This window comes from Micromonospora sp. PRAS1 (assembly GCF_059553435.1).
Genome location: NZ_JCANNB010000020.1, coordinates 57,672 through 113,520, shown reverse-complemented (window position 1 = coordinate 113,520; position 55,849 = coordinate 57,672). Strand labels below are relative to the sequence as shown.

The 55,849-nt window shown below is 72.2% G+C and carries 50 protein-coding genes and 2 pseudogenes (1 of these 52 running past the window's edge); 36 read left to right on the top strand and 16 right to left on the bottom strand.

Translation table 11 applies throughout. The annotated features are described in order from the left end of the window. Positions 1-94: 94 nt before the first annotated feature. Positions 95-781, bottom strand: a complete 687-nt coding sequence (locus AC507J_RS19770; RefSeq protein ID WP_013284529.1) for an IclR family transcriptional regulator — start codon at positions 779-781, stop codon at positions 95-97. A 49-nt stretch (positions 782-830) separates the two neighbouring features. Between AC507J_RS19770 and leuC the strand changes: the two genes are divergently transcribed. From leuC to AC507J_RS19750, 4 genes are all read left to right on the top strand, one after another. Continuing rightward, on the top strand, positions 831-2,276 hold the full coding sequence (leuC, locus tag AC507J_RS19765) for a 3-isopropylmalate dehydratase large subunit (RefSeq protein ID WP_496290648.1): 1,446 nt from the start codon (positions 831-833) through the stop codon (positions 2,274-2,276). Positions 2,277-2,291: 15 nt separating this feature from the next. Then, on the top strand, positions 2,292-2,879 hold the full coding sequence (gene leuD / locus AC507J_RS19760; protein ID WP_496290647.1) for a 3-isopropylmalate dehydratase small subunit: 588 nt from the start codon (positions 2,292-2,294) through the stop codon (positions 2,877-2,879). Between the two features lie 172 nt (positions 2,880-3,051). After that, positions 3,052-3,705: an HU family DNA-binding protein gene (locus AC507J_RS19755; RefSeq protein ID WP_496290646.1), complete on the top strand. Its 654-nt coding sequence runs from the start codon at positions 3,052-3,054 to the stop codon at positions 3,703-3,705. Positions 3,706-3,978: 273 nt separating this feature from the next. Then, positions 3,979-5,973, top strand: coding sequence for an endonuclease/exonuclease/phosphatase family protein (locus AC507J_RS19750; protein ID WP_496290645.1), 1,995 nt, complete (start codon positions 3,979-3,981; stop codon positions 5,971-5,973). 31 nt (positions 5,974-6,004) lie between these two features. Here AC507J_RS19750 and AC507J_RS19745 read toward each other — a convergent pair whose 3' ends face one another. The 4 genes from AC507J_RS19745 to cofC form a co-directional block, all read right to left on the bottom strand. Continuing rightward, entirely contained in the window at positions 6,005-6,877 is an 873-nt protein-coding gene (locus tag AC507J_RS19745) for an NUDIX hydrolase (protein WP_496290644.1), read from the bottom strand. A 9-nt stretch (positions 6,878-6,886) separates the two neighbouring features. Next, positions 6,887-9,199, bottom strand: coding sequence for an RNA degradosome polyphosphate kinase (locus AC507J_RS19740; protein ID WP_496290643.1), 2,313 nt, complete (start codon positions 9,197-9,199; stop codon positions 6,887-6,889). A 54-nt stretch (positions 9,200-9,253) separates the two neighbouring features. Beyond that, positions 9,254-9,451, bottom strand: coding sequence for a cold-shock protein (locus AC507J_RS19735; RefSeq protein ID WP_341719502.1), 198 nt, complete (start codon positions 9,449-9,451; stop codon positions 9,254-9,256). Between the two features lie 74 nt (positions 9,452-9,525). After that, entirely contained in the window at positions 9,526-10,155 is a 630-nt protein-coding gene (gene cofC, locus AC507J_RS19730; RefSeq protein ID WP_496290642.1) for a 2-phospho-L-lactate guanylyltransferase, read from the bottom strand. A gap of 124 nt (positions 10,156-10,279) precedes the next feature. On the opposite strand from cofC, the gene AC507J_RS19725 reads away from it, so the two are divergent. The 5 genes and pseudogenes from AC507J_RS19725 to AC507J_RS19705 all read left to right on the top strand — a co-directional run bounded on the left by AC507J_RS19725 (position 10,280) and on the right by AC507J_RS19705 (position 15,016). Next, entirely contained in the window at positions 10,280-11,017 is a 738-nt protein-coding gene (locus AC507J_RS19725) for a lysophospholipid acyltransferase family protein (RefSeq protein WP_496290641.1), read from the top strand. Continuing rightward, a complete protein-coding gene (locus AC507J_RS19720) occupies positions 11,014-12,012 on the top strand; it encodes an NAD(P)H-dependent glycerol-3-phosphate dehydrogenase (RefSeq protein ID WP_496290640.1) in 999 nt (332 codons plus the stop codon). Before AC507J_RS19725 ends, AC507J_RS19720 begins: the two co-directional genes overlap by 4 nt. Positions 12,013-12,015: 3 nt before the next feature. Continuing rightward, entirely contained in the window at positions 12,016-13,128 is a 1,113-nt protein-coding gene (locus AC507J_RS19715) for a cystathionine gamma-lyase (protein ID WP_496290639.1), read from the top strand. Beyond that, a complete protein-coding gene (locus AC507J_RS19710; protein WP_496290638.1) occupies positions 13,128-13,946 on the top strand; it encodes a putative protein N(5)-glutamine methyltransferase in 819 nt (272 codons plus the stop codon). Before AC507J_RS19715 ends, AC507J_RS19710 begins: the two co-directional genes overlap by 1 nt. Positions 13,947-13,985: 39 nt before the next feature. After that, positions 13,986-15,016 (top strand): annotated as a pseudogene (locus AC507J_RS19705) (ROK family protein). Between the two features lie 88 nt (positions 15,017-15,104). Here the strand turns inward: AC507J_RS19705 and AC507J_RS19700 are convergent. Both AC507J_RS19700 and AC507J_RS19695 read right to left on the bottom strand, forming a co-directional pair. Continuing rightward, entirely contained in the window at positions 15,105-15,305 is a 201-nt protein-coding gene (locus AC507J_RS19700) for a DUF397 domain-containing protein (RefSeq protein ID WP_496290637.1), read from the bottom strand. 5 nt (positions 15,306-15,310) lie between these two features. Continuing rightward, entirely contained in the window at positions 15,311-16,156 is an 846-nt protein-coding gene (locus AC507J_RS19695; RefSeq protein WP_496290636.1) for a helix-turn-helix domain-containing protein, read from the bottom strand. A gap of 261 nt (positions 16,157-16,417) precedes the next feature. Between AC507J_RS19695 and AC507J_RS19690 the strand changes: the two genes are divergently transcribed. Then, positions 16,418-16,654 (top strand): hypothetical protein, encoded by a 237-nt coding sequence (locus AC507J_RS19690; protein ID WP_496290635.1) that lies wholly within the window; start codon positions 16,418-16,420, stop codon positions 16,652-16,654. Positions 16,655-16,827: 173 nt separating this feature from the next. Further along, a complete protein-coding gene (locus tag AC507J_RS19685) occupies positions 16,828-17,931 on the top strand; it encodes a D-alanine--D-alanine ligase family protein (RefSeq protein ID WP_496290634.1) in 1,104 nt (367 codons plus the stop codon). Between the two features lie 157 nt (positions 17,932-18,088). Here the strand turns inward: AC507J_RS19685 and AC507J_RS19680 are convergent, their stop codons facing one another. Beyond that, positions 18,089-18,706 (bottom strand): DUF3515 family protein, encoded by a 618-nt coding sequence (locus AC507J_RS19680; RefSeq protein ID WP_496290633.1) that lies wholly within the window; start codon positions 18,704-18,706, stop codon positions 18,089-18,091. Continuing rightward, the gene (locus AC507J_RS19675; RefSeq protein WP_013284547.1) at positions 18,707-18,940 is read right to left on the bottom strand and encodes an Lrp/AsnC ligand binding domain-containing protein; all 234 of its coding nucleotides are present in this window, start codon (positions 18,938-18,940) and stop codon (positions 18,707-18,709) included. Positions 18,941-19,117: 177 nt separating this feature from the next. Between AC507J_RS19675 and AC507J_RS19670 the strand changes: the two genes are divergently transcribed. After that, positions 19,118-20,056 carry a thiamine-phosphate kinase gene (locus AC507J_RS19670; RefSeq protein WP_496290632.1) on the top strand — a complete coding sequence of 313 codons (939 nt, stop codon included), beginning with the start codon at positions 19,118-19,120 and terminating at the stop codon, positions 20,054-20,056. A 64-nt stretch (positions 20,057-20,120) separates the two neighbouring features. Beyond that, a complete protein-coding gene (locus AC507J_RS19665) occupies positions 20,121-20,588 on the top strand; it encodes a GNAT family N-acetyltransferase (RefSeq protein WP_496290631.1) in 468 nt (155 codons plus the stop codon). Between the two features lie 275 nt (positions 20,589-20,863). On the opposite strand, the gene rpmB is transcribed toward AC507J_RS19665, so the two are convergent. After that, entirely contained in the window at positions 20,864-21,055 is a 192-nt protein-coding gene (rpmB, locus tag AC507J_RS19660; RefSeq protein WP_093401721.1) for a 50S ribosomal protein L28, read from the bottom strand. A 266-nt stretch (positions 21,056-21,321) separates the two neighbouring features. On the opposite strand from rpmB, the gene AC507J_RS19655 reads away from it, so the two are divergent. Then, entirely contained in the window at positions 21,322-22,929 is a 1,608-nt protein-coding gene (locus AC507J_RS19655) for a DAK2 domain-containing protein (RefSeq protein ID WP_496290630.1), read from the top strand. Continuing rightward, the gene (recG, locus tag AC507J_RS19650; RefSeq protein ID WP_496290629.1) at positions 22,926-25,130 is read left to right on the top strand and encodes an ATP-dependent DNA helicase RecG; all 2,205 of its coding nucleotides are present in this window, start codon (positions 22,926-22,928) and stop codon (positions 25,128-25,130) included. Before AC507J_RS19655 ends, recG begins: the two co-directional genes overlap by 4 nt. Before the next feature lie 161 nt (positions 25,131-25,291). Here the strand turns inward: recG and AC507J_RS19645 are convergent, their stop codons facing one another. Further along, positions 25,292-26,800, bottom strand: a complete 1,509-nt coding sequence (locus AC507J_RS19645) for a cell wall anchor protein (RefSeq protein WP_496290628.1) — start codon at positions 26,798-26,800, stop codon at positions 25,292-25,294. 440 nt (positions 26,801-27,240) lie between these two features. After that, a complete protein-coding gene (locus AC507J_RS19640; RefSeq protein ID WP_496290627.1) occupies positions 27,241-28,251 on the bottom strand; it encodes a cell wall anchor protein in 1,011 nt (336 codons plus the stop codon). A gap of 334 nt (positions 28,252-28,585) precedes the next feature. On the opposite strand from AC507J_RS19640, the gene rsmD reads away from it, so the two are divergent. From rsmD to mutM, 8 genes and pseudogenes are all read left to right on the top strand, one after another. Continuing rightward, a complete protein-coding gene (gene rsmD / locus AC507J_RS19635) occupies positions 28,586-29,149 on the top strand; it encodes a 16S rRNA (guanine(966)-N(2))-methyltransferase RsmD (protein WP_496290626.1) in 564 nt (187 codons plus the stop codon). Further along, positions 29,146-29,631 (top strand): pantetheine-phosphate adenylyltransferase, encoded by a 486-nt coding sequence (gene coaD / locus AC507J_RS19630; protein WP_496290625.1) that lies wholly within the window; start codon positions 29,146-29,148, stop codon positions 29,629-29,631. Before rsmD ends, coaD begins: the two co-directional genes overlap by 4 nt. A 237-nt stretch (positions 29,632-29,868) precedes the next feature. Further along, positions 29,869-30,366, top strand: a complete 498-nt coding sequence (locus AC507J_RS19625; protein WP_130322613.1) for an SPFH domain-containing protein — start codon at positions 29,869-29,871, stop codon at positions 30,364-30,366. An 83-nt stretch (positions 30,367-30,449) separates the two neighbouring features. Beyond that, a complete protein-coding gene (locus AC507J_RS19620; protein ID WP_496290624.1) occupies positions 30,450-31,013 on the top strand; it encodes a YceD family protein in 564 nt (187 codons plus the stop codon). A 5-nt stretch (positions 31,014-31,018) separates the two neighbouring features. Next, positions 31,019-31,192, top strand: coding sequence for a 50S ribosomal protein L32 (gene rpmF / locus AC507J_RS19615; RefSeq protein ID WP_091435485.1), 174 nt, complete (start codon positions 31,019-31,021; stop codon positions 31,190-31,192). A gap of 57 nt (positions 31,193-31,249) precedes the next feature. Beyond that, positions 31,250-32,275 carry a phosphate acyltransferase PlsX gene (locus AC507J_RS19610; RefSeq protein ID WP_496290651.1) on the top strand — a complete coding sequence of 342 codons (1,026 nt, stop codon included), beginning with the start codon at positions 31,250-31,252 and terminating at the stop codon, positions 32,273-32,275. Then, positions 32,272-33,030: pseudogene (gene rnc, locus AC507J_RS19605) on the top strand (ribonuclease III); the annotation flags it as partial. The gene AC507J_RS19610 and the pseudogene rnc, both read left to right, overlap by 4 nt. A 277-nt stretch (positions 33,031-33,307) precedes the next feature. Beyond that, the gene (gene mutM, locus AC507J_RS19600; RefSeq protein ID WP_496290623.1) at positions 33,308-34,153 is read left to right on the top strand and encodes a bifunctional DNA-formamidopyrimidine glycosylase/DNA-(apurinic or apyrimidinic site) lyase; all 846 of its coding nucleotides are present in this window, start codon (positions 33,308-33,310) and stop codon (positions 34,151-34,153) included. Between the two features lie 117 nt (positions 34,154-34,270). On the opposite strand, the gene AC507J_RS19595 is transcribed toward mutM, so the two are convergent. Both AC507J_RS19595 and AC507J_RS19590 read right to left on the bottom strand, forming a co-directional pair. Next, positions 34,271-35,173, bottom strand: a complete 903-nt coding sequence (locus AC507J_RS19595; protein ID WP_496290622.1) for an endo alpha-1,4 polygalactosaminidase — start codon at positions 35,171-35,173, stop codon at positions 34,271-34,273. A 166-nt stretch (positions 35,174-35,339) separates the two neighbouring features. Further along, on the bottom strand, positions 35,340-36,605 hold the full coding sequence (locus tag AC507J_RS19590) for a CAP domain-containing protein (protein ID WP_496290621.1): 1,266 nt from the start codon (positions 36,603-36,605) through the stop codon (positions 35,340-35,342). Positions 36,606-36,963: 358 nt separating this feature from the next. Here AC507J_RS19590 and AC507J_RS19585 point away from each other — a divergent pair, with 358 nt between their 5' ends. From AC507J_RS19585 to AC507J_RS19575, 3 genes are all read left to right on the top strand, one after another. After that, a complete protein-coding gene (locus tag AC507J_RS19585) occupies positions 36,964-37,158 on the top strand; it encodes a hypothetical protein (RefSeq protein ID WP_111213647.1) in 195 nt (64 codons plus the stop codon). 247 nt (positions 37,159-37,405) lie between these two features. Next, a complete protein-coding gene (gene smc, locus AC507J_RS19580) occupies positions 37,406-41,020 on the top strand; it encodes a chromosome segregation protein SMC (protein ID WP_496290620.1) in 3,615 nt (1,204 codons plus the stop codon). Beyond that, entirely contained in the window at positions 41,020-41,640 is a 621-nt protein-coding gene (locus AC507J_RS19575) for an HAD-IA family hydrolase (protein ID WP_496290619.1), read from the top strand. Before smc ends, AC507J_RS19575 begins: the two co-directional genes overlap by 1 nt. Positions 41,641-41,683: 43 nt before the next feature. Here AC507J_RS19575 and AC507J_RS19570 read toward each other — a convergent pair whose 3' ends face one another. Both AC507J_RS19570 and AC507J_RS19565 read right to left on the bottom strand, forming a co-directional pair. Next, positions 41,684-42,205, bottom strand: coding sequence for a DinB family protein (locus AC507J_RS19570; protein WP_496290618.1), 522 nt, complete (start codon positions 42,203-42,205; stop codon positions 41,684-41,686). Between the two features lie 122 nt (positions 42,206-42,327). Continuing rightward, positions 42,328-44,031: an alkaline phosphatase D family protein gene (locus AC507J_RS19565; RefSeq protein WP_496290617.1), complete on the bottom strand. Its 1,704-nt coding sequence runs from the start codon at positions 44,029-44,031 to the stop codon at positions 42,328-42,330. A gap of 144 nt (positions 44,032-44,175) precedes the next feature. Between AC507J_RS19565 and ftsY the strand changes: the two genes are divergently transcribed. The 10 genes from ftsY to proS all read left to right on the top strand — a co-directional run. Next, entirely contained in the window at positions 44,176-45,366 is a 1,191-nt protein-coding gene (gene ftsY / locus AC507J_RS19560; RefSeq protein WP_496290616.1) for a signal recognition particle-docking protein FtsY, read from the top strand. A gap of 6 nt (positions 45,367-45,372) precedes the next feature. Next, positions 45,373-46,236: an aminoglycoside phosphotransferase family protein gene (locus AC507J_RS19555; protein WP_496290615.1), complete on the top strand. Its 864-nt coding sequence runs from the start codon at positions 45,373-45,375 to the stop codon at positions 46,234-46,236. A 249-nt stretch (positions 46,237-46,485) separates the two neighbouring features. After that, a complete protein-coding gene (locus tag AC507J_RS19550; RefSeq protein ID WP_496290614.1) occupies positions 46,486-47,853 on the top strand; it encodes an ammonium transporter in 1,368 nt (455 codons plus the stop codon). Positions 47,854-47,878: 25 nt separating this feature from the next. Next, the gene (locus AC507J_RS19545; RefSeq protein ID WP_170147604.1) at positions 47,879-48,217 is read left to right on the top strand and encodes a P-II family nitrogen regulator; all 339 of its coding nucleotides are present in this window, start codon (positions 47,879-47,881) and stop codon (positions 48,215-48,217) included. Between the two features lie 11 nt (positions 48,218-48,228). Then, positions 48,229-50,535, top strand: a complete 2,307-nt coding sequence (locus AC507J_RS19540) for a [protein-PII] uridylyltransferase (protein ID WP_496290613.1) — start codon at positions 48,229-48,231, stop codon at positions 50,533-50,535. Positions 50,536-50,687: 152 nt separating this feature from the next. Continuing rightward, complete coding sequence (locus AC507J_RS19535; protein WP_496290612.1) at positions 50,688-51,215, top strand: P-loop nucleotide/nucleoside kinase family protein; 528 nt, start codon at positions 50,688-50,690, stop codon at positions 51,213-51,215. Between the two features lie 135 nt (positions 51,216-51,350). Further along, complete coding sequence (ffh, locus tag AC507J_RS19530) at positions 51,351-52,922, top strand: signal recognition particle protein (protein ID WP_496290611.1); 1,572 nt, start codon at positions 51,351-51,353, stop codon at positions 52,920-52,922. 66 nt (positions 52,923-52,988) lie between these two features. Next, positions 52,989-53,567, top strand: coding sequence for a Uma2 family endonuclease (locus AC507J_RS19525; protein WP_496290610.1), 579 nt, complete (start codon positions 52,989-52,991; stop codon positions 53,565-53,567). Positions 53,568-53,585: 18 nt separating this feature from the next. Next, positions 53,586-54,665 carry an amidohydrolase family protein gene (locus tag AC507J_RS19520; protein WP_496290609.1) on the top strand — a complete coding sequence of 360 codons (1,080 nt, stop codon included), beginning with the start codon at positions 53,586-53,588 and terminating at the stop codon, positions 54,663-54,665. 57 nt (positions 54,666-54,722) lie between these two features. Then, positions 54,723-55,849, top strand: partial view of a proline--tRNA ligase gene (gene proS, locus AC507J_RS19515; RefSeq protein ID WP_496290608.1) — the 5' portion only. It continues 280 nt past the right edge of the window; only the first 1,127 of its 1,407 coding nucleotides appear in the window; the start codon lies at positions 54,723-54,725; the stop codon falls past the right edge of the window.

The following is a 55,849-nucleotide window of genomic DNA, read 5'->3' as shown; positions in this document are numbered from 1 at the left end:
CCAGCGTGGGTGGCAACAACTTCATGATCAACGGGGAGGGGGCGGGGCGGGGGCGCGGGGGCGCGGGGCGCGGGGCGGGGTGGGGGGTGGGGGGTTAGAGGCCGGAGAGGCGTTGGCCGGCTCTGACGACGGCCATGGCGTGGCGTTCGCCGGGACGGCGGCCGAGGCGTTCGATCGGGCCGGAGATGCTGATCGCGGCGATCACCCGGCCGGTGCGGTCGCGGATCGGGGCGGAGACGCTCGCCACACCCGCCTCGCGTTCGGCGACGCTCTGCGCCCAGCCCCGGCGGCGTACCTCGGCCAGGGTGCGGCCGGTGAACTTCGACCGGGGGAGCAGCGGCATCACCGCCTCGGGCGGCTCCCAGGCGAGCAGGATCTGGGCCGCCGATCCGGCGGTCATCGGCAGTACCGAGCCCACCGGAACGGTGTCGCGCAGGCCGCTGGCGCGTTCGGCGGCGGCCACGCAGATCCGTTCGTCCGCCCGGCGCAGGTAGAGCTGGGCGCTTTCACCGGTGGCGTCGCGCAACGCGGCCAGCAGCGGCTCGGCCGCTGTCAGCAGCACGTCCGGCGCCGCGTTGGCCAGCTCGCCCAGGCGTGGACCGGGACGCCAACGGCCCTGGGTGTCCCGGACCAGCATCCGATGGATCTCCAGCGCCTGCGCCAGCCGGTGCGCCGTGGCCCGGGGCAGCTTGGTGCGTTCAACGAGTTCGGCCAGGCTGGCGCCGTCGACACAGGCGGCCAGGATGACCACCGCCTTGTCGAGAACGCCGACACCGCTCATACTGTGTCCCACAAGCCGAAATTTACCTCCCAGAATTTAGGATGTCCAGATGGTGGGAGTCACTCCTGAGAAGAGGACCCTGGCCGAGAAGGTCTGGGACGCGCACGTCGTCCGGTCAGCCGATGGTGAGCCGGATCTGCTCTTCATCGACCTGCACCTGCTGCACGAGGTGACCAGCCCGCAGGCGTTCGACGGGCTGCGACTGGCCGGCCGCCGGGTGCGCCGTACCGACCTCACGCTCGCGACCGAGGACCACAACACCCCGACCGGGTACGCCGATCCCTCGTTCCAGCAGCGCCGCGGCGACCTGCTCACCATCGCCGACCCCACCTCGCGTACGCAGATCGAGACGTTGCGCCGCAACTGCGCCGAGTTCGGCGTGAAGCTGCACCCGCTGGGCGACGAGAACCAGGGGATCGTGCACGTCATCGGCCCGCAGCTCGGGCTCACCCAGCCCGGCATGACGATCGTCTGTGGCGACTCGCACACCGCCACCCACGGCGCGTTCGGGGCGTTGGCGTTCGGCATCGGCACCAGTGAGGTCGAACACGTACTGGCCACCCAGACCCTGCCGCAGGCCCGGCCGAAGACGATGGCGGTCACCGTCAATGGGCAACTCGGCCCCGGCGTCACCGCGAAGGACCTGGTGCTCGCGCTGATCGCCAAGGTCGGCACCGGCGGCGGGCGCGGGCACATCGTGGAATACCGGGGTGAGGCGATCCGGGCGCTGTCCATGGAAGGCCGGATGACCATCGCCAACATGTCCATCGAGTGGGGCGCCAAGGCCGGCATGATCGCGCCGGACGAGACCACCTTCGCGTACCTGAAGGGGCGGCCGAACGCCCCGAGCGGCGCGGACTGGGACGCGGCCGTCGCGTACTGGCGGACGCTGCCCACCGACGAGGGGGCGACCTTCGACGCCGAGGTGATCCTCGACGCCGCCGAGATCACGCCCTTCGTCACCTGGGGCACCAACCCCGGTCAGGGCGCACCGCTGGGCGCGGCGGTGCCGGACCCGGAGACCTTCGGCACCGAGCCGGAGCGGGCGGCCGCCCGGCGCGCGCTGGAGTACATGGACCTGCGGCCGGGCATGCCGCTGCGGGACCTCGCCGTGGACGTGGTCTTCGTCGGCTCCTGCACCAACGGCCGGCTGGAGGACCTGCGGGCCGCCGCCGACGTGCTGCGCGGCCACCAGGTCGCCGACGGCGTACGCATGCTTGTGGTGCCGGGTTCGGCCGCGGTCCGCGAGGCGGCCGAGGCCGAGGGGCTGGACAAGGTCTTCACCGACGCCGGTGCCGAGTGGCGGTTCGCCGGCTGCTCCATGTGCCTGGGCATGAACCCGGACACGCTCTCCCCGGGGCAGCGTTCCGCCTCGACCTCCAACCGCAACTTCGAGGGCCGCCAGGGCCGGGGTGGGCGGACCCATCTGGTGAGCCCGCCGGTCGCCGCCGCCACCGCCGTTACCGGCCGGCTGGCCGCCCCCGCCGACCTGTAGAAGGGCTAGCGACAGATGGACAAGTTCACCGTGCACACCGGCACCGCCGTGCCGCTGCGTCGGTCCGACGTGGACACCGATCAGATCATCCCGGCCGTGTACCTCAAGCGGGTGACCCGTACCGGCTTCGCCGACGGATTGTTCAGCGCGTGGCGCGAGGACTCGGGATTCGTGCTCAACGATGAATCATATTCGGGTGCTTCGATTCTTGTGGCGGGTCCGGAGTTCGGCACCGGCTCGTCCCGGGAGCACGCCGTGTGGGCGTTGCGCGACTACGGGTTCCGGGTCGTGATCTCGCCTCGCTTTGGTGACATCTTCCGGGGCAACGCGCTCAAGGAAGGTCTCCTGCCGGTCGAGCTGGAATTGAATGCAGTCGAGCAGATCTGGGGTCTGGTCGAGTCGGAACCGACCACCCCGATCACCGTCGACCTGACCGCCCGACAGGTCCGCGCCGGCACCTCCGTCTGGTCGTTCCCGCTTGACGACTTCAGCCGTTGGCGGCTGATGGAGGGCTTGGACGACATTGGACTCACCCTCCGCCACGCCGATCGGATCGCCGACTTCGAGGCCACCCGGCCGACCTTCCTGCCCCGCGTCGCCTAGCCGTTCGCCCGGCCGCACAGCCGATTTCGCCCCCACCGGTGCCACCGGTGGGGGCGAATCCGTTACGACACAAGGGCTTTTTTCCGCAGAATGTTTGTGTCCCGGCAGCACAGGGCATACGGTGCGCGCAGAATGGCTCGCGTCGAGTCAGTTGCACAATCAGGAGGAAGTAGTGAACAAGGCCGAGCTCATCGAGGCGCTCGCCGTTCGCCTGGGGGACCGGAAGACGGCGACGGCGGCGCTCGACGCGGTCCTCGCTGAGGTCCAGGCGGCGGTCACCAAGGGCGAGAAGGTGGCGATCACCGGTTTCGGAGCGTTCGAGAAGCGCGTACGGGGCGCGCGAACAGCGCGCAACCCGCGTACGGGTGAGGCGGTGAAGGTCAAGAAGACCTCCGTGCCGACCTTCCGCCCGGGCGCCGGGTTCAAGGAGATGGTGGCCAGCGGCAAGGTGCCGAAGGCCACGGCGGCGGCGAAGAAGGCCGCCGCGGCCACCGCCAAGACCACCGGTGCCAAGGCGACCGGTGCGAAGGCGACCGGTGCCAAGGCCACTGGTGCCAAGGCGACCGCCGCGAAGAAGACGACCACGGCGAAGACCGCGGCAGCCAAGAAGACGACCGCGGCGAAGAAGACCACCGCGGCCAAGGCCACTACGGCCAAGGCCACCACGGCCAAGGCCACCACGGCCAAGAAGACAGCCACGAAGAAGGCCGCTCCGGCGAAGAAGACCGCTGCGGCGACCAAGGCCACCGCAGCCAAGAAGACCGCGACGGCGAAGAAGGCCCCGGCGAAGAAGGCCCCGGCCAGAAAGGCAGCGACCCGGCGCTGAGCCGGCCGTACGACGAGGGCGCCCGCCAGCACGGCGGGCGCCCTCACCATGTTCGCGGTAAGCGGATGCGCCCGTCCGTCGTCTGGACCGCGCGTCTGGACCGCGTACCGCGCGGTTCGGCCTGCCATCTCGCGTACCGCGCGGATCGGCCTGCCATCTCGCGTACCGCGCGGATCGGCCTGCCATCTCGCGTACCGCGCGGATCGGCCCGCCACCTCCCGTTGACCGCCGAGGGATCGGGCGCCCAGAATCGCCGCACGATCCCTCGGCGAAATGAGCATCGTGCTGCGTCACCGTCACCTCGGTACCGCCGCCCTGGCACTGGGCCTCGTCGTCCTCGTGGACGTCCTCCGGGTCTTCCTGCCCTCGGTTATCACCATCTTCGGCCAGGCCGCCTCGACACCGGCCGAGCTGCTCGGCGCGTTCGCGCTCGGCTGGTTCGTGCTCGCGTTCGCCGCACCGGCGCTCGTCACACGAGTCGGAGCCGTACCCGTCGGACTGGCGTCGGCCGCGCTGCTGGGCGCCGCCCGGCTGGCCCTCACCGCCGCCCCCGGCGGCCGGGCGCAGCTCTGGCTGGCCAGCGCCGGCCTGCTCGCCGGGCTGGTGTGGCTGGCCGCCACCGCAGCCCGGGTGACACGCGCGGTACCCGGGCTGGTGCTCGGGCTGACCACCAGCGGGCTGGGCCACGCGCTGCTCGGCACGTACGACCTGGTCTGGTGGGGGCGGTGGGAGGCCTGGGCGGTAAGCGTCGGGCTGGTGGCGCTGCTGCTCGTCGCAGAGGCAGCCGGTGCCCGCCACCGGGCCGGTGCGGCGCCTGCGGCCGGTGCGCGCGGTCCTGACCCGGAAACCGAGCCGGCCGGGCGGACTCATCCGCCCGCCGGGACCGGCGGCCGGAGCTGGCTGCTCGCCGGGCCGGCGTTGCTCCTCGCCGGCATGGTCGCGCTCTCGCCGGCGGTCGCCAGCACCGCCTCGTCGTACTGGTACGGCTCCGCCGGTACCGCCACCCCGCCACTCTTCGCCCTGGCGCCGCTGGGCGTCGCGGCGGCGCTGTTCGTGTTCGGTGCGCTGATACCGCCCGGCCGCCGCTGGCGCCCGCTGCCGCCGGTGCTGTTGCTGGCGGGGGCCCTGCTGTTCGGGTACGGACCGCCCGCGCTGCTCACTCTCGCGATGGCGCTCACCGCGGCGGGGCTGGGTGGCTGCCTCGCGCTGACCGCCACCGGCACCGCCGTCGCGAACCCGAGACAACGGGCGTACGCGGCGGTCGGCGGGATGCTCGTCTTCGCCGTCGCGGCGGTGCTCTACTACGCCGCCTACGACATCGGTTACCCCAACGGCTGGGTGCCGGCCGTGGTGGCCGTCCTGGCCGGCCTCGTCGCGTTCGGTGGCGGGTTCCGGCTCGGCGGCCGGCCGTGGAGCGGGCCGATCGAGGCGTCGGTGCCGTCCCGGAACGCCCCGGCCGGCAATGCACGGCGAGCGGTAGGGGCGGCGGCACTCGCCGCCCTGGTGGCCCTCGCTGCCGCCTGGCTGCACGGGCCGTGGCTGGTGGCGAGCAACCGGGAAGGTCCGCCGGAACAGGTGCGGCTGGTGGCGTACAACATCCGGATGGGCTTCGGCATGGACGGGCGGTTCGACCTGACCGCCCTGGAACGCGCCATCGGCCGGGCCGACGTGGTGGTGCTCAGCGAGGTCGACCGGGGCTGGCTGCTCAACGGCGGCCACGACACCCTGCACCTGCTCGCCACCCGGCTGGAGATGCCATATGTCTTCGCACCGGCCGCCGGCTCGCTCTGGGGCGACGCGGTGCTCAGCCATTGGCCGGTGCAGCGGGTCCGGACCCGGCCGCTGCCGGCGGTGGGCGCACCCACCGGCGCGCAGGCCCTCGGCGTAACTGTCGACTTCAGCGACGGCGTACGACTGGCCGTGGTGAGCACCCATCTGCAACCCCCGCCCGGCGCGGACCCGGTGGTTCAGGCCCGCGCCGTTGCGGAATTCGCCACCGGGTACGCCGACGGCGCCCCGCTGGTGGTCGCCGGGGACTTCAACACCGAGCCGGGTGATCCGGCGTTCACCACGTTCACCGGCGCCGGTCTGCGCGACGCCCTCGCGGCGGCACGCCCACTGCCCACCAGCCCGGCCGACGACCCGAGCGGGCAGATCGACCACATCTTCGTCTCCCCGGACCTGGTCGCCACCGATCCCGTCGCGGTGCCGAGCACGGCCAGCGACCACCTGCCGGTCGCCGTCACCCTCACCCTGCCCACCGGCTGAGAGCGGCGGTCCCGCCGAGTTCCCGGGTCGCTCAGAGGCGGTCGGCGGCGAGCAGCCGGGCGCCGGAGAAGGCGAGCAGCCAGCCGCCGCCCTTGTCGGTGCGGAAGTCGCCGTCGCGGCCGGCGAGCCGCTCCAGGGCCGCCGGGATCACCTTGCCCTGACCGCACACCGCCACCGGTTCACCGGCCGCGGCAAGTGTGGCCATCAGTCCCGCAGCGGCCAGCGCGCACTCGTCGGGCTGCTGGCCGGCGAGAGGCTCGTCCAGGTCGCCGCAGATCTCGATCGGCAGGTCAAGCGCTGCGGCGGCCGGATCCAGGGTCTGCACGCACCGCCGGGGCGAGGCGGAGAGCAGGCGTACCGGGCGGATCAGCTCGATCAGCGGCGCCAGGGCGTACGCCTCGGACCAGCCGCGGGCGTCGAGCGGCCGTCCCGCGTCCGGACCGGACCAGGTCAGTCGCTTGCCTGCGTGCCCGTGCCGGACCAGCATCATCGTCGTGGTGACCGGCGGCAGCGCGGCGAACGCGGCCAGCACCTCGCTGTCGTGCGAATAGCTGACCAGGGCCATCGCGCCGGGGACGTCCAACCAGCGCAGCTCGTCGACCTCGGTGTCGGGCTGGAAGCCGCCGGTGCCCACCGCCCGCATGGACCAGTAGTCGACCGTCTTGATCCGGCCCTCGCTGCGGTACCGCACGCTGGGCAGCCGGACCTGCGGCACGACCCGGGCGTCGGCCTCCTCGGCGACCTCCCGCGCGGCGGCGAGCAGGGCGTGCTCACCCGGCTCCAGCTTGCCCTTCGGCAACGTCCAGTCCCCGTATCGGGGGCGGTGCACCAGGCACACCTGGACCCCGCCGTCCGGCATCGGCCGCCACACCACGCCGCCGGCCGCCCGGATCGCTTCGACCATCTGCTCAGCCTATGCCCGCGCCGCAGCGCCGGTCTTGCCGCCGACCCGACGCAGCAACAGATCCTGTAGATGGGTCAGGGGGACCTCCGGCGCGCCGCTGCGCCGGCTCCAGTTGCCGTCGGCGGCCAACTCGAACGCGTCGACGTCGGGGCTCAACGCCGCGCTGAGCACCTGGTCGAGTTCGGCGCGGGCCACCGGGTCGCTGACCTGGACCAGCGCCTCGATACGCCGATCCAGGTTGCGGTGCATCAGATCGGCCGAGCCGATCCAGAACTCGGCGTCGCCGTTGTTGCCGAACCGGAAGATCCGGGAGTGTTCCAGGAACCGGCCGAGTACCGAGCGGACCCGGATGTTCTCCGACAGCCCCGGTACGCCCGGCCGCAACGTGCACATCCCCCGGATGATCAGATCGACGTGTACGCCGGCCTGGGAGGCCCGGTACAGCGCGTCGGTGACCTCCTCGTCGACAAGCGCGTTCACCTTGAACTGCACGAGCCCCGGCTGGCCCAGCCGGACGTGGGAGATCTCGCGTTGGATCCGCTCGATCAGGCCGCTGCGGATGCCCTGCGGCGCCACCAGCAGCCGCCGGTACGCGGTCTGCCGGCTGTAGCCGGTGAGCACGTTGAACAGGTCGGTCAGGTCGGCGCCGATCTCCGGGTCGGCGGTGAGCAGGCCGAAGTCCTCGTAGAGCCGGGCGGTCTTCGGGTGGTAGTTGCCGGTGCCGATGTGGCAGTACCGCCGGATGTGGTTGCCCTCCTGGCGTACCACAAGGGCGGTCTTGCAATGGGTCTTGAGCCCGACCAGGCCGTAGACCACGTGGCAGCCCGCGCGTTCCAGGGTCCGGGCCCAGCCGATGTTGGCCACCTCGTCGAAGCGGGCCTTCAGCTCGACCAGCACCACCACCTGCTTGCCGGCGGCGGCGGCGTCGACAAGTGCGTCCACGATCGGTGAGTCACCGCTGGTGCGGTAGAGGGTCTGCTTGATGGCAAGCACGTTCGGGTCGGCGGCGGCCTGCTCGATGAAGCGTTGCACGCTTGTGGCGAACGAGTGGTACGGATGGTGCACCAGCACGTCGCCGTCGCGCAGGGTGGCGAAGACACTGCGCGGCACCTCGCCCTCGGTGAGACGCGGATGGGTGGCCGGCACGAACGGCGGATCCTTCAGGTCGAGCCGGTCGGCCGCGCCGTACAGCTGCCACAGCGCGGAGAGGTCGAGCAGGCCACGGACCCGCAGCACGTCCTGGGGGTTCATGTCCAGTTCGCGGATCAGCAGCTCCAGCATGTGGTCGGAGATGGACGCGGCCACCTCCAACCGGACCGGCGGGCCGAAGCGGCGCCGGGCCAGCTCCCGCTCCAGCGCCTGGAGCAGGTCCTCGTCGCGGTCCTCGTCGACCTCCACCTCGGCGTTGCGGGTGACCCGGAAGAGGTGGCACTCCACCACCTGCATGCCGGAGAAGAGCTGCCCGAGGTGCACCGCGATGAGGTCCTCCAGCGGAAGCATGCGGATCTCGGGCTGGTCCCGGTCGACCCGGACGAACCTGGGCACGTTGTTGGGCACCTTCACCCGCGCGAACAGCTCGGGGCCGCCGTCCGGGTCGCGGACCGAGACCGCCAGGTTGAGCGACCGGCCCGAGATGTACGGGAAGGGGTGGGCCGGATCGACCGCGAGCGGGGTGAGCACCGGAAAGATCTGGTCGCGGAAGTAGCTGCGCATCCGCTCCCGTTCGGCCTCGTCAAGGTCGGACCAGCGCAGCACCTGGATGCCCTCGGCGGCCAGCTTCGGCGCCACGTCGTCGACGAAGCAGTTGGCGTGCCGGGTCACCAGAATGGCGGCCTTCTCGGCGATCCGTTCGAGCTGGGTACGCAGCGGAAGCCCGTCACCGCCGCGTACCGGTAGGCCGGCGGAGAGCCGCCGCTTCAGCCCGGCGACCCGCACCATGTAGAACTCGTCGAGGTTGCTGGCGAAGATGGCCAGGAACTTGGCCCGTTCCAGCAGGGGCGTGCCCGGGTCCTCGGCCAGCGACAGCACCCGGGCGTTGAAGTCGAGCCAGGACAGCTCCCGGTTGAGGAACCGGTCGTCCGGCAGCGGTCGTCCGGCCGGCGGTTCGTCGCCCGAAGGTTCCGGCAGCCCCGGCTCGGTGATCGGGTCGAGCACCTCGTCGAGCCCGGCCGAGGCCCCCGCCGGATCGGTGCCGGCCACGTCGTCGGGGGTCGGCCGGGCGGTGCGGAATCGCCCGTCGGTCCCTCGCGGCCGGCCACCGTTGCCGCTGCCCGGGTCGTCGGTGCCGGCTGGCTGGTCGGGACGCTCGCGAGGGGTGCTCACCTGCTCATAATTGCCTGACCAGGGTTAATGCAGATTGAACTTGGGGTGGGTAGCTCAGGACATCGTCGGAAGCGTCACCCGGACGACGTCACCGTCGGCGTCGGTCTCGACCCGGACCCGCTGGCCGAGCCGGAGCAGCCGCAGCCCGGAGGCGTCGAAGGCCCGCGCGGGAAACGGCAACTCGGTGCCGTCGTCGAGCAGCAGCAGCCCGCTGCGCGTCGCCGCGTCGAAGGTCGCCACCGTGCCCTGCATGCCCAGCACCGTACACCGCCGCGCCGTGCCAGGGTCGGCATGGAGAGGGCGCAGGGCCGGTGCCGACGCGAGCCTCAACCGGTCAGGCAGCCGGCGGCCAGTGCGGCGGTGCGTGGCCCGAGGCCGATCCGGGCCGCCGCCAACAGGTCGTCGGCGGTGTCCACGTCGCGTCGCAGACTGGGCCAGTCGCCGGCGAGCGGACGAGCCCCGCTGGCCGCGTGCGCCGCGGCCGAGGCGGGCCCGAACCGGGGCTCCAGAGGCACACCGGGCGGCGCGGCCAACAGCACGGTGCCGGTCCCCGGTGCGTCGGCCACGAAGCGGCGTACGCCCGGCGGGCCGGCCTGCGTCGCGCGCAGTGCCGCCGTCAGCTCCACCGGGCGCAGCGCGGGCAGGTCGGCGGTAAGTCCGGTCACCCAGCCGGCGACGCCGGCCGCGCCGTGTCGGAACGCCGCGTTGAGCCCGCCGCCCGCGACGTCCGGCAGGACCCGGGCACCCACCCGGCGGGCCACGGCGGCCAGCCGGGGGTCGTCCGTCACCACCCGTAACTCGGCCACCTCGGCACAGGCCCGCACCGCGTCCAGCGTGTCGGCGGCCAGGGCCAGCGCCAGCTCCTCATGCGGTACGCCGGGCAGCCCGCCGCGCAGCCGGGTCTTTGCCGCGCTCAGGCGCTTGACCGGCACCACAACGGTCCATGGCTGACTCACAGCTGCCATCCTGCCAGCCCGGCACCGGTACCCTCACTGGCCGTACCAGGGGCGAGCAGGCATGATTTCGGCTGCGGGGTCACCGGTTCTCTTCCGGTGAGCGGGGCGGGCACGAGGAGGCAGGGTGGGTCGACGGAGGCTGAACTTCTGGCAGTGGTTCGCCGTGGTGCTGATCAAGCCGGTGTTGACCGTCTGGACACGGCGTACCTGGCGGGGCATGGAGCACCTGCGCCAGGACGGCCCCGTGATCGTCGTGGCGAACCACATCTCGCACGCCGACCCGCTGGTCTGCGCCCACTTCGTCTACGACGCCGGGCGGTGGCCGCAGTTCCTCGGCAAGGCGAGTGTGTTCAAGGTTCCGGTGGTCGGTTGGATCCTGCACCGGTGCCGGCAGATTCCCGTCGAACGCGGCTCGGTGGAGGCGGCAAGATCGCTAAACGCCCTGGTCAAGGCGGTCAACGAGGGTGGCGCAGTGATCATCTACCCGGAGGGCACCACCAGCCGCGAACCGGACCTGTGGCCGATGAAGGGCAAGACCGGTGCCGCCCGGCTGGCGCTGGCCACCGGTGCACCGGTGGTCCCGCTGACGATGTGGGGGCCGGAGCGCATCTTCGATCCGCGCCGAGCCCGGATCAACCCGCGGCCCCGTATTCCGGTGACCGTGGTGGCCGGGCCGCCGATCGACCTGAGTCGCTGGGCCGGTGCCACCCCGACCCGGCAGGTGCTCGAGGAGATGACCGACGTGATCATGCTGCGGCTGCGCGACATGCTGGCCGAGATCCGGGGCGGCACCCCGCCACCCCTGTGGCAGCGTGCCGGCCGAACCTCCGCCGAAGGCCAGCACCCGGGGGCGACGGCGTGAGTGGTCACGTCGCGGTGCTGGGGGCCGGCTCCTGGGGTACGGCGTTCGCGAAGATCCTGGCTGACGCCGGGCGGGACGTCACCATCTGGGCCCGGCGTCAGCCGATCGCCGACATGATCCGTGAGCACCGGCGCAACCCGGAGTACCTGCCCGGCGCGGTGCTGCCGGAGCGCGTGACGGGCACCGGCGATGCCGCGGAGGCGATCAAGGGCGCGGAGATGGTGGTGCTGGCGGTGCCGTCGCAGACGCTGCGGGGCAACCTCGCCGACTGGGTCGGGCACCTGCATCCCGACGCCACGCTGGTCTCCCTGATGAAGGGCATCGAACTCGGTACCACCAGGCGGATGAGCGAGGTGATCGTCGAGACCGCAGGGGTGGCGGCCGATCGCGTGGTGGTCGTCTCCGGCCCCAACCTGGCGCCGGAGATCGCCGCCGGGCAGCCGGCCGCCACCGTGGTCGCCTGCACCGACGCCGACCGGGCCACGCTTGTGCAGCGCGCCATCACCACGCCGTACTTCCGCCCGTACACAAATGACGACGTGATCGGCTGCGAGCTGGGCGGGGCGGTGAAGAACGTGATCGCCCTGGCGTACGGCATCGCCACCGCGATGGGCTTCGGCCACAACACCCGGGCGACGCTTGTCACCCGCGGGCTGGCCGAGACGGCCCGGCTGGGCGTGGCGCTCGGCGCGGATCCGCTCACCTTTGCCGGCCTGGCCGGCATGGGTGACCTGGTCGCCTCCTGCTCGTCGCCGTCGGCGCGCAACCGCACCTTCGGCGAGCACCTGGGCCGGGGTGCCACCCTGGAAGAGGCGCGGGTGGCCACCCGGCAGACCGCCGAGGGGGTGAAGAGCGCGCTGGCCATCCGGGACCTTGCTCGCGCGCACGGGGTGGAGATGCCCATCACCGAGCAGGTCGAGCTGGTCTGCCACGAGGGCGTCGACCCACGGGTGGCGGTGCAGGCCCTGATGAGCCGCACCACGAAGCCGGAGTGACAGGTGAGCACGTACCACGACGGCACCCGATGCGTACGGGCCGGTCTGCCCGAGCCCACGCCCGGCGCGCCGTTCCTGCCCGGGCCGGTCTTCGCCGCGCCGTACCATCTAGACCCCCGGCAGGGGCCGGCGGCGGCGCCGGACGGGTACGGGCGTCCGGACAATCCCACCCGCCGGCTGCTGGAGGCGGCGATCGGCGAGCTGGAGGCGGGCGACTGCCGGGTCTTCGCCAGCGGCCAGGCGGCCATCACCGGTCTGCTGCTGGCGGTGCTGCGCCCGGGTGACACGGTGCTGCTCCCGGCCGACGGCTACTTCCCGGTGCGGGCGTTCGCCGCCGAAACGCTGGCCGGCAACGGCGTACGGGTGCTGCTGGCCCCGACCGCCGGGCCGTACCCGTCCTTCGAGGGGGTACGCCTGGTGCTGGTGGAGACCCCCGCCAACCCGGGACTGGACGTGGTGGACCTGCCCGCGCTGGCCGAGCGGACCCGCGCCGCGGGCGCGCTGCTGGCGGTGGACAACACCACCGCCACGCCGCTCGGGCAGCGTCCGCTGGAACTGGGCGCGGACCTGGTGGCCGCCTCCGGCACCAAGGCGCTGACCGGCCATTCCGACCTGCTGCTCGGCTACCTTGCGACCCGGTCGGCGGAGTTGCTGGACCGGCTCACCGCCTGGCGTACCGCCACCGGGGCGGTGCCCGGCGCATTCGACGCCTGGCTGGCCCACCGCTCCCTGGCCACCCTGGACCTGCGCCTGGGGCGGCAGAGCGCCAACGCCGAGGCGCTCGCCCGGCTGCTCGCCGCCCGCGCCGACGTGGCCGGCCTGCGCTGGCCGGGCCTGCCCGACGACCCGGCCTACCCGGTGGCGTCGCGTCAGCTCCGGCGGGTGCCGGGGGTGCTCTGTTTCGACCTGGGCAGCGCGGCGCGGGTCGCCCGGTTCCTGGAGGCGTCCCGGCTGGTCGCCGCGGCGACCTCCTTCGGCGGGCTGCACACCACCGCCGACCGGCGGGCGCAGTGGGGCGACGACACCGCGCCGGGCTTCGTCCGGCTCTCCTGTGGGGTGGAGGACACCGTGGACCTGGTCGAGGACGTGACGGCCGCGCTGGACGCCACCGCCTGATGGGGCCCCTCTCCCCGGCACAGCGGGACGCCGTGACCGGCCGGTTGCGCGACGCCGGCTGCGTCTGGGCCGAGGACGAGGCCCGGCTGCTCGTCGAGGCCGCCACCGGTCCGGAGACGCTCGCGACCCTGGTGGACCGGCGGGTCGCCGGAGAGCCGCTGGAGTACCTGCTCGGTTGGGCGGAGTTCTGCGGCGAGCGGATCGCCGTCGACCCCGGGGTCTTCGTGCCGCGTACCCGTACCGCCCTGCTGGTCTCGGCGGCCGTGGCGGTGACCGGACCGGCGGCGACGGTGGTCGAGCTCTGCTGCGGCTCGGGGGCGCTCACCCGGGCGTTGGCCCGTCGGCTCGTCGCGCCCCGCCTGCTGGCCGCGGTGGACCTCGATCCGGCGGCGGTGGCCTGCGCGCGGCGCAACCTGGCCGAGCTTTCCGTGCCGGTCTTCGCCGGTGACCTCTTCGACCCGTTGCCGGCGGCCTGGCGCGGCGGCCTGGACCTGGTGGTGGCGAACGCCCCGTACGTACCGACGGCGGAGTTGACGCTGCTGCCGACGGAGGCCCGCACGTACGAGGCCCCGGTGGCACTGGACGGTGGGTCGGACGGGCTGGCGGTGTTGCGGCGGATCGCGGTTGCGGCATCGAGCTGGCTAGCCCCCGGCGGGCATCTCGTGCTGGAGATCGGCGCTGGCCAGGTCGACGAGCTACGGGCCGTGCTCACCGACGCCGGACTGGTCGCCACGGTGGTCCGGGACGAGGCGCTCGGTGCCACCGCGATGACGGCGCTGCGCCCGCCCGACGTGGCGGGCCGGCACGACGAGAACTAGCCTCACGTCAGGTCGCCGACGGCGAGAGGCGGATGTCGGGTGGATAGCGCAGCGGTGCCGGTGGTCGTCGGGATCGACAACGGCGGTACGAGCAACAACGCGACCGTCCTCACGCTCGACGGGCGGTTCCTGGTGGACCGGCTCGTGGAGACGCCCAGCGAGGTGCTGGCCGGTCCGGAGGCGGCGGTCGAGGCGATGGCCCGCGCCTTCGACGGCGTACTGGCCCTGACCGGGGTGCCCCGCGCGCAGGTTCGCGCGGTCGGACTGGACACGCCCGGCCCGGCCAGCGCCACCGGGGTGATCTCGTCGAAGGGTTCGACGAACTTCTCCCAGCCGGCCTGGCGCGGCTACGACATCCGGGGTGCCTTGGAGCACCGGCTCGGGCTGCAGGTGGTCTACCACAACGACGGCAACGCCGCCGCGCTCTACGCCCACCACGTCCACTTCGGTGCCGAGGCGATGCGACGGTCGTCGGTGGCCGCGATTGTCGGCACCGGGCTGGGCGGCGGCCTGGTCGAGGAGGGCCGGGTGATCGCCGGTGCGGCGGGCATGGCCGGCGAGTTGGGGCACGTGCACATCCCGCTGACGGAGGTGCTGGCGCCGCGGCAGCCGGTGCCGACCTGCGCCTGCGGCTTCGCCGGTGACGTGGAGAGCATCGCCTCGCTGACCGCGATCGAGCGCAACCGCTGGCCGGTGAGTCGCCCGCGCGGGCGGCGAAACTGGTCCGCGACTACGGCGAGCGCGGCGACGAACTGGGCCGGGAGATCTTCGCCCAGCAGGCCCGGGCGCTCGGCGCGCTGTTCACGATCGCGGCCAACTTCACCGATCCGCACGCGTACTTCGTAGGTGGTGGGGTGGTGGAGACGGCGCCGGAGTTCCGCGACTGGTTCCTGGCGACGGTGCGCCAGCACACCAGGCTCCGTGCCGAGCAGGCGGCCCTGGCCACCTTCGCGCTGGTGCCGGAGCGGGACATGGCCGGCGCGCGGGGGGTGGCCCTCGCCGCGCTGACGGCGGTGAAAGAGCTGACCGGCCGCGGTGACGAGCTGACCGGGCCGGCGGTGAAGAGTTGATCGGCCGGCGGTGACAAGCTGACCGGGCCGGCGGTGCCCTTACCGGCCCGGTCAGCGGCTCTGGGGTTGTGTCGGTGGTGCCGTGGGGTCAGGGGGTCGGCGGTGCCTGGGCGAAGGCGCTCCAGGCGGCGGGTGGGAAGTAGAGCTGGGGACCCCCCGGGTCCTTGGAGTCGCGCACGGCCACCGTGCCGGGTACGACCGCCACCTCCACGCAGGCTCCCTCGTCGCCACTGTGGCTGCTCTTGCGCCATCCGACCACGGCTGTCGCCGCACTGATCGTCGGTGTCATGCCAGTTACCGTCCCTTCAGGGTGTTTACGATTGCGTCGCGGCTGTCCGCTGGGCTGAGCGCGACGGTCCGCAGGTGTTCCATGATCTTGGTGCAGGTACGCAGGTCGCCGGGGCGATCGAGAACCATCTGACCGGCGACCGTCTCGACCGAGGCGATGATCGGGTCCTCCGGGTCGGCGAATTCGAGGATGTGCAGCGAACCCCGGGTGCCCCGGTGGTAGCCGGCGGCCAACGGGATCACCTGCACGGTGATGTTCGGCAGTTCACTCATTTTCAGCAGGTGGCGCAGCTGCCCCTGCATCGCCGAGTCGTCGCCGACCGGGCGCAGCAGGGCGGCCTCGTCGAGGATCGCGTCGAAGATCGGCGGATCCTCGCCGGCGAGCCGCTGCTGCCGGTCCAGCCGCAGGTGCACCCGATCCTCGACGTCGCTGTCGCTGAGGGTGTGCGGACCGCCCCGCATCACGCCGCGGATGTAGTCGGCGGTCTGCAACAGGCCGGGCACCACCGAGGGCTCGAAGTTGAAGATGCCGGTCGCCTCGGCTTCCAACGAGATGAAGTCGATGGTGCGCCGGTCGAGCAGGTACGAGTAGGAGACCCACCAGCCGGGCTTGCGGGCGTCCTTGGCCAGTGCGACGGCCGCCGCGACGTCGTCCGCGCTGGCCCCGTAGAGGGTGAGCAGCGCGCGTACGGTGGCCGGGCTGACCAGGGTCTGCGCGTTCTCGTAGCGGGACAGGGTGCTTCGGGTGCTGTTGATCTCGTCTGCCGCGGCCTCCAGGGTGAGGCCGGCGGCCTCCCGGTGGAGGCGCAGGGCGATGCCCAACCGGCGAGCACGTGCCGTCTTCGGTGCCATGCATTGATGGTCGCACGTATTTGGGACTCTGTACATGAGAAAACGTCGGTGAGAGTTGCATTCATGCCCGTAAGGATGTCAACCTGTTAGCGCGTCCTCACCGCCGGTTGTCGTGGCGACGGTGGTGGTGAGCGACCGGAGGGGATGGGGTGCGCGGCGGTCGGGTTTCCCCCCGTGCTCGGCCGCCGCGTGCCTCACGCCAGAAGTCGGGCGCCGGAAGGGAAACGACGTGCTTGGAGACTGTCGCCTCGGTGGCCCGCGATGACCCGCTTCCTGGTGGTGCTGACCGACGTCCGTCCCGACGAGGGGGGCGGTCGCAACGAGCGCACCTCTCCCGAGCGCCGCCGCCAGGTGGTCGGCGCGAGCAGCCGGGAGGCGGCCGAGCGGATCGCCGGCGCGTTCATGGCGCTGGGCATGGTGCGGGCCGGCCGACAGCGGGTCAAGGTGATCGCCATCGGCCGGCGGCACGCCTACGGCGAGCGGGAGGCGATGGGCTAGTCGGGCGGCGGGCGGCGAGCCGTTTCGGCCACTGTCCGGTTACGCTCCGTATGCGTATTGTGGGGTTAATGCGGGGATCCCCGTTGTCGCCGGGTATCGACTGCCCGTCTTCGCCACGCACAGTAAGGTCATCCGGGAGAGCGCCAGTAGTGCGTCCCGGAAAGGTGACCGCAGTGACCACCCCAGGCAAGACTCGTGTCGCGATCGTCTTCGGCGGCCGCAGCCCGGAGCACGGCATCTCCTGCGTCAGCGCCGGCAGCGTGCTCGGCGCGCTCGACCCGGACGAGTTCGACGTGGTGCCGGTGGGCATCACCCGGGCCGGTCAGTGGGTGCTGACCGACGGTGACCCGGGCCGGTTGACGATCGAGGCCCGTCGGTTGCCGGAGATCACCGCGGCATCGGGTACCGACATCGTGCTGCGGGCCGACCCGACCGGCGGTGGCCTGCTGGTGCTCGACCCGACCGAGGGCCCTCGGGCGCTGGCCGATGTCGACGTGGTGTTCCCCGTGCTGCACGGCGCCTACGGCGAGGACGGCACCATCCAGGGCATGCTGGAGATGGCGGGCATCCCGTACGTGGGGGCGAAGGTGTTCGCCTCGGCCGCCGCGATGGACAAGGAGTTCACCAAGAAGCTTTGCGCCGCCGAGGGCATTCCGGTCGGCCCGTACGCGGTGCTGCGCAGCGGGATGACGCTGAGCGAGGCGGACAAGCAGCGGCTCGGCCTGCCGGTCTTCGTCAAGCCGTCCCGGGCCGGTTCGTCCTTCGGCATCACCAAGGTCGACGACTGGGCCGACCTGGACGCGGCGATCGCCACCGCGCGGGAGATCGACAGCAAGGTGCTGGTCGAGGGGGCGATCGTCGGCCGGGAGATCGAGTGCGGCGTGCTGGAGGGTGAGGCCGGCGGGATGCCGGAGGCATCCGTGCTCGCCGAGGTGCGGGTGGTCGGCGACTACGACTTCTACGACTTCGAGGCCAAGTACGTCGACGCGGAGTCGGCCTGCGAGTACGACATCCCGGCCGAGCTGCCGGAGCAGGTCACCCGGCAGGTACGCGAGTACGCGATCCGCGCCTTCACCGCGCTGGACTGCGCCGGGCTGGCCCGGGCCGACTTCTTCGTCACCCCAGGGATGGACGTCTACCTCAACGAGATCAACACGATGCCCGGCTTCACGCCGACGTCGATGTTCCCCCGGATGTGGGCGGCGTCCGGCCTGGAGTACCCGAAGCTGGTCGACCGGCTGATCCGTACCGCGTTGGCCCGGGGCACCGGCCACTGACCGGCGGCCGATGTCGGGCCACTGACCAGGGGCTGCCGCGCGGGCACTGGTTGCCGGGCCGGCACCGGCTGCTGCGCGGGCACCGGCTGCCGGGCCGGCACTGGTTGCCGCGCCGGCACCGGCTGCTGCGCCGGCGCGCCCTGCCCCGGCCAGCCGGTCAGGAGGTGCAGCCGGAAGGGGCCGGGCCCGCCGAGCGGATCGAGGCGACGATGGTGTTGGAGATCGGGGCCACCCATTGCAGCCCCTCGCCGTAGAAGTGCGGCACCCGGACGGTCACCGCGGTCTCCCGGTCGACAGTGGTCAGCTCCGTGACGTCGGCCCGCTCGATCGCGTGCCAGCAGACCGAGTTGACAAGCGTCAGGTGGTCGGTGGGCTGCACCTCGGGCTCGGCGCCGCCGCAGGCCACCGTCACCGCCGGATCGCCGTACGCGGCGTTCTGCTCGGGCCCGGCGGTCACCGGTCGCTGCGCCAGGTTGCGGATCGAGGCGGGCAACTGGGACAGCAGGGCGCGGCAGACGACGGCCGGGCGCTCGGCCAGCGCCGGGGCGGCCATCTCCACCGGCGCGGTGGAGCGCGGCTGGACCGTGGTCGGCGAGGGCTCCGGTGCGGCGGCCGGGGTGTCCGGTGCGAGATTGGCGAAGGCCAGCGCGCCCACCAGCAGGGTCACCGGCAGGGCCACCGCAGTGGCGATCAGCGCCGCGCGGCGGTTCGTCCGATCGGGTGCCTTCGCCGGGCTTTCGGCCTCGACGACCGGGGACTCGGAGATCTTCTCCACTTACAGTCGCACCACCGAACACGTCAGGGTGCGGGTGATGCCGGGCACCATCTGCACCTTGCTGACGATGAGTTTGCCGAGCTCATCGACGGTGTTCGCCTCGGTGAGCACTACCACGTCGTACGGCCCGGTCACCGCGTCGACCCGGACCACCCCGGCGAGGTCCGCGATGAGACCGGCCACGTCACGTGCCCGGCCGACCTCTGTCTGGATGAGGATGTACGCCTGTACCACGACTCGACCTCCCTCCGTCGCCGCCTGCCAGGCGGCCCGAAGGGAGAAAGTACCTTACGGACCAGGTCTGATCCCTATCGGTGGTCAAGGAGAAGCGGTGAGCGAGCGCGGCGAGCGAACCATAGGACTCAGCGGAGGGGCTCCTCGCCCCGCTGCCCGGCGGAGCGGAGCGGCGGCGTGAGTGTCGCGGAGGTCGGGGAGTTCGGCCTGATCGACCGGGTGACCGCCCGGCTCTCGTACGGAGACACGGTGCTGCTCGGCCCCGGTGACGACGCGGCCGTGGTCGCCGCGCCGGACGCCCGGGTGGTCGCCTCGACCGATGTGCTGGTCGAGGGGCGGCACTTCCGCCGGGACTGGTCCGGGGCGTACGACATCGGGCGCCGGGCGGCGGCGGCGAACCTCGCCGACGTGGTGGCGATGGGCGCCGAGCCGACCGCCCTGCTGGTGGCGCTCTGCGTACCGTCCGGTACGCCCACCGAATGGGTCGAGGAACTCGCCGACGGGCTCGGTGCCGAGGCGGCCGGGGTGGGTGCCAGCGTGGTCGGCGGGGACATGTCCGCCAGCCCCACCCTGACCATCGCGGTCACCGCCCTCGGTGACCTGGCCGGCCGGACGCCGGTCACCCGGGCCGGTGCCTGCCCCGGCGACCTGGTCGCCCTGGCCGGTCGAACCGGATACGCGGCGGCCGGCTTCACCGTGCTCTCCCGCGGGTTCCGTACGCCCCGGCTGCTGGTCGAGGCGTACCGCCGACCGGAGGTGCCCTATCCGGCGGGACCGCAGGCCGCCCGGCTCGGCGCCACCGCCATGATCGACATCTCCGACGGGCTGCTCGCCGACCTCGGGCACGTGGCGAAGGCCAGCGGCGTGGCCATCGACCTCACCCGGGACGCTTTCACGGTGCCGACGCAGATCCGCGACGCCGCCCAGGCGCTCGGCATCGACCCGTACGCCTGGCTGCTGGCCGGTGGCGACGACCATGCGCTGGCCGCGACCTTCCCGCCGACGACGGTGCTGCCCGATGGTTGGCGGGTCATCGGCCGGGTCACCGAGGGTTCCGGTGTGACGGTGGACGCAGCCGAGTTCGACGGGCCGGCCGGCTGGGACCACTTCCGCTGAATCGCGGATCACCTCGCTCCGGCCACCTCGCGGCACCCCACCAACCCGGTCGTACCCTGCACGAATGCCACAGATCGAGATCCAGGCAGAGCCCTTCGACTCGCCGGTGGCGCAGCGGTTGATCACCGCTGCGCTGGCCGACCTCGGGGCCCGGTACGGCGGCAGCGGCGACGAGACCCCGGTCGCCGCTGCCGAGTTCGTGCCACCGGCCGGGGTGTTCCTGGTTGCGCGGCTCGACGGGCAGCCGGTCGGCTGCGGTGGCTGGCGCAGCCACGGTGCCGACGGCGACACCGCCGAGCTGAAGCGGATGTACACCGCGCCGCAGGCCCGGGGGCGCGGCGTGGCCCGGACCGTGCTGGCCGCCATCGAACACTCGGCCCGCGAGCACGGCCGCAAGCGGATCATCCTGGAGTGCGGCGACCGGCAGCCCGAGGCGATCGCGATGTACACCGCAGCCGGCTACCAGCGGGTGCCCAACTTCGGCTTCTACGCCGACGCCCCCGGCTGCCTCTCCTACGCCCGCCCGCTGTGAAAGGAAGGGCCCCTTATTAACGCCTGGTGTATAGAAAGGGCCCCTTATTAACACCTGCCGGCGGTGCGCCGACGTGCGGCAGGCAGCGACGGGCGGGCGGCATCTCACGGTGCGCCGGCTGGGCGTACGGCGTGCGCCGGCTGGGCGTACGGCGTGCGCCGGCTGGGCGTACGGCGTGCGGCGGTGTGCCAGCTCGGCGGGCGGCGGACACGAAACAATGCCGGCGGGCCGCTGGCCCACCGGCATCGATGTCGTGGCGTGTCGGGGTTACCGCGTCAGGCGCGGGCGACCTTGCCCGCCTTGATGCAGGACGTGCAGACCTTCAGCTTCTTGGTCGTGCCGCCACCGGCCGGGGTACGCACCGACTGGATGTTCGGGTTCCAGCGGCGGTTGGTCCGCCGGTGCGAGTGGGACACGTTGTGGCCGAAGCCCGGTCCCTTGCCACAGACGTCGCACACGCTAGCCACGGGATACTCCTGGGATTGTAACGTTCATGAGGTCGCCGCCAGGCGCTGCCCGGGCAACCTGGCCAGGGTACCCGATGTCCCAGCCAGCCGCCCAACCGGGCCCGATCTCGCCGCATCGGCTGGCGGGCCCAGCACCCCAGCCAACCTCCAGGCCGCAGCTGACAGAGTGTTAAAAGGGGACCCTTCCTAGACACCAGACGTTAATAGGGGGCCCTTCCTTGCACAGCGTCGGGCGGGTGTCAGGGTGCGCCAGTAGGCTTCCCACCGTGCTGGACACCCTCGACGCCGCCGCCGTGCGCCGCTGGTGCGCCAGTGGCCTCGCCGCCCTGAAGCGGCACCAGGGGGAGATCGACGACCTCAACGTCTACCCGGTGCCCGACGGTGACACCGGCACCAACCTGGTGCTCACCCTCACCTCGGCCCAGCAGGCCCTGGCGATGGATCTCGACACCCGCGCCGACGGCGACTCGACCGCGCACGGGCACGCGCTGCGTCTGATGGCCCGGGGCGCTCTGCTCGGCGCTCGGGGCAACTCGGGCGTCATCCTGTCGCAGATCCTGCGGGGCTTCGCCGACGCGCTGGCCACCGTGCCGGCGGTCCGGGGCCGGGAATTGGCCGCCGCGCTGCGCGACGCGACCACCGCGGCGTACGCGGCGGTCGCCCGGCCGGTGGAGGGCACCCTGCTCACCGTGGTCGCCGCCGCGGCCGATGCGGCCGGGCGAGCCGGCAGCGACGACCTGCGGGCGGTGGCCCGGGCGGCGGCGAGCGCCGCCGCGAGCGCCCTGGCCCGCACGCCCGACCAACTCCCGGCGCTGGCCCGGGCCGGCGTGGTCGACGCCGGCGGGCAGGGGCTCTGCCTGCTGCTGGACGCCCTGGTCGAGGTGATCACGGGGGAGAGTCCGGACCATCCCACGCCGCAGCCCCGGGCCGTGCCGCCGCCGGTCACCGCCGTCCGGGAGACCGGTTCCCTGGCGTACGCCTACGAGGTGCAGTTCCTGCTCGACGCTGAGGCCGAGGCGGTCCGGCGGATGCAGGAGACCCTGGCCGGTCTCGGCGACTCCCTGGTGGTGGTCGGCGACGGGAACCCCTCGGGCGGCACCTGGCAGGTACACGTGCACGTCAACGACGTCGGTGCGGCGATCGAGGCGGGCGTGGTGGCCGGCCGTCCGCACCAGATCTCGGTGACCCGCTTCGCCGACCAGACGACGCCGGTCCCGCCGCCGGACGGCCGGGCCGCCGTGGTGGTGGCCGCCGGTGCCGGGCTCGCCGAACTCTTCGCCAGGGAAGGTGCGATCGCGGTGCCCGGCAACCCCTCCACCGGAGAACTTCTGGAGGCCGTACGCGCCACCGGCGCGGCCCGGGTGGTGGTGCTGCCCAACGATCCCGACGCGCAGGCGGTGGCGAACCAGGTCGCCGAGGAGGCGCAGCGGCTCGGCGTGACGGTCAGCGTGGTGCCCACCCGGTCGCCGGTGCAGGCGTTGGCGGCCCTCGCCGTACGCGACCCGCGCCGCCGCTTCTCCGACGACGTGATCGCGATGGCCGAGGCCGCCGGTGCCTGCCGGTACGCGGAGGTTTGTCACGCCGGCCGGGACGCCCTCACCGTCGCCGGCCCCTGCCGCGAAGGCGATCTGCTCGCCCTGGTCGAGGGGGAGGTGCACCTGATCGGCAGCGACCTAGAAGAGACCTGCACGGCCCTGGTCGATCGGCTGCTCGGTGGCGGCGGTGAGCTGGTCACCCTGCTCGTCGGCGCCGACGCGCCGCACGGGCTGGCCGACGCGGTGCAGGCGCACGTCGCCCGGCGCTGGCCCTTCGTCGAGGTGCAGGCGTACCCGGGCGGACAACCACGTTATCCGTTGCTGGTAGGTGTCGAATGACCGCCGACGAGACCACCCTGGGCACGCCGCTGAAGAAGCTGGTCGGCGAGAAGACCGCCAAGGCGCTCGCCACCCACCTTGACCTGCACACCGCCGGTGACCTGATCTACCACTTTCCGCGCCGCTACGACGAGCGCGGCGAGCACACCGACATCCGCGCGCTGGACGTCGGTGAGCAGGTGACCGTGCTGGCCCAGGTGCAGCGCACCGCCGTACGCCCGATGCGCCAGCGCCGGGGCAACCTGCTGGAGGTGACCGTCGGGGACGACTCCGGTGGCACCCTCGCGCTTACCTTCTTCGGCAACCAGGCGTGGCGCGAGCGTGAGCTGCGTCCCGGCCGGTGGGGCCTGTTCGCCGGCAAGGTCACCGAGTTTCGGGGAAAGCGCCAGCTCAACGGGCCGGAGTACGTCCTGCTCGGCGAGCAGACCGACACCGAGGCCGCGGCCAACGAGCAGATCGAGGAGTTCGCCGGGGCGCTCATCCCGGTCTACCCGGCTGCGGCGGCCGTGCCCACCTGGGTGATCGCCCGCTGCATGCGGGTGGTGCTGGACACCGTGGCACCACCGGACGATTCGTTGCCGGCCACGGTGCGCGCCACCCGCAACCTGGTCGGTCTCGGCACCGCGCTACGCGAGATCCACCGGCCGTCCAGCAAGGAGGAGCTCTACCGGGCCCGCCGGCGGCTGAAGTGGGACGAGGCGTTCGCGGTGCAGGTGACGCTGGTCCGGCGCAAGCACCAGGCCGCCGCCTGGCCCGCACGGCCCCGGCCTCCGCGGCCGGGGGGCCTGCTGGACGCCTTCGACGCCCGGCTGCCGTACGAGCTGACCGCTGGCCAGCGGGACGTGGGCACCGAGATCGCGGCGGACCTGGCCACCAGCCATCCGATGCACCGCCTGTTGCAGGGCGAGGTCGGCTCCGGCAAGACCGTGGTCGCGTTGCGGGCCATGCTCCAGGTGGTCGACGCGGGCGGGCAGGCCGCACTGCTCGCCCCGACCGAGGTGCTCGCCGCTCAGCACCACCGCGGCATGCTCGACCTGCTCGGGCCGCTCGCCCAGGCCGGGGAACTGGGCGCCGCCGAGCACGCCACCCGGGTCGAGCTGGTTACCGGCTCGCTCGGCGCGGCGGCCCGGCGGCGGGCCCTGGCCGAGGTCGCCAGCGGTGCCGCCGGCATCGTGCTCGGCACCCACGCCCTGCTCTACGAGGGCGTCGACTTCGCCGATCTCGGCCTGGTGGTGGTGGACGAACAACACCGCTTCGGTGTGGAGCAGCGGGACGCGTTGCGCGCCAAGGCGGACCAGCCGCCGCACGTGCTGGTCATGACCGCCACCCCGATCCCGCGTACGGTGGCCATGACGGTCTACGGCGACCTGGAGATCTCCACCCTGTCCCAGTTGCCGCGCGGCCGGTCGCCGATCGCCTCACACGTCGTGCCGGCGGCGGAGAAGCCGGCCTTCCTCGACCGGGCCTGGCGTCGGCTGCGCGAGGAGGTTGCCGCCGGCCACCAGGCGTACGTCGTCTGTCCGCGCATCGGGGACGCCACCGCCGGGGCCGAGGAGGAGCCACCGGTCGTCGACGACACCGGGCGACGCCCGCCGCTGGCGGTGACCGAGGTCGCCCCGCTGCTGGCCGAGGGGCCGCTGCACGGGCTGCGGATCGGCGTCCTGCACGGCCGGCTGCCCGCCGACGAGAAGGACGCGGTGATGCGCTCCTTCGCCGCAGGAGAGCTGGACGTGCTGGTGGCCACAACGGTGGTCGAGGTCGGCGTGGACGTGCCCAACGCGACAATGATGGTGGTGCTGGACGCGGACCGTTTCGGCGTCTCCCAGCTGCATCAGCTGCGCGGTCGGGTGGGCCGGGGGAGCGCGGCCGGGCTCTGCCTCCTGGTGACCGAGGCGGCTGAGGGCAGCAGCGCGCGGGAGCGGCTGGACGCCGTCGCCTCCACCACGGACGGCTTCAAGCTCGCCGAACTCGACCTGGAACAGCGGCGGGAGGGCGACGTGCTGGGCGCTACCCAGTCCGGTCACCGCTCGCACCTGCGGCTGCTGTCGTTGCTGCGCGACGCCGACCTGATCCGCGACGCCCGGGCGGAGGCGATCGCGCTGGTCGAGGAGGATCCCGAGCTGTCCCGGCATCCGGCGCTGGCGGCCTCGGTCGCGGCCCTGGTCGACGCCGAGCGCGCCGAGTACCTCGAAAAGGGCTGAGAAGCGCGCCGAGAAAAGGCTGAGAAGCGCGCCGAAGAACGACTGAGGGGCGCGCCGTCCGGCGCGCCCCTCAGCGGTTACGGAAGGGGCCCTTCCGCGACGCCTCGCGTCGAGGAAGGGCCCCTTCTTGACGTTCGCTCAGCTCAACTCAGCAGCTCAGCTCAGGCGGTGAAGTGGATCCGGCGACGCCGCGCCATCACGAACAGCACCGCGCCCACCGCCAGCAGGGCGATGGCGCCCGCGGCGATGCCACCGGCAGCGGCACCGGTCACCGGCAGGCCCGGCTCCTCGCCGCCGCCACCGTCGCCGCCACCCTCGCAACCCTCGGGCGCGTAGATGACCTCAAGCTCCAGCCCCAGCTCGGGCAGGACGACCAGGGCCGCCTCGTCGTCACCGGCCTTGAAGGTGACGGTCTCCGACTTGCCCGGCTCGACGGTACGAGTCTCGGTCTTGTCGCCGTAGGTGAACTCCACCTTGACCGGCAGGCCACCCTCGGGGTTGGTCGCGGTCAGCGCGAAGGTCTCGCAGTCGGCCTCGGTGGTCACGGTCGGCAGCGGGCAGTCCTCCGGACGCTCCCAGGAGTAGGTCCCACCCTCGATCACCTTGCCGTCGACCAGCACCTCGATCTTGCCGGCGTTCTCGGCGGGCACGACGGTCTCGTTGTCGGCCTTGCCCGGCTCGACGGTGACCTTCTTGGACCAACCGTTCTCGCCCCGAACCTCGAACTCGACCGGGTACTTGGAGATCTTGCCGTCGTTGCTCAGCGAGACGGTCACGCTGCCGTCGCAGGAGGAGGCGAAAGTGGACGCCGGGGTGGTGCAGTTCTTGTCACCGCCGTTGTACCAGCCGGGCGGGCCGGACGAACGGTTGCCGGGCGCGCCCTTCTCGCCGAGCTTCTTGTCGCCGTACCGCGGGCCGTTCTCGACCAGCGGGTCGATGATCTCGTCCAGGCCACCCCAGATCAGGTCGACCTGGGTGTAGCACTCCGGAACCTCGACGTTCAGCTCGATCTCGGTCTGGGTGCCACCGAGGAAGTCGCTGTCCGGCGTGCCGTAGACGTACTGCGGGGTGGCGAACTGCGGACGCGGCGCGAAGTACGACACCAGGGTGAAGTACTGCTGCTGGCCCTCGCAGAGCGGCAGGTCGCCCTCCAGCTTCACGGTCGCCGTGCCCTTCGGGCCGTCGAACGTGTGGCTGTACTTCGCCTGGTTGGCGTCGACGCACTTCGGCGCCGGCTTGCAGGGCTCGTCGCGGTCGAGCTTGATGCTGCCGCTGTTGGTCTGCTCGCGCCGGTTGTCCCAGCGCGCCTCGACGGTGAGCTTGGCACTCGTGGCGTCACCCGGCACCCGCTGCACGGCCTCGATCGCGCCGCCCCGGGGGATCGCGGTGCCCTGGAGGTCGACGGCGTCGGCACCGGGCACCAGCACCTGGACGGGAGTCGAGGGGTCGGCGGTCACCTTCTTGATCGTGGCGGCCTTGTCACGCTCGCTGTTGACGACCCGCCACGTGATCACCCGCTCGCCGCTGAGCTGGTCGCAGATGACCGTGCCGGTGATGGTGGTGTGGTGGGCGCTGGCCGGAGTGGCCACCGCCGCTGCTCCGGTCATGCCGATGAGGGCGGCTGCCAGGACAGCCAGCGGTCGCCGCAGCGACAGCTTTGGTCGGATCACGCGTACTCCCGGGGTGAAAAAGCGTTTGTTCGGCAGGGGTGGGACGGACGGCTCCGGCGGAGTTCGCCGCGCCAGAGGGATGTCTGCCCGGCCGATGAACCGGCAGCGATAAGCCGGCACCGGCAGACCTTAGCGAGATCGAGAGTGTCGATACAGCCTTCAAACGCCCTTAAGAATGATGTTATGAATGCGAGATCATTGATATACGGATCGTTGCCGATCGAGGGCGTTGAGTGTCCCCGTCCCGTCGGGACAGACCCGGTTGGCGACGGATAGCTGCGCTACTGACAGCTGCGCGTGCCGGGGCCGCGCAGTCTACGCGCTCCGCGGCTCTCCGGTGTTCCCGCTTTCCTGCCCTGCGGTGAACGCGCCGAGGGCGCGTCGACCAGTGGTCGACGCGCCCTCGGGTTCAGGCTTGGTTCGGCTCAGCTCGGTTCAGCTCAGGCGGTGAAGCGCAGTCGGCGACGACGGGTCACCACGAACAGGCCCGCGCCCGCGGCCAGCAGCACGACCGCACCGGCGATGATGCCGCCGGTCGCGGCGCCCGTGACCGGCAGTCCGCCGCCGCCCCCGCCGTTGTCGCAGTCCGCCGGCTGCGCCCAGGCGATCGGGTCGCCCTCTTCGCCCTCGAAGCTCGGGGTGACGACCAGGCCCTCGTACGCGTCGAAGGAGACCGAGGTGGTCTGACCCGGAACGGCGTCGAGCGTCTTGACCTCACCCTTCTCCGAGGTCAGCGTGATCTGGAAGGCCACGCCGTCGGCCGGGTTGTTGATCTGGAAGGTCAGCTCGTCGCAGGTCTCGATGAGCTCGAAGGTCGGCTCACCCGGCTCCGGCTCGTTCGGCACGTTCGGCTCGCTCGGGCTCGACGTCGGCGTGGGCTCCTCGGTGGGCTCCTCGCTCGGCGTCGGCGTGGGCGTCGGCTCCTCGCTCGGCGTCGGCGACGGCGTCGGCTCCTCGGTCGGCTCCTCGCTCGGCGTCGGCGTGGGCGTCGGCTCCTCGGTCGGCGTCGGGGTCGGCGTCGGCTTCGGCGGCTTCGGGCAGTTGCCGATGATCCGCGCGTCCTCCTTCGCGGACCGCGTGTGCACCTTCCGGTGCCTCGTCCACTCGGCGGTCACGGCCAGCGTGATGTCCCGGTCGCGGACGTTCCTCGGGACGATCTGCTCACCGACCAGCGATCCCTCGCCGGCCTTGGGCAGTACGGCGTTGACGGCGATGTTGGTGACCGGAGTGCGGACCCCGGTGGAGACGTGCGTGATCTTGCCTTCCAGGTCCCGCTCACTGTTCGAGACGGTCCAGGTGATCTTCTTGGTGCCATCGTGTTGGACGCAGCCGACGCCCTTGATGATCGGGTGGTGGGCGCTGGCCGGGCTGGCGACGACGGCGACGCCGGCCAGGCCGATCAGCGCACCCGCGGCGGCGGCCGCGACACGCCGGAAGTTCAGACGGTTCACGTCGACTCCTGTAGGGGGAAACCGGAGGTTAAGTCGGACTGGCGGCGGAACCACACACCGCGTCCGACACCCGGCAGACATTATCGATCGCGCCCGGCGCACCATAGTCTTTAGCGAAACCTAAGAATGATGTTGTGTATCCGTGATCTTTCATATACGGAAAGTCTTCAGATGGTCGCTCGTCGCTCATCTGCGGCTTGTCCGGCGCTCCGTCGAGCGTCGCGTAGCGTCGGGGCATGAACGATCGGGCGACGAATGCGGCGCCGATTCGGGTGCGCCGTGACCGCTGCCCGCTGCCGGACGAAGCGAGGCGAGGCATGAGCAGGAGCACGCGATGACCCGGATCGTCGCCGGTAGCCTCGGCGGCCGGCGGATCACCGCACCGCCGGGCGCCGGCACCCGGCCGACCTCCGACCGGGTACGCGAGGCGCTCTTCAGCTCGCTGGCCACGGAACTCGACCTGGCCGGAGCCCGCTTCGCCGACCTGTACGCGGGGTCGGGCGCGGTCGGCCTCGAGGCGCTGTCCCGGGGGGCGGCGCACGTGCTGTTGGTGGAGTCCGATCCGCGCGCCGCGCGCGTCATCCGGGAGAACGTGGCGGCTCTGCGCGCCGCACCGGCGGCCCGGCTGGTCAGCGGCAAGGTCGCCACGGTCCTGGCCGCCGGCCCCGACGGCGACCCGTACGACGTGGTCTTCGCCGATCCGCCGTACGCGGTCCCGGACGACGCGGTGACCGCCATGCTCGCCGCACTTGTCGACGGCGGCTGGCTGGCGCCGGAGGCGACGGTGGTGGTGGAGCGGTCCACGCGCGGCGCACCTGTCGAGTGGGTGGAAGGCATCACTGGCCAGCGAAGTCGGCGGTACGGCGAGACCACCCTTTGGTACGGTCGCCGATCATGAGACGTGCGGTGTGTCCCGGCTCGTTCGACCCGGTCACCAACGGTCACCTCGACATCGTCGGTCGGGCCAGCCGGCTGTTCGACGAGGTGATCGTCGGGGTACTGGTCAACCAGTCGAAGAGCGGTCTGTTCACCGTCGAGGAGCGCATCGAGATGCTCCGCGAGGTGACCGCCTCCTACGACAACGTCCGGGTGGAGTCGTTCCGGGGCCTGCTTGTCGACTTCTGCCGGGCGCAGCGGGCAACCGTGCTGATCAAGGGCATCCGGGCGGTCAGCGACTTCGACTACGAGTTGCAGATGGCCCAGATGAACATGGGCCTGGCCGGGATCGAGACCCTGTTCATGCCGACCAATCCGCTCTACTCCTTCCTCTCCTCCAGTCTGGTCAAGGACGTGGCCAAATGGGGCGGCGACGTCACCCCCCACGTCCCCGACGTGGTCCGCGACGCCCTGAAACTCCGCCTAACCCCCCCACCCCCCTAATCCCACCGGACCCGCGATCTTGCACCTTCGGTCGCTTCTTTGTCCCTATGTGCCCGTTCTGTCCAGTCGGCAAGTGCATGATCGGCGCGTAGGTGGGTGGTGGCGGGTGCGGCGACGCGCCGGTGGTGGGGGTGTGGGGTGGGTGGGGTGCGGGACGACATTATTGGGTGAAGCGGGAACCGGGTCGCTGCCCGCATGATGTAGGTCGGCCCGACGAACGACAGGAGTGAGGTACCGGTGGACCCGCTCGACCGCATCGACGAACTGATCGCCATGGTGGAGCAGGCGCGCTCCGTCCCGATGTCGCGCAACAACTGCATGGTCGATCGGGGCGAGATGATCGCGGCCCTGGACGAGTTGCGCGCCGAACTCCCCGCCGACCTGCGCCGGGCGGCCGCCCTGCTGGAGGAGCGCGACAAGATCATGGAGGCCGGCAAGCGGGAGGCCGACCGGATCATCAGCGAGGGAGAGGCGGAACACGCCCGCCTGGTGTCGGTGAACGAGATCACCGTCTCTGCCGAGCACGAGGGGGCCCGGATCATCGCCGAGGCGCGGGCCGAGGCGCAGCGCCTGCGCGAGGAGGTCGACGACTACGTCGACACCGCCCTTGCCAACTTCGAGCAGTTCCTCACCCGGGCGCTGGCCTCCATCGAGCGCGGGCGGGACAAGATGCACGCGTTGCGGGAGATCGGCACCTTCGCTGGCGACGAGGCGGAACGGCCACTACCGTTCTGAGCGGCCCGGGAGCCCCGGTTCGACGCTGGGGTGCTGGTCCAGGTAACCTCGTTTGTCGGCCTCTCACCGGCCGGAGTCTGACTATGCCCAAACATTCACCCACTGCACCCGACCCCAGGTCGCCGCTGGTCCTCGACACGAGGGAGCTACCGCGCCGGCCTGGTGCGATGCGTACCGTCAAACGGGTGGTTCCGGCGCCGTCGGACCTCGGCGTGGAGTTGATCGGCGTGCCGGAGGGCGCGGACCTCGACCTCGATCTGCGGATGGAGTCGGTGTCCGAAGGCGTGCTCGTCTCGGGGACCGTCAGCGGTCCGATCCGTGGCGAGTGCGGTCGCTGCCTGCGCGAGATCAACGACTCGTTGGCGGTGACGATCCAGGAGCTGTACGCGTACGCGAACAGCACCACGGACGTCACCACCGAGGAGGATGAGGTCGGTCGGCTGCAGGGAGACCTGATCAACCTGGAACCGGCGGTGCGGGACGCGGTGGTGCTGACGCTGCCGACCAACCCGCTCTGCCGGCAGGACTGCCCCGGCCTGTGCCCCGAGTGTGGGGTGCACTGGGACGATCTGCCGGCCGACCACAGCCACCAGCAGATCGACCCGCGTTGGGCGGGCCTGTCGCAACTGACCCGTACAGAGGAGTAAGAACCGTGGCCGTCCCCAAGCGCAAGATGTCGCGCAGCAACACCCGGTCCCGCCGGGCGAACTGGAAGGCCGCGGCGGTCGCGACCGTGGCCTGCCCGCAGTGCAAGTCCGCGAAGCTGCCGCACGCCGCCTGCTCCGTCTGCGGCACCTACAACGGCCGCCAGGTCCTCGAGGTCTGACCTGGACGCCGAGTGACGTCTCCGACCACGGGTCGGGCGACGCGCACACCCCGGCGTCTGCCCGCTGCTCCCGCCGACGCCGGCCGGCTCTCTCCGGCCGGCGTCGCGAAGCAGCCGGGCACCGCACGGATCGCCGTTGACCTCCTCGGCGGGGACGAAGCTCCCGCCGTCGTGGTGGACGGCGCTCTACGGGCCGTACGTGTCGATCCCGACCTGCACCTTCTGCTCGTCGGCCCGATAGCGGCAGCCGGCGCGCTTATCGACGCCCTCGACCCGGCAGAACGCGCCCGGGTCACCGTCCGTCCGGCTGACGCGGCCGTCGACATGGCCGAGGACCTGACCGCGGCCCGCGCCGACACCACCATCCGGGCGGCCGTCGCCGCCGTCCGCTCGGGGCAGGCCGACGCGTTGGTCTCCGCCGGGTCCACCGGTGCCACCGTCACCGCCGCCGCCCTCGGACTCGGCCGCTGGCCCGACGTACGCCGCCCGGCGCTCGTCGCCGCGCTACCCGCCGTCGCCGGGCCGGTCGTACTCCTCGACGTCGGTGGGTCGCTGGAACCGAGCGCGGCGACCCTCGCCCGGCACGCCCTGCTCGGTGCCGCCTACGCGGCGATCGCGCACGACCACGCCGCGCCCCGGGTGGGGCTGCTCTCCGTCGGCACCGAACCCGGCAAGGGCGATCGCGCCCGGCGGCTGACCGACCCGGTGCTCAGCGCCACGGAACTGCCCGGCGACGCCCGCTACGTCGGGCTGGTCGAGGGGTACGACGTCTGCCTCGGCACCCGCGCCGACGTGGTGGTCACCGACGGCTTCACCGGAAACGTGCTGCTCAAGGCCGTGGAGGGGGCGTACGCCATGGCCGGCGGGCCGCCGCCCGGCGGGGCTGCACCGCGCGCCGCCACCCTGCTCGGGGTGGCCGGGACCGTGGTGGTCTGCCACGGGGCCGCCCGAGCCGCCGACATCGCCTCCGGCATCGCGCTCGCCGCCCGACTCTGGCGCCAGGACGCCATCGACCGGGTCGCCGCACTGCTCGCCGGGAACCGCACCATCCGCACGACCGACACCGAGGTACGCACATCATGAACAACGACAAGCGACGGCGGCCCTCCATCGGCCATCTCGAAGCGGCCTTCGGCGTGTCGATGGAGCCGGAACTGCTGGAGCGGGCGCTTACCCACCGGTCGTACGCGTACGAGAACGGCGGCCTGCCCACAAACGAGCGGCTGGAGTTCCTCGGCGACTCGGTACTCGGTGTGGTGATCACCACGGCGCTCTTCCACAACCATCCGGACCTGCCCGAGGGGCAGTTGGCCAAGTTGCGGGCCAGCGTGGTCAACATGCGCGCGCTCGCCGACGTGGCCCGTGGCCTGGGTCCGGAGGGGCTTGGCCCGTACCTGCTGCTGGGCAAGGGCGAGGAGAGCACCGGCGGCCGGGACAAGGCGAGCATCCTCGCCGACACCCTGGAGGCGCTGCTCGGCGCGATCTACCTCCAGTACGGGCTGGACACCGCCGCCATCGTCATCCACCGGTTGTTCGATCCGCTGATGGCCGAGTCCGCCGGTCGGGGTGCCGCGCTGGACTGGAAGACCAGCCTTCAGGAGTTGACGGCCGCGCTCGGTCTCGGTGTACCCGAGTACCGGATCGAGGGCACCGGTCCGGATCACCTCAAGACCTTCACCGCCTGGGTGGTGGTCGCCGGCAACCGGTACGGCGGTGCCGAGGGACGCAGCAAGAAGGAAGCCGAGCAGCGGGCGGCGGAATCCGCCTGGCGGACGCTCACCGAGCAGGCCGAGTCCACGGCCGAGCCGGCCGAGCCGGCGACCGGACCGGCGTCGTCGCCGACGGCCGAGCCAGCTTCGTCGGTGGCGGCCGAGCCAGCTTCGTCGGTGGCGGCCGAGTCTGCTGCCGAGCCAGCTTCGTCGGTGGCGGCCGGGTCTGCTGCCGAGCCAGCTTCGTCGGTGGCGGCCGGGTCTGCTGCCGAGCCAGCTTCGTCGGTGGCGGCCGGGTCTGCTGCCGAGCCAGCTTCGTCGGTGGCGGCCGGGTCTGCTGCCGAGCCAGCCTCGCTGGCGACCGAGCTGTCCCAGCCGGCGACCCAGGCCGAAGCGCAGGCGCGCGGTGCCTGAGCTGCCCGAGGTGGAGACCGTCCGGCAGGGGCTGGCCCGCTGGGTAACCGGCCGGCGGATCGACTCCGTCGAGGTACGCCATCCCCGGGCGGTACGCCGGCACGTGCCGGGTGGTGCCCATTTCGCCGGTGTCCTGGCCGGCCGGACCGTGCTCGACGTTTGCCGGCGCGGCAAGTATCTCTGGCTACCGCTGGACAGCGGGGACGCGGTGATCGGACATCTCGGGATGTCCGGGCAGTTGCTTCTGCAACCGGCCACCACGCCCGACGAGACGCACCTGCGGGTCCGCTTCCGATTCAGCGACGGCGGCCCGGAGCTGCGTTTCGTCGACCAGCGTACGTTCGGCGGGTTGTCGGTGAGTGAGGGCGGCGCCACCCTGCCGTCGGAGATCGCGCACATCGCCCGGGACCCGCTGGACCCGGAGTTCTCCGATGTCGAGTTCGTGGCCGCGCTGCGTCGCCGTCGTACCGAGGTCAAGCGCGCCCTGCTCGACCAGACGCTGATCTCCGGGGTGGGCAACATCTACGCCGACGAGGCGCTCTGGCGAGTGGGTCTGCACGGTGCCCGGCCGACCGACGCGCTGACCGGACCGGCCGCGCGGCGGCTGCTCGGGCACGTCCGGGACGTGCTCGGCGAGGCGATCACCGCGGGCGGTACCAGCTTCGACGCCCTCTACGTAAACGTGAACGGCGAGAGCGGCTACTTCGACCGGGCGCTGAACGTCTACGGTCGCGAAGGGCAGCCCTGCCGCCGCTGCGGGGCGCCGATCCGCCGTGAGGCGTTCATGAACCGCTCGTCGTACAGCTGCCCGCGCTGCCAGCCCCGCCCCCGCCCCTGACAACCCGGCCCCTCTCCTTCTCTCCTCCCACGCGATCTTGCAGTTCCTGCCCGTGCAAAGGCCGCAGAAGGGGTGTATGGCCGACCGAAAGCGCAAGATCGGCGGGTGGTGGAGCGGTCACGGCGGTGGAGGGCAGGGTTGCCGCCAGGCGTCGAGGGTGCGGTTCTTGCGCATCGAGGCGAAGCCGTACCCGACGCTGGTGACGCAGAAGTCCGTGGTGGCGCCGGTGTACTCGACGTGGAGGACCGGCTTGCCGGCGTCCGCGAAAGGCAGCAGCTTGGCGCAGTTGCGCAGGCGTACGCACTCCTCGTTGACGGCGAAGTCGAAGTCCGGCGCCAGCGCGGCGACCTGTGCGAGGGCACCCAGCAGGCCGGGGGAGAGGTCGAGCGAGCGGGCCAGGTCGGCGACCCGGCGGTTGAAGGCCAGTTGGTCGTCGAACTCCAGCGGAAAACCGCTGCGCTTGTCGTAACCGTCCGCGTCGGCGATCACCACCGCGCCGAAGCCCTTGCCCCGGCAGAGCCGGAACCGGTCGGCCAGTACCGGCCGCAGCGTCTCCCAGCGGCGTACGTCAAGCCAGCTGCGGCGGGTTCCGGTGGACGTGGCACCGCGTACCTGGGCGGGAAAGCGGCTCGCGTCCGGATCGTCGGGATGCACCGAGCCGACGTGCACCTGGCAGATCAACCACCGGTTGCGGGAGCGCAGCTCGGTGGTCTGCGCGGCGATGGTGGCCACCGGATCGAGCACGAAGATGTCCGCCTCGACCGTCGGGTCCAGCACCCCGTCGAGCTGCCACTGCCACTGCCAGTGCCGGGCCGAGGTGGTCGGCCAACCGGTCGGCGCGCCCGGCCGGAGAGGGTCGGGCCGGCAGGCCGTCAGCGTGGCGAGCAACACGAGGGCCAGACCGGCCGGGAGCAGCCGGCGTACCCCTCGCGCCGGTCGTCCCCCGTTGCGCATGGCCAGCTCCGCCGTCGCGGGGCGGCGTCCGCGCCGCCCGAGCCGGTACGCCGGGTCCCGACGCACCTCACCGGGTCAAACGAGCACAGACCCGACAAGGACTCGCGGCCGGTCGGTCCACCAGCGGGGCGTGGGCTCAGCGGGACGTGGGGCTCGGCGGGGCGTGGGCTCGGCGGGGCGTGGGCTCGGCGGGGCGTGGGCTCGGCGGGGCGTGGGCTCGGCGGGCGTGGGCTCAGCGGGGCGCGGCGAAGACCTGGGTCCAGTACGGCCCGTTGCTGCTCACCACGCCGACGCCGATCTCGGTGAAGGAGCAGTTCAGGATGTTGGCCCGGTGCCCGGTGCTGTTCATCCACGCGTCCATCACCGCGGCCGGCGTCTGCTGGTTCCAGGCCACGTTCTCACCGTACGTCTGCCAGCTGTACCCGACCCGGTCGAGCCGGGTGCCGGGGTCGCTGCCGTCGCTACCGGTGTGCGACATGTTCTGGTGGTCTGCCTGGTCCTGGCTGTGTCGCTGGGCCGCGGTCGTCAGCTTCTCGTCGATGCTCAGCGCGCCGCAGCCCGCCTTGGCCCGTTCCGCGTTGACCAGTTCCACGACCTCGGCCGCCTGGGCGCTGGTGCCGGCGGGCGGGGCGGCCGAGGCTGGGGCGCCCCGGTTCACGCTGCCCGGGCGCTCGATGGTCCGCCGGGATGCAGCCGCGCTGCGCGACTCGGCCGGGGTGGGCGAGGGCCTGGGCTTGGCGGTCCGGCTCGGGGTGGGCGAGGGCGCGGCGCTGCTGGGGGAGACGCTCGGGCTCGGGCTCGGGGTCTCCAGCGCCCCGAAGGGGAGCGCCACTTCCTCGTCGGGCAGCGCCGGTGCGGTGGCGGCGGGCACCTCGCCGGCGCTGGTGCTGGTCGGCGTGTCGTCACCGGGCAGGGCGAGGGCGGCCACGCCGACGCTCACCACCAGGGTGGCCGCCGCGGCGGCACCGCCCATCACCAGCGGGCGGGACAGCCGGCGTCGCCGACGGCCGGTCCGGGCCGGGGTGGCGGGCGGCTCGGTCCCGGTCATGTCCGGGCGCTCGCCGGTCGTCTCGACGTACGGAGCCGAACCGGGTACGCGATAGGCCTCATGCGGGTCGGCGTGGTGCCGCTCGGCGTCGTACCGGTCGGGCCCCGGCGTCGCGTGGCGGGCGGCCCACGCCGTGCCGTGCTGGGTGGTCCAGCCGTCGGCGGGACCGGCCGGTGCGGCGGACTCCTCCGCCGGCCAGTGCTGGGTCGACTCTTCCGCCGGCCAGCGCCCGGTCGGCTCCTCCGCCGGCCATCGCCCGGTCGGCTCCGTCACCGGCTGGTCGCGGTGCCATCCGTCGGCGGGGTGGTCCGGCTCGTCGCCGAACAGGTACGACGACCGTGGGGCCGGTCGGTCGGTCAACCAGGCCGGGTCGTCGGTCGGTGCCGGTCCCCGAGGGCTCTCCGCCGGGTCGATCGGATCGTTCCAGCCGTGCACGCCTGTCGCCTCCACGGGGTCGGGTATGGGCCGGGGTGACGCTACGTGTCGGGGTGACCAGCAGCAACGTGGCTAAGGAAGAGTTAAGAGGACCCTGTACGTCCGGGTGAGGTGTTCCGGCGATTCGTCGCGTAGAGTCGGTGCGTCCGGACAGAGCGTGTCCGCGCCTTGTGGCAGCCCGCCAGAGACGGGCCGGGTCGACGCCGGGATGATCTACGGCCTGCGTGAACTTGACGAATCAGGGGCTGTCGGCTCAATATGTAGTTGTCGCCAGTCGCGCCCGGCCATGCCTAGAAATTCGTGGGAATGGTAGTCGCGTACGTATGGGCGCGCGTTGGCCGGCCTCTCCGGCAGCGCAATTCAAGGAGTCAACATGGCGAAGGCCCTCTTCGGCCACGTAGGTGCGGCGCCCGACCGGCGCCTGCTCGACGAGGTCACCCGACTGCGTGCCAGGGTTCAATCACTGGAGTTCGAGGTCACCCGACTGCGCGCCGAGAACGATCGGCTCGCAGCGGCTGCGGCGGAGGCGGACGATCTGCTCCGTCTGGCCGAGCCGGCCCTGACCTGATCCACCTGGCCGCTACAACCGAATAGCACCACCGCACTCAGAGCGCGCCGACACCATGTGCCGGCGCGCGATTCTGTGCGTACCCCTCGATCTGGGCCGTTCGGTGCGCGAACCGGTCCGGATGGCGCCCGGCCGGCGGCGGGTGGGTCGCGTGGCACGACCCGCCCTGTTCCGGGTTAGTCTGCGGGTTTACCAGGGTCCGCGCAGCCGGGCGACGGTACGGCGGCCACGGACGAGGATCGAGAAGGTGCATCTCAAGAGCCTGACGGTGAAGGGCTTCAAGTCCTTCGCCTCCGCGACCACGTTGAAGCTGGAGCCGGGGATCACCTGCGTGGTGGGCCCGAACGGCTCCGGCAAGTCCAACGTCGTCGACGCCATCGCCTGGGTGCTTGGTGAGCAGGGCGCAAAGGCGCTGCGTGGCGGCAAGATGGAGGACGTCATCTTTGCCGGCACCGCCGGCCGGGCCCCGCTGGGCCGCGCCGAGGTGACCCTCACCATCGACAACACCGACGGTGCCCTGCCGATCGAGTACACCGAGGTCTCCATCACCCGCCGGATGTTCCGCTCGGGCGAGAGCGAGTACGAGATCAACGGCGACTCGTGCCGGCTGCTCGACATCCAGGAACTGCTCTCCGACTCCGGAATCGGCCGGGAGATGCACATCATCGTCGGGCAGGGTCGGCTCGACGGCATGCTGCACGCCAAGCCGGAGGATCGGCGCTCGTTCATCGAGGAGGCGGCTGGCGTCCTGAAGCACCGCAAGCGCAAGGAAAAGGCGCTGCGCAAGCTCGATGCGATGCAGAACAACCTCAACCGCCTCACCGACCTCACCGCCGAACTGCGTCGCCAGCTCAAGCCGCTCGGCCGGCAGGCCGAGGTGGCCCGCCGGGCCGCCGTGATCCAGGCCAACCTGCGCGACGCCCGGCTGCGGCTGCTCGCCGACGACCTGGCCACCCTGCGTACCACCCTGGATCGGGAGATCGCCGACGAGACCGCGTTGCGGGAACGGCGCGAGCAGGTGGAGGCCGAGCACGCGGAAGTGCAGTCTCGCCTCGGCGAGCTGGAGGAGGCGCTGGCGTCCGACGCCCCGCTGCTGGCCGCCGCGCAGGACACCTGGTACAAGCTCTCCGCGTTGCAGGAGCGGTTCCGTTCGATCGAGCAGCTCGCGGTGGAGCGGCTGCGGCACCTGAGCGCCACGCCCGACGACGAGCGACCGGGACGCGACCCGGACCAGTTGGAGGCCGAGGCGGAACGAATCCAGGAGCAGGAGGAGGAGCTGCGCGCGGCGCTCACCGACGACCAGATCCGGCTGGCCGAGGCGGTGGAGCACCGCCAGGAGCTGGAACGGCAGCTTGCCGCCGCCGAACGCGAGCTGGTCGCTGCCGCGAAGGCGATCGCGGACCGGCGGGAGGGGCTGGCCCGGCTCACCGGGCAGGTCAACTCCGCCCGGGCGCGGACCACAAGCGCCGGTGAGGAGATCGAGCGGCTCGCCGCCGCGCACGCCGACGCGCTGGGCCGCGCCGAACGGGCCCAGGCCGAGCTGGACGCGGTCGCCGAACAGTCCACCGAGGCGGACCGGGACAACGCCGACCTGGACGCCCGGCACGCGGAGGCGGTCGCCGCCCAGGAGCAGGCGCAGGCGACGGTCCGGTCGCTCGCCGACGCCGAGCGGGCGGCCGAGAAGGACGCGGCCACCTGGAAGGCCCGGGAGGAGGCGCTTGCCCTGGGCCTGCGCCGCAAGGACGGTGCCGGTGCGTTGCTGGCCCGCGCCGACCAGGTGCCCGGCCTGCTGGGCAGCCTCGCCAGCCTGCTCACGGTCGCCCCCGGGCACGAGGCGGCGCTCGCCGCCGCGCTCGGCGGGCTCGCCGACGCGGTCGCGGTCACCGGGGTCGACGAGGCCGTGGAGGCGATGCGGCTGCTGAAGATCTCCGACGCCGGCCGTGCCGGTCTGCTGGTCGGCAGCCCCGCCGGTCCGGGGATGGCCGGTTCCGCCGACGCGCTGCGTCCCAAGCTGCCCGACCGGGCCCACTGGGCACCCGACCTGGTCGACTGCGACGCGCAGATCCGCCCGGCGGTGCACCGGGCGCTGCGCGACGTGGTGCTTGTCGACGACCTCGCCGCCGCGACGGAGGTGGTCGCCGGAAACCCCGAGCTGCGGGCGGTCACCCGGGAGGGAGACGTGGTCGGGGCGTACGCGGCGGCCGGCGGGTCGGCGAAGGCACCCAGCCACATCGAGGTGCAGGCGGCCGTCGAGGAGGCGCGCACCAACCGGCTCACCGCCGAGCGGACCAGCGCTGAACTGCGGGAACAACTGGTCGACGCGCGGGCCACCGTGGCCGGGGCCAAGGAACGGGTGCAGCACGCCGCCGCCGCCAAGCGGGAGGCGGAGAGCCACCGGAACGCCGCCGCGCGCCGGCTCGCCGAGCTGGGTGCCGCCGCCCGGTCGGCCAAGGCGGAGACCGACCGGCTGGGCGAGTCCAGGTCCCGTGCCGAGGCGGCCCGGGAGCGGGACCTGACCGCACTGGCCGAGCTGGAGGAGCGGCTGCGGCTGGCGGGGGCGACCCCGATCGACGCCGAGCCCTCCACCGACGAACGAGATCAGCTCGCCGCGATGGTGCCGCAGGCCCGGCAGAACGAGATGGAGGTCCGGCTCGCGGTGCGTACCGCGGAGGAGCGGGTGGCCTCCATCGCCGGGCGGGCCGACTCGCTGCGCCGGCAGGCCACCGCCGAACGCGCGGCGCGGGAACGGGCGGCGGCCCGGCGGGCGGCGCGGACCCGGGGCGCGGGCATCGCCCGGGCCGTCGCCGGCGGCGCACGCGAGGCGCTGACCCGGCTGGCCACCAGCATCGCCCGGGCTGAGGAGCATCGGGACGCGGTGGCCCGCGAACGGGCCACCCGCGAGGCGGAGCTTCAGGAGGTACGGGCCGCCGCCAAGCGGCTCGGCACCGAACTGGAGCGGCTGACCAGCCAGGTGCACCGGGACGAGGTCGCCCGCGCCGAGCAGCGGATGCGCATCGAACAGTTGGAGGCCAAGGCCGCCGAGGACTTCGGGCTGACCATGGAGACCCTCGTCGCCGAGTACGGCCCGAGCCAGCCGGTGCCGCCGACCGAGGCGGAGGTGGCCGCCGCGGAGCGCGACGGCCTGCCGGTGCCCGAGCCGGTCCGGTACGAGCGGCCCGTGCAGGAGAAGCGGGCCGCCAAGGCGGAACGGGAGCTGACCCTGCTCGGCAAGGTCAACCCCCTCGCGTTGGAGGAGTTCGCCGCGCTGGAGGAGCGGTACAAGTTCCTCTCCGAGCAGTTGGAGGACCTCAAGGCGACCCGGCGCGACCTGCTCACCGTGGTCAAGGATGTCGACGACCGGATCCTTGAGGTCTTCGCCAGCGCCTTCGCCGACACCGCCCGGGAGTTCGAGCAGGTCTTCACCGTCCTCTTCCCCGGTGGTGAGGGCCGGCTCGTGCTCACTGAGCCGGACGACCTGCTGACCACCGGCGTCGAGGTCGAGGCCCGCCCGCCCGGTAAGAAGATCAAGCGGCTGTCGCTGCTCTCCGGCGGCGAACGGTCGCTGACCGCGGTGGCGATGCTGGTGGCGATCTTCCGCGCCCGGCCCAGCCCGTTCTACATCATGGACGAGGTCGAGGCGGCGCTCGACGACGTCAACCTGGGCCGGTTGATCACGCTGATGGCGCAGTTGCGGGAAAAGAGCCAGCTGATCGTCATCACGCACCAGAAACGGACGATGGAGATCGCCGACGCCCTGTACGGCGTGACCATGCGCGGCGGGGTGACCCAGGTGATCAGTCAACGGCTCAACCGGGCCGACGGCGACGAGGAGCGGCACGGCCGCGGCGAGGAGAACGGGTAGTGGCTCGGGAACGCGCGACGGCGCTCCTGGTGGATTTCGACGGCGTACTGCGGCGGTGGGACCCGGCGGTCGCCGCCACGGTGGAGCGGGAGTATGGCCTCTCCACCGGCGTGCTCGGTGAGATCGCCATGTCCTGGGGGATGCTCCAGCCGGTGCTCACCGGCCGGGTCAGCCACGCCGAGTGGGTGTCGAGCGTGGCTGACGCGTTGACCCCCTCGGTGGGCGACCCGGGCCGGGCCCGGGCCGCGGTGCAGGAGTGGCAGCGCTATCGGGGTGAGGTCGTCCCGGAGGTGCTGGCGTTCATCCGCGAGGCGCGGGCCGCCGGCATCCGGGTCGGGTTGGGCACCAACGCCACCGACCTGCTCGACGCCGACCTGGCCGCGCTGGAACTCACCGACGAGCTGGACGTGGTGGTCAACTCCTCCGCAATCGGGGTGCACAAGCCGGCCCGCGAGTACTTCCAGGCCGCCTGCGTGGCGCTGGAGACTCCGCCGGACCGGGTGCTCTTCGTCGACGACGAGGATCGGGCCGTCAGCGGCGCCCGGGTGGCGGGGCTGTCCGCGTACCGCTGGACCGGCCCGGCCGACCTGCGTTACCTGCGCGCGGCGCTGGCCTACTGAGGCCGCGCGGCGCTGGCCTACTGAGGCCGGTCGGTCCGGCCCGTCACGATCCGACCACACCGTCGATGCGTTCGCGGATCAGGTCGGCGTGCCCGTTGTGGCGCGCGTACTCCTCGATCATGTGGACGTAGATCCAGCGCAGGTTGCGCGTCCGCCCCTTCCGGCCGACCGAGGTGAACGTCTCGTCGAGGGACCGATCGGCGACCGCCGCACGGGCCAGCTCCACCTGGTGCTGGAAGGTGGCGAAGTCCGCCTCGGCGTCGGCGGCGCTGACGTCGAAGTCCGCGTCGGGATCGTCCTCGGTGAAGTATGGGTAGTCGACCCGCTCACCGAGGAAGTTCTCCCGGAACCACCAGGCTTCCACCTCGGCCATGTGCCGGACCAGACCGAGCAGGGTCAGCCCGGACGGCTCGACACTCGCGGTCCTGAGCTGCTCGGCGGTCAGGCCGGCGCACTTGAGCAACAGGGTCTGCCGGTGGTAGTCGAGCCATCCCGTCAGCATGGTGCGCTCGTCACCGACGTACGGCTCGGGGGTGCGGGTGATTTCCGGTGCTCTCCAGGTCATCCGGTCATCGTGCGTCCCGGGTACGACAGGGGCGAGCGATTTACCCCATCGTTGTTAAGAGGGGGCCCCTTTACCGCACCAGGCGTTAATAGGGGGCCCTTCCTTGCACCCTTCCTTGCACCTCAGCCGGTTAGGCGGTGGCGGGCCACTTCGCGGAGGTGGCCGTCGCTGGTGGTGCCCTCGATCACCACCTCGGCGGTGCGGGCGGCGTGGGTGAGGGTGGCCACCGCGTTGCCGAAGTACGGGCCGGCCAGTTTGCGCCACCTGAACAGCGGCCGGGGCACCCCGGCGGAGCGCGCGAGGGCCCGGGTCGCCCCGGCCGGCCCGTGCGCCCAACCGAGCCGCATCAGCGGTCGCATGCCGGCCGGTACCTGGTTGTGGAACGGCGAGCAGGTGAGTTGGTGCACCGGGGTGCGTACGGCGGGATCGGCGAAGCGGACCCGGGCCACGTACGAGTGGTGCACGTCACCGGAGAGCACGTTGATCGACGCCGGTGGCGGGTACGCCGGCCCCGCACCCTTGCGGTCGTCGGGTGCGCCCGGTGTGCCGCTGCCGATGCGGGCGAAGAGCGCGCCGAGGCCCTCGAAGGAGCGCCGGAAGGCGCCCCAGTGCTCCAGGTCGAGGCCGCGCCGCAGCCGCTCGGAGAGGGCGGCGACCCAGGACCGGGACGAGTCGGCCAGCTTCTCGTTCCACGCCTCGACGTGGTGGATGCCGGGCGGCAGCAGCCAGGGCAGCGAGGAGCCGACCACCAGGTGGTCGTAGTCGCCGTGGGCGCGGTCGACGAACCAGGACCACTCGCCGGCCGGCAGCATCGCCCGCCGGCCCGGCTGCAACACCCGGCTGCACCGGCTGTCAAGCATCACCAGCCGGGTGCGGCCCAGGTCGAGCGCGTAGCTGAACTGGTACTGCACCGCGCGCCACCGCTCGGTGTCGTGCGCAAGGTCAGCCTCGGTGTCGACCCGTTCACCGAACTCGCGCAGCACCTCGGTGGCGTCCTCGGCCGCGCGTACCTTCGCGAAGACCGGGTCGGCGGTGATCTCGTCGGGGTCGAGGTTGCCCAGGTGCTGGTAGACCCAGTAGGAGGCCAGCCCGCTGGCGATCCGCTCGGCCCACCAGGGTTCTTTGCGCATGTCGGCCCGCCAGGACGCCGAGGTGTTCCAGTCGTCGATGATCTCGTGATCGTCGAAGATCATCACGCTCGGCACGGTGGAGAGCAGCCACCTGATCTCCGGGTCGCCCCAGGACTCCAGGTAGAGCTTGGTGTACTCGTCGAAGCTGACCACCTGGTCGCCGGGCGCGCCCGCAGGCCGCCGCCGGCGTCGCCGCAGCAGCCGCTTCACGGTGGGCGAGGTCTCGTCGGCGTAGACCTGATCCCCGAGCATCACCAGCAGGTCCGGCAGGGCGGCCGGGTCGGGGTCGGCCAGGATCCGCCGGGCGTACGCGTCCAGCGCGTCCGGTGGCAACTTGCGGGTGGTGGCGTGCTGGGTGGTTTCCCGGCAGGAGCCGAAGAGCAACCGGACCGGCTGGTCCCGGTCGTCGGCGGGGCGGGTCCGGATCACGCTGGGCGGGTAGCGGCCGTCGGGCAGCGGCCAGACCACCTCGTCGTCGACAAACACCTCGTAGGTCGTGGCGCTGTCCGGGGTGAGCCCCTCCACCACCACCACCGCGTAGTGGTGGTCGTACGCGGAGAAGGTGGGGGCCGTGCCGGTGGCGCCGCCGGCCGTGCGGACGGTGACCACCGCGGGTGCCGTCGTCTCGACCCACACGGTGGCCCGCGTGTCGACCACCCGGCGCAGCAGGGGGCCGATGAGCAGCTCGGCGGGCATCCAGAACCTCCAGGTGAGAGAGCTTCATCCTCCACTACCCGGCCGACGGTCGCACCACCGCTGGCTGTGGTCGAAACTACTGTCGGCTGGCGTGGCGGGAGCGGTGGCTGAGACGTGCTCGCCGCCATCTGACAGGATTCCGGCATGATGGATTACCTCCTCATCGCTCTCGCCCTGCTCGGCGTGCTGATCCTCGGCGGCATCGGGCTGGTCGTGCCGAGGTTGCGCCGGCGGGCCGAACCGCCGCTGCCGCGCACCGAGGTCGACACCCGGGCGGAGGAGGAGCTCGCCGGCCCGCCGGTGCAGGCACCGGAGGCCGATCTGTCCACCGGCATCCTGGTCGAGCCGCCGCCGGTCGTCGAGGCACCGGCACCGACCGTCGAGGTACCCGAGCCCACCGCCGGTCGGCTGGTGCGGCTGCGGTCCCGGCTGTCGCGCTCGCAGAACGCCTTCGGCAAGGGGTTGCTCGGCCTGCTCAGCCGCGACCGGCTGGACGAGGACGTCTGGGAGGAGATCGAGGACAGCCTGATCACCGCCGACGTGGGGATCGACGCCACCCGCGAGATCGTCGACCGACTGCGCGAGCGGACCCGCGTGCTGGGCACCCGGTCGGCCGCCGAGCTGCGCGCCCTGCTCGCCGCCGAGCTGGTCAACGCGCTCGATCCGGCGCTTGACCGTTCGCTGCGTACCGCGCCCAAGGAGGGGGTGCCGGCGGTGCTGCTGGTGGTCGGGGTCAACGGCGCCGGCAAGACCACCACCTGCGGCAAGATCGCCCGGGTGCTCATCGCCGACGGCCGCAGCGTGCTGCTCGGCGCGGCCGACACGTTCCGGGCTGCCGCCGCCGACCAGCTGGAGACCTGGGCCGGGCGGGTCGGCGCGGAGACCGTCCGCGGCCCGGAGGGCGCCGACCCGGCCAGCGTCGCGTTCGACGCGGTCCGGCGCGGCATCGACACCGGCGTGGACACCGTGCTCGTCGACACCGCCGGTCGCCTTCAGAACAAGATCGGCCTGATGGACGAGCTGGGCAAGGTCAAGCGGGTGGTGGAGAAGCACGGCCCGATCGACGAGACCCTGTTGATCCTCGACGCCACCACCGGGCAGAACGGTCTGGAGCAGGCCCGCGTCTTCACCGAGGTGGTGAACGTCACCGGCGTGGTGCTCACCAAGCTCGACGGCACGGCCAAGGGCGGCATCGTGATCGCCGTACAGCGCAAGCTCGGCATCCCGGTGAAGCTGGTCGGCCTCGGCGAGGGCCCGGACGACCTGGCGCCGTTCGACCCCGCCCAGTTCGTCGACGCGCTGCTGGGTACCGAAGCCCCCGGTCCGACCGCGTAATCTCCGTTGACCAGAGAAGACCGCGCGTACGCGGGCTGGCGCGATCCGAACCACCCGTCGCAGCGCCTCGGGAGACCGTACGTGACTTCGCAGGAGATCCCCCTGCACGGCGGGAACGTGAGCACCGTCGTCCGGGTGGGCGACACGGTCCGGCGTAACGCCGGGCCGTGGACGCCGTCGGTGCACGCCCTGCTGCGACATCTGGAGTACGTCGGCTTCACCGGCGCTCCCCGGGCGCTGGGCATGGACGAGCGCAACCGCGAGGTGCTGTCGTACCTGGAGGGGGAGTGCGGGGAGTACCCGCTGGCCCCGCACTGGGTGACCGACGAGGCACTGGTCACCGTCGCCACCATGCTCCGGATGTTCCACGACGCCCAGTACGGCTTCGCGCCGCCGCCCGGCGCGGTGTGGCGCTCGTTCGGTCCGCCGCCACCGGACACCGAGGTCATCTGCCACCACGACGCCGCACCGCACAACGTGATCTGGCGGCCGGACGGCACCCTCGGGCTGATCGACTTCGACCTCGCCTCACCCGGGGCGCGGATCTACGACGTGGCGTACGCGGCCTGGACCTGGGTGCCGATCTTCTCCGACCGGGACTCGATCACCCTGGGCTGGAAGCGCCCGGACCGCCCACGTCGGCTGCGGCTCTTCGCCGACGCGTACGGGCTGATCCCGCGCGACCGGCACCGGCTGATCCGGACCATCCGGAAACGGATCGTGGACCACGTCGAGGGCATCCGCCGGATGGCGGCCGCCGGGGAGCCCGCGTTCGTCCGGATCGTGCACAAGGGCCACCTGCGCCGCCCGATGCGGGACCTGCGGCTGCTCGACTACGAGCGACAGCTGCTCGAGGGCGCCCTGCGCTGATCCTCCGGGAGCCTGTGCTGATCCCCCGGAGGGATCGACCGGCGATCCGTCGAGGGGATCGACCGGCATTCCGTCGGGGGACCGGCCGGCACCGAGTGGCCGATCCGCCCCTGTCCATGTCACCGAGGCGTGCGACGTTCTTCACACGTCCGAAACAACCCGTGACGATTTGGAAACCAGCCGGGGTCCCTGGGTGAAACAGCCGGCGATCAGGCTTCCGCGCAACCGGCGTACGGGCGATGCTGCGCGATGCCGGGAGGGAGGGAAAACGACCCGAGAGGAGGCAGCGTGCCGGAGCTAGATTCTGGTGCCACCGCCTGGATTTTGACTTCTGCCGCGCTGGTGTTGCTCATGACGCCCGGCCTGGCGCTCTTCTACGGCGGCATGACGCGATCCAAGTCCGTGCTCAACATGATGATGATGAGCTTCGGGGCGATCGGCCTGGTCAGCCTGCTGTGGGTGTTCTACGGCTACAGCATCGCCTTCGGCGATGACATCGGCGGGATCACCGGTGATCTCTCCGCCGCAGGCCTGCGCGGCATGCTGGAGAGCGGCACCGAGGGCGGCATCCCCGACCTGCTGTTCGCCGGTTTCCAGTTGATGTTCGCCGTGATCACCGTCGCGCTGATCAGCGGCGCGATCGCCGACCGGGCCAAGTTCGGCCCGTGGCTGCTCTTCTCCGGCCTCTGGGCCACCCTTGTCTACTTCCCGGTCGCGCACTGGGTCTGGGGCGGCGGCTGGATCATGGAGTTGGGCGTGCTCGACTTCGCGGGTGGCACCGCGGTGCACATCAACGCCGGTGCCGCGGCACTCGCCCTGGCGCTCGTCCTCGGCAAGCGGGTCGGCTGGCCCAAGGACAAGTTCAAGCCGCACAACCTGCCCATGGTGCTGCTCGGCGCCGGCCTGCTCTGGTTCGGCTGGTTCGGCTTCAACGCCGGCTCGGCCGGCGCGGCAAACGGCACCGCGGCGATCTCGCTGATCAACACCCAGGTCGCCACCGCCGCCGCGGTGCTCGGCTGGATCGTGGTCGAGTGGCTCCGCGACGGCAAGCCGACCACCCTCGGTGCGGCCTCCGGCGCGGTCGCCGGCCTGGTCGGCATCACCCCCGCCTGCGCGTTCCTGGAGCCGCTGGGTGCGATCGCCCTCGGTCTGATCGCCGGTGCGGTCTGCGCACTCGCGGTGGGCCTGAAGTACAAGCTCAAGTACGACGACTCGCTCGACGTGGTGGCCGTGCACATGATCGGCGGCATCATCGGCTCGCTGCTCATCGGCTTCCTCGCCATCGAGGTGCTGGCCGGCGAGGGCAACGCCGGTCTGCTCTACGGCGGCGGCATCGACCTGCTGGGTCTCCAGGCGGTCGGCGTGATCGCGGTGCTGGTGTACTCGTTCGTGGTCGCGTACATCATCGGCTTCGCGATCGAGAAGACCATCGGCTTCCGGGCCAGCGCCGAGGCCGAGGTCGAGGGCATCGACAACGCCGAGCACGCGGAGAGCGCGTACGAGTTCAGCTCCACGGGTGGCGGTGGCGGCGGTGCCTTCGCCGCCGCGGGCATCGCGCCTTCGGCTGCGCCGAAGTCGGAGCCCACCGAACCGGTAAGCGAGAAGGTCGCCGGCTAACGTTCCTGATATGGAGGGGTTGGACATGAAGCTGGTGACCGCGGTCATCAAGCCGCACCAGTTGGACGCCGTCAAGGAAGCCCTGCACACGCTGGGCGTGGCCGGGTTGACCGTGAGCGAGGTCCAGGGCTACGGGCGGCAGAAGGGCCACACCGAGGTCTACCGGGGTGCCGAGTACACCGTCGAGTTCCTGCCCAAGATCCGGGTGGAGGTGCTCACCGACGAGATCGACGTCGAGAAGATCGTCGACGCCGTCGTCGGTGCCGCCCGGACCGGCAAGATCGGTGACGGCAAGGTCTGGGTGACCGGAGTCGAGGAGGTCGTCCGGGTCCGCACCGGCGAACGCGGCCTGGACGCACTGTAGGAACACAGTCGATGACCTCGTTGACCGAGCGGGCATCCGCAGAACCCAACGGCGACGCGGACCAGCTGGTCAACGAGGTCGTCGGCGTACCGGCCGGTACCGGTGCCAGCGCGCGCCGGGCCCGGGCGGACGCGTACGACGCCTGGCTGGCCCGGGCGATGCCGGACCGGCCGGGCGTAGCTCTGCTCGCGGTCGGCGGGCTGGGCCGGCGACAGTGTGCGCCCTACGGCGACCTCGACCTGGTGCTGGTGCACGCCGGGTTGCCCGGGGTCGACGAACTCGCCGCCCAACTCTGGTACCCGATCTGGGACGCCGGGCTGCGGCTGGACCACTCGGTACGAACCGTCGCCGAGGCGCTCTCGGTTGCCCAGGACGACGTCAAGGTGGCCCTCGGGCTGCTCGACGCCCGGCTCGTCGCCGGCGACCCCGAACTGGCCGACACGCTGATCCGCAGCGCCACCGACCACTGGCGGCGCACCGCCGTACGCCAACTGGCGCCGCTGCGGGAGACCACCGCCGCCCGCTGGCAGGCCCACGGCGAGCTGGCGTTCCTGCTGGAAGGCGACCTCAAGGAGGCGGCCGGCGGGCTGCGCGACGTCGGCATCCTGCGCGCCATCGCGATCGCCGGGATCACCGACGCGTTGCGTCCTGCCGTGCACGCCGCGCACCTGCGCCTGCTGGACACCCGCGACGCACTGCACCAGCAGGTCGGCCGGCGGGTCGACCGGCTGCTCGCCCAGGAACGCGACGGGGTGGCCGCGCTGCTCGGTCTCCGCCACACGGCACCTGACGACCCGGACCAGTCCGCCGGAGACGGCGACGCCCTGCTACGCCGGGTGGCCGGCGACGCCCGGACCGTCAGCCATGCCCTGGACGACGCCTTCCGCGCCGCCGACCGGCTCCGCTCCGGCCGCCGTCGGGGCGCCGACGGACGACCGCTGCGCCGGCCGGTCGCCCGGGACGTGGTCGAGCACGACGGCGAACTGGTGCTGGCCCGTACCGCCATCGGCGCCCGCCCCGACCCCAGCCTCTCGCTGCGGGTGGCCGCCGCCGCGGCCACCACCGGGCTGCCGATCGCGCGGGCCACCTGCGAGTGGCTGGCCGTCTACTGCCCGCCGCTGCCGACGCCCTGGCCGGCCGAGGCGCGGTCCGCGCTGACCACGCTGCTCGGCGCCGGCGCGGGCCTGCTCCCGGCCTGGGAGACCTGCGACCGGTACGGGTTGATCGACCGTTGGCTGCCGGAGTGGACCCGGCTGCGCAGCCTGCCCCAGCACAACCCGGTGCACCGGTTCACCCTCGATCGGCACCTGGTGCAGACCGCCTTCGAAGCCAGCCGGCACACCCGCGACGTGGACCGGCCCGACCTGCTGCTGCTCGGCGCCTTCCTGCACGACATCGGCAAGGGGCTACCCGGTGACCACTCCACAGTCGGCGCACCGATCGCCGAGGAGATCGCCGCCCGGGTCGGCCTGCCCGCCACCGAGGCGAAGCTGATCGGCACGCTCGTCCGGCTGCACCTGCTGCTGCCGGAGGTGGCCACCCGACGGGACCTCGCCGACCCGGTCACCATCGCCCGGGTGGCCGAGGCGGTCGGCGACGCCACCACCCTTGACCTGCTGCACGCACTGGTCCGCGCCGATGCCGCCGCCACCGGCCCGGCCGCCTGGTCGGACTGGAAGGGTCGGCTGGTCGCCGAACTGGTCGCCCGGGTCCGCACCACGCTTGACACCGGTGCCGTACCCGAGCCGCCGGCACCGGACCCGACGCTGGTGGCGGGACCACTGCCGGTCGTACACCTGACCGGGGACCGGGTGGCGGTGGCCGCCGCCGACCGGCGGGGCCTGCTCGCGACGGTGGCCGGCTGCCTGGCCCTGCACCGCCTGGAGGTGATCGCCGCCGACGCCTCGACGGTGGACGGGCGGGCCCTGGTCGAGTGCCGGGTGCAGCCGCGCTACGGACTGGCCCCGGACCCGGTGGCGCTCAGCGCGGACCTGCGCCGCGCGGTCGGTGGCGACGTGTCGGTCACCCAGCGACTGCGCGGCCGGGCCCTGGCCGCCCGGGGCGCCGGCGCCGAACCAAGGGTGGTCTGGCACCGCGACGCCGCCACCGACGCCGTGCTGCTGGAACTGCGCGCGGCCGACGCCGCCGGCCTGCTCTACCGGGTGACCAGCGCGCTGGACGCGGCCGGCGCCCAGGTCCGCGCCGCCCGCATCGCCACCCTCGGCGGCGACGTGGTGGATGCCTTCTACCTGGTCGGCGGCTGGCCCGCCGCCGACGGGCGCACCCGGATCGAAGCCGCCATCCTCGCCGCGGTGTAAGGACGCGGTTTGCGGTGTAAGGAAGGGCCCCCTTTTAACGCCTCGTGTAGAGGAAGGGCCCCCTATTAACAACCGGGCTAGCGCGCCCGGCAAGCGGGTAGCGCGCTGCGACCAGCCGGCGTACGCCGCTGCGGCGACCGACAATGGTCGCCGTGATCGTCTGGTTGAACGGCGCGTTCGGTGCCGGTAAGACAACGGTGGCGAACGTCCTGTGCCGGGAACTGCCGGCGGCACGGAGCTTCGATCCGGAGTGGGTCGGCAACCTGCTCGGGCGGATCCGGAAGGTACCGACCGGGGACTACCAGGATCTGGCCTCCTGGCGCTGGTTGACGATCCGACTCGTCGGTCGGGCCGCCCGGGGCGGAGGCCCGGTGGTGGTGCCGATGAGCCTGCTGTGGCCCGCCCACCGGACGGAGATCCTCGACGGTCTTCGGGAACGAGGGCTGGCGGTGCGGCAGGTCGTGCTTGCCGTGCCCGAGCCGGTGCTGCGGGCCCGGATCGACGCCGATGCGGCGGAGGCGGGGGCCCGGGAGTGGCGGCACCGTCACGTGTCGCGGGCGGTGGCGGAGCTGGCTGGTCTCACCGATCGGGAGCCGGACACCATCGAGGTGCCGAACGGCGAGTGGAGCCCGGGCCGGACGGCAGCGGAGATCGTCGCGCGGTTGGGGCTTTCGTCCTGATCCGGCCGGCGTGCGCGGCGGTGAGGTGGCTGGCGCGGAGCACGGCTGTGGGTGGCGGGCTACCCTAGCGGTGACTGGACACCTCATTCCGGTCACGTTCGTGCTCGTCGGGACACTGACAATCGGGATGTTCGCGTGTTTGACACCTTGAGTGACCGCCTCTCCGGGATCTTCACCAAGCTCCGCGGCAAGGGACGCCTCACCGACGCCGACATCGACGCGACGGCGCGCGAGATCCGCCTCGCGTTGCTGGAGGCCGACGTCGCGCTCCCGGTCGTCAAGGGCTTCATCGCCAACGTCAAGGAGCGGGCCCGCAGCGCGGAGGTCTCCCAGGCGCTCAACCCGGCCCAGCAGATCATCAAGATCGTCAACGAGGAGCTGATCGCCGTCCTCGGTGGCGAGGGGCGCCGGCTCCAGTTCGCCAAGCAGCCACCGACGGTGATCATGCTCGCCGGCCTTCAGGGCTCCGGCAAGACCACCCTCGCCGGCAAGCTGGCCCGCTGGCTCAAGGCCCAGGGGCACCAGCCGCTGCTGGTCGCCGCCGACCTCCAGCGGCCCAACGCCGTCGGGCAGCTCCAGGTGCTCGGCGGTCGGGCCGGCGTCGAGGTGTACGCCCCGGAGCCCGGCAACGGCGTCGGTGACCCGGTGCAGGTGGCGAAGTCCTCGATCGAGCACGCCCGTCGGGCCGCCCGCGACGTGGTCATCGTCGACACCGCCGGCCGGCTCGGCATCGACGCCGAGATGATGCAGCAGGCCGCCGACATCCGCGACGCCGTCGCCCCGGACGAGGTCATCTTCGTCATCGACGCGATGGTCGGCCAGGACGCGGTGCGTACCGCCGAGGCGTTCCGCGACGGTGTCGGCATCACCGGTGTGGTGCTCTCCAAGCTCGACGGCGACGCCCGGGGTGGCGCGGCGCTGTCGGTCCGCGAGGTGACCGGGCAGCCGATCCTCTTCGCCTCCACCGGCGAGAAGCTTGAGGACTTCGACGTCTTCCACCCCGACCGGATGGCCAGCCGGATCCTCGGCATGGGCGACGTCCTCACTCTGATCGAGCAGGCCGAGGCGGCCTTCGACTCCGATCAGAAGGAGAAGATGACCGCCAAGCTGATGGGCGGCGAGCAGTTCACCCTGGAGGACTTCCTCGATCAGCTCATCGCGGTACGCCGGATGGGGCCGATCGCCAACGTGCTGGCCATGATGCCGGGCATGGGGCAGGTCAAGGACCAGCTCGCCGAGCTGGACGACAAGCACTTCGACCGGATCACCGCGATCATCCGGTCGATGACCCCGGCCGAGCGCAGCAACCCGAAGATCATCAACGGTTCCCGGCGGGCCCGCATCGCCAACGGCTCCGGGGTCACCGTGATGGACGTCAACCAGCTGCTCAACCGCTTCAACGACGCGCAGAAGATGATGAAGCAGATGGGCGGCATGATGGGCCTGCCGGGCGCTGGTCGGCGCAAGGCCACCAAGAGCCCGAAGAACAAGCGCAAGGGTACGAAGGGTGGCGGCCGGCCGCGCAGCGGCGCCGGTACCCGGGCGGCCCAGGGCGGGCTGCCGGGTGGCTTCCCGGGCGGCATGCCGCAGCTTCCCCCGGGCATGAACCCGGACGACCTGGCCGCCGGTCAGGGCCTCCCGCCGGGCTTCAAGCTGCCGAAGATCGACTTCAACAAGTTCGGCAAGGGCGGCCAGCCGCCCCGCTGAGCGTGTCGGTGACGGCGGGTGATGTCACAAGCGCCTAGGGTGATGTCGCCCCTGGAAGGAGGAGTCATGACCGTGGCGCCAATCCTGCCCGAGCGGACGGAGTGGACGGTTGACGACCTCGGCGACCTGCCGAAGGACCTTCCGTACGAACTGATCAACGGAAGGTTGATCGTGCCGTCCCCCACCGCACTCCATCAGGACCTCTGTGTCCGACTGCTGCTCGCGCTCGAAGTGAACTGCCCGGCGGAATACCTGGTCAGCATCGACCTGTCGATGCGGGTGGACCGCCGCAACGAGCCCCGGCCCGACGTGGTCGCCATCCGGCGTGAGCACGCCGACCGCTCGCCCGTCCCGGTCGAGGACGCATTACTGGCCGTCGAGGTCGTCTCGCCCTCCTCGACCTTCCGTGACCTCTACGACAAGGCCCGGGTCTACGCCCGCGCCGGGGTACGCACGTACTGGGTGGTCGACCCGCTGCACGACAAGATGGCCCTGACCGAGTACGTGCGCGGCCCCTCCGGCGAGTACGAGGTGGCCAGCCACACCGAGGACCTCTTCGTCACCGAGCGGCCGTGGAAGGTGTCGGTCGACCTGCCGGCGTTGACCGCCCGGCGGGCGGGGCTTCTCGCACACCACGGGGAGTGATCGGGTAGGACTGTGCGCATGGCTCTGCATGTGCGCGGTGTGCTTCTGCCCGACGACGAGGTCCGGGATCTGTGGTTGGTCGGGGACCGGGTCACCTTCGACCCGGTGCCCGGCGCGGAGACCATCGCCGAGCGCGGGTTCATCCTGCCCGGCCTGGTCGACGCGCACTGCCACATCGGCATCGCCCGGGGTGGTGCGCCGATCACCTCGCTCGACCAGGCCCGCGCGTTGGCCCGTACCGACCGGGACGCGGGTGTGCTGGCGATCCGGGACGCCGGCTCGCCGTACCCGTACCCGGAGTTGGAGGACGAGCCCGACCTGCCGCGGCTGGCCCGCGCCGGGCGGCACGTCGCCCCGCCGAAGCGGTACCTGCGCGACATCGGTGTGGAGGTCGGCGCGGCCGAGGTGGCGGCGACCGTGGCGGCGCAGGCCGCCGCCGGCAACGGCTGGGTGAAGCTGGTCGGGGACTGGATCGACCGGGGCGTCGGCGACCTGGCGCCGGCCTGGGACGCCGACACGATGACCGCCGCCGTGGCCGCCGCGCACGCCGCCGGGGTGCGCGCCGCCGTGCACACCTTCAGCGAGTCGGCGGTGGAGATCATGGTGCGGGCCGGGGTGGACTCGGTCGAGCACGGCACCGGGCTGAGCCTCGACCTGATCGACCTGATGGCCCGGCAGGGCACTGCGCTGATCCCCACGATGATCAACATCCGTACCTTCGGCCACATCGCCGACCAGGCCCGACCCAAGTTCCCCGGGTACGCCGACCACATGCTCGCCCTACGCGACCGCTTCCCGCAGGTGGTCCGGGCCGCGTACGAGGCCGGGGTGCCGATCTACGTCGGCACCGACGCGGGCGGGGGAATCGATCACGGCCTCGCCGTCGAGGAGATGCTCCTGCTGCACGAGCAGGCCGGCATGTCCCGGCTGGACGTGCTCGCCGCCGCCTCCTGGGGCGCCCGCGCCTGGCTCGGCTTCCCCGGACTGGTCGAGGGCGGTCTGGCCGACCTGGCCATCTACCCCGAGGACCCGCGCCAGGACCTCAACGCCCTCCGTACTCCCACCCACCTCATCCTCCGCGGCCGCCGCCTGTCCTGACCGGCTATCCGGGGTGGAAGCCGGAGAGATCTGGACGGGCGCATAGGATGTGCGGTCATGGCGCGTGTGCTCACTCCCCGGGCGGAGGACTTTCCCCGCTGGTACCAGGACCTGATCGCCAAGGCGAAGCTGGCCGACAACGGGCCGGTGCGGGGGACCATGGTGATCCGACCGGCTGGCTACGCCATCTGGGAACGGATGCAGGCCGAGATGGACGCCCGGATCAAGGCGGCCGGGGCGGAGAACGCGTACTTCCCGCTCTTCATCCCGGAGAGCTACCTCAAGCGCGAGGCCGAGCACGTCGAGGGCTTCTCGCCGGAGCTGGCGGTGGTCACCCACGGCGGCGGCAAGCAGCTCGCCGAGCCGGTGGTGGTCCGCCCCACAAGCGAGACGGTCATCGGCGAGTTCATGGCCAAGTGGATCGACTCGTACCGGGACCTGCCGCTGCTGCTCAACCAGTGGGCCAACGTGGTCCGCTGGGAGCTGCGCCCCCGGGTCTTCCTGCGGACCAGCGAGTTTCTCTGGCAGGAGGGGCACACCGCGCACGCCACCCGCGAGGACGCCCGCGCCTACGCCCGCCGGATCCTGCACGAGGCGTACGAGGACCTGATGGTCAACGTGCTCGGCATCCCGGTGGTGGTCGGGCTCAAGACCGCCCGGGAGCGCTTCGCCGGAGCGACCGCCACCTACACCTGCGAAGGCATGATGGGCGACGGCAAGGCGCTCCAGCTCGGCACCAGCCACGAACTGGGGCAGAACTTCGCCAAGGCGTTCGACATCAGCTACTCCTCCGCCGAGGGCGGCCGGGAGCACGCCTGGACCACCTCCTGGGGCACCTCGACCCGGATGCTCGGTGGCCTGATCATGTGCCACGGCGACGACAACGGCCTGCGGGTGCCGCCGAAGCTGGCACCGGTCCAGGCGTACGTCATGGTGGTCAAGGACGGCGAGGGCGTCGGTGAGGCCGCGGCCAAGCTGCGCGACGCGCTGCGCGACGCCGGTGTCCGGGTGGCGCTCGACGACCGCGTCGACACGCCGTTCGGCCGCCGGGCCGTCGATGCCGAGCTGCGCGGCTATCCGGTACGCGTCGAGGTCGGCCCCCGCGACCTGGCCGCCGGCAACGCGGTCGTGGTCCGGCGTACGGACGGCTCGAAGGCTCCCACGCCGGTGGCCGACGTGGTGGG

What these genes read in the sequence shown, in the direction of transcription:
- AC507J_RS19770 (WP_013284529.1), bottom strand. Translation starts at nt 781, where the DNA reads ATGAGCGGTGTCGGCGTTCTCGACAAGGCGGTGGTCATCCTGGCCGCC.
- leuC (WP_496290648.1), top strand. Translation starts at nt 831, where the DNA reads ATGGTGGGAGTCACTCCTGAGAAGAGGACCCTGGCCGAGAAGGTCTGG.
- leuD (WP_496290647.1), top strand. Translation starts at nt 2,292, where the DNA reads ATGGACAAGTTCACCGTGCACACCGGCACCGCCGTGCCGCTGCGTCGG.
- AC507J_RS19750 (WP_496290645.1), top strand. Translation starts at nt 3,979, where the DNA reads ATGAGCATCGTGCTGCGTCACCGTCACCTCGGTACCGCCGCCCTGGCA.
- AC507J_RS19745 (WP_496290644.1), bottom strand. Translation starts at nt 6,877, where the DNA reads ATGGTCGAAGCGATCCGGGCGGCCGGCGGCGTGGTGTGGCGGCCGATG.
- AC507J_RS19735 (WP_341719502.1), bottom strand. Translation starts at nt 9,451, where the DNA reads ATGCAGGGCACGGTGGCGACCTTCGACGCGGCGACGCGCAGCGGGCTG.
- AC507J_RS19710 (WP_496290638.1), top strand. Translation starts at nt 13,128, where the DNA reads ATGGGGCCCCTCTCCCCGGCACAGCGGGACGCCGTGACCGGCCGGTTG.
- AC507J_RS19700 (WP_496290637.1), bottom strand. Translation starts at nt 15,305, where the DNA reads ATGACACCGACGATCAGTGCGGCGACAGCCGTGGTCGGATGGCGCAAG.
- AC507J_RS19695 (WP_496290636.1), bottom strand. Translation starts at nt 16,156, where the DNA reads ATGGCACCGAAGACGGCACGTGCTCGCCGGTTGGGCATCGCCCTGCGC.
- AC507J_RS19690 (WP_496290635.1), top strand. Translation starts at nt 16,418, where the DNA reads ATGACCCGCTTCCTGGTGGTGCTGACCGACGTCCGTCCCGACGAGGGG.
- AC507J_RS19665 (WP_496290631.1), top strand. Translation starts at nt 20,121, where the DNA reads ATGCCACAGATCGAGATCCAGGCAGAGCCCTTCGACTCGCCGGTGGCG.
- recG (WP_496290629.1), top strand. Translation starts at nt 22,926, where the DNA reads ATGACCGCCGACGAGACCACCCTGGGCACGCCGCTGAAGAAGCTGGTC.
- rsmD (WP_496290626.1), top strand. Translation starts at nt 28,586, where the DNA reads ATGACCCGGATCGTCGCCGGTAGCCTCGGCGGCCGGCGGATCACCGCA.
- coaD (WP_496290625.1), top strand. Translation starts at nt 29,146, where the DNA reads ATGAGACGTGCGGTGTGTCCCGGCTCGTTCGACCCGGTCACCAACGGT.
- AC507J_RS19620 (WP_496290624.1), top strand. Translation starts at nt 30,450, where the DNA reads ATGCCCAAACATTCACCCACTGCACCCGACCCCAGGTCGCCGCTGGTC.
- AC507J_RS19585 (WP_111213647.1), top strand. Translation starts at nt 36,964, where the DNA reads ATGGCGAAGGCCCTCTTCGGCCACGTAGGTGCGGCGCCCGACCGGCGC.
- AC507J_RS19570 (WP_496290618.1), bottom strand. Translation starts at nt 42,205, where the DNA reads ATGACCTGGAGAGCACCGGAAATCACCCGCACCCCCGAGCCGTACGTC.
- AC507J_RS19565 (WP_496290617.1), bottom strand. Translation starts at nt 44,031, where the DNA reads ATGCCCGCCGAGCTGCTCATCGGCCCCCTGCTGCGCCGGGTGGTCGAC.
- ftsY (WP_496290616.1), top strand. Translation starts at nt 44,176, where the DNA reads ATGATGGATTACCTCCTCATCGCTCTCGCCCTGCTCGGCGTGCTGATC.
- AC507J_RS19550 (WP_496290614.1), top strand. Translation starts at nt 46,486, where the DNA reads ATGCCGGGAGGGAGGGAAAACGACCCGAGAGGAGGCAGCGTGCCGGAG.
- AC507J_RS19545 (WP_170147604.1), top strand. Translation starts at nt 47,879, where the DNA reads ATGAAGCTGGTGACCGCGGTCATCAAGCCGCACCAGTTGGACGCCGTC.
- AC507J_RS19540 (WP_496290613.1), top strand. Translation starts at nt 48,229, where the DNA reads ATGACCTCGTTGACCGAGCGGGCATCCGCAGAACCCAACGGCGACGCG.
- AC507J_RS19525 (WP_496290610.1), top strand. Translation starts at nt 52,989, where the DNA reads ATGACCGTGGCGCCAATCCTGCCCGAGCGGACGGAGTGGACGGTTGAC.
- AC507J_RS19520 (WP_496290609.1), top strand. Translation starts at nt 53,586, where the DNA reads ATGGCTCTGCATGTGCGCGGTGTGCTTCTGCCCGACGACGAGGTCCGG.